General features: G+C 29.7%; 53 protein-coding genes, 1 tRNA gene, 1 rRNA gene and 1 pseudogene (1 of these 56 running past the window's edge). 48 read left to right on the forward strand and 8 right to left on the reverse strand.

The annotated features are described in order from the left end of the window. The 6 genes from T483_RS0114250 to T483_RS0114275 form a co-directional block, all read left to right on the forward strand. Positions 1-297, forward strand: a 23S ribosomal RNA gene (locus tag T483_RS0114250); the annotation flags it as partial. Positions 298-369: 72 nt separating this feature from the next. Then, positions 370-444: transfer RNA gene (locus T483_RS0114255), tRNA-Asn, on the forward strand. 172 nt (positions 445-616) lie between these two features. Next, positions 617-1,747: a polysaccharide deacetylase family protein gene (locus tag T483_RS0114260; RefSeq protein ID WP_242841865.1), complete on the forward strand. Its 1,131-nt coding sequence runs from the start codon at positions 617-619 to the stop codon at positions 1,745-1,747. Positions 1,748-2,037: 290 nt separating this feature from the next. Beyond that, the gene (locus T483_RS0114265; RefSeq protein WP_026887475.1) at positions 2,038-3,423 is read left to right on the forward strand and encodes a TldD/PmbA family protein; all 1,386 of its coding nucleotides are present in this window, start codon (positions 2,038-2,040) and stop codon (positions 3,421-3,423) included. A gap of 2 nt (positions 3,424-3,425) precedes the next feature. Then, positions 3,426-4,769: a TldD/PmbA family protein gene (locus tag T483_RS0114270; RefSeq protein ID WP_026887476.1), complete on the forward strand. Its 1,344-nt coding sequence runs from the start codon at positions 3,426-3,428 to the stop codon at positions 4,767-4,769. Positions 4,770-4,814: 45 nt separating this feature from the next. Further along, positions 4,815-5,624, forward strand: a complete 810-nt coding sequence (locus tag T483_RS0114275; protein ID WP_026887477.1) for a putative ABC transporter permease — start codon at positions 4,815-4,817, stop codon at positions 5,622-5,624. Between the two features lie 66 nt (positions 5,625-5,690). Here T483_RS0114275 and T483_RS0114280 read toward each other — a convergent pair whose 3' ends face one another. Further along, positions 5,691-7,574, reverse strand: a complete 1,884-nt coding sequence (locus tag T483_RS0114280) for an LTA synthase family protein (protein ID WP_026887478.1) — start codon at positions 7,572-7,574, stop codon at positions 5,691-5,693. A 289-nt stretch (positions 7,575-7,863) separates the two neighbouring features. Between T483_RS0114280 and yedF the strand changes: the two genes are divergently transcribed. Continuing rightward, positions 7,864-8,436 (forward strand): sulfurtransferase-like selenium metabolism protein YedF, encoded by a 573-nt coding sequence (gene yedF, locus T483_RS0114285; protein WP_026887479.1) that lies wholly within the window; start codon positions 7,864-7,866, stop codon positions 8,434-8,436. 24 nt (positions 8,437-8,460) lie between these two features. Beyond that, complete coding sequence (locus tag T483_RS0114290) at positions 8,461-9,417, forward strand: NAD(P)/FAD-dependent oxidoreductase (protein ID WP_026887480.1); 957 nt, start codon at positions 8,461-8,463, stop codon at positions 9,415-9,417. Positions 9,418-9,496: 79 nt separating this feature from the next. Here the strand turns inward: T483_RS0114290 and T483_RS0114295 are convergent, their stop codons facing one another. Further along, complete coding sequence (locus tag T483_RS0114295) at positions 9,497-10,060, reverse strand: GDSL-type esterase/lipase family protein (RefSeq protein ID WP_026887481.1); 564 nt, start codon at positions 10,058-10,060, stop codon at positions 9,497-9,499. Between the two features lie 21 nt (positions 10,061-10,081). Beyond that, the gene (locus T483_RS0114300; RefSeq protein WP_026887482.1) at positions 10,082-10,780 is read right to left on the reverse strand and encodes a RusA family crossover junction endodeoxyribonuclease; all 699 of its coding nucleotides are present in this window, start codon (positions 10,778-10,780) and stop codon (positions 10,082-10,084) included. Positions 10,781-11,255: 475 nt separating this feature from the next. Here T483_RS0114300 and tsaD point away from each other — a divergent pair, with 475 nt between their 5' ends. From tsaD to T483_RS0114325, 5 genes are all read left to right on the forward strand, one after another. Continuing rightward, positions 11,256-12,275, forward strand: a complete 1,020-nt coding sequence (gene tsaD, locus T483_RS0114305; RefSeq protein WP_026887483.1) for a tRNA (adenosine(37)-N6)-threonylcarbamoyltransferase complex transferase subunit TsaD — start codon at positions 11,256-11,258, stop codon at positions 12,273-12,275. A gap of 9 nt (positions 12,276-12,284) precedes the next feature. Then, on the forward strand, positions 12,285-13,286 hold the full coding sequence (locus tag T483_RS0114310; RefSeq protein ID WP_026887484.1) for an alpha/beta fold hydrolase: 1,002 nt from the start codon (positions 12,285-12,287) through the stop codon (positions 13,284-13,286). 261 nt (positions 13,287-13,547) lie between these two features. Further along, a complete protein-coding gene (locus tag T483_RS0114315; protein WP_026887485.1) occupies positions 13,548-14,780 on the forward strand; it encodes a S1C family serine protease in 1,233 nt (410 codons plus the stop codon). A gap of 201 nt (positions 14,781-14,981) precedes the next feature. Then, the gene (locus T483_RS0114320) at positions 14,982-15,290 is read left to right on the forward strand and encodes a PTS lactose/cellobiose transporter subunit IIA (protein WP_026887486.1); all 309 of its coding nucleotides are present in this window, start codon (positions 14,982-14,984) and stop codon (positions 15,288-15,290) included. 12 nt (positions 15,291-15,302) lie between these two features. After that, positions 15,303-16,457, forward strand: coding sequence for an ABC transporter substrate-binding protein (locus T483_RS0114325; protein ID WP_026887487.1), 1,155 nt, complete (start codon positions 15,303-15,305; stop codon positions 16,455-16,457). 156 nt (positions 16,458-16,613) lie between these two features. On the opposite strand, the gene T483_RS0114330 is transcribed toward T483_RS0114325, so the two are convergent. Continuing rightward, positions 16,614-17,732: a glycosyltransferase family 4 protein gene (locus T483_RS0114330; RefSeq protein ID WP_026887488.1), complete on the reverse strand. Its 1,119-nt coding sequence runs from the start codon at positions 17,730-17,732 to the stop codon at positions 16,614-16,616. Between the two features lie 127 nt (positions 17,733-17,859). Between T483_RS0114330 and T483_RS0114335 the strand changes: the two genes are divergently transcribed. Genes T483_RS0114335 through T483_RS0114345 form a run of 3 tightly spaced genes read left to right on the forward strand, consistent with a single transcriptional unit; the run spans position 17,860 to position 20,795 of the window. Further along, a complete protein-coding gene (locus T483_RS0114335) occupies positions 17,860-18,876 on the forward strand; it encodes a CotS family spore coat protein (protein WP_026887489.1) in 1,017 nt (338 codons plus the stop codon). 1 nt (position 18,877) lies between these two features. Continuing rightward, on the forward strand, positions 18,878-19,684 hold the full coding sequence (locus tag T483_RS0114340; protein ID WP_035790205.1) for a spore coat protein: 807 nt from the start codon (positions 18,878-18,880) through the stop codon (positions 19,682-19,684). Between the two features lie 55 nt (positions 19,685-19,739). Continuing rightward, positions 19,740-20,795 (forward strand): CotS family spore coat protein, encoded by a 1,056-nt coding sequence (locus T483_RS0114345; protein ID WP_026887491.1) that lies wholly within the window; start codon positions 19,740-19,742, stop codon positions 20,793-20,795. A gap of 288 nt (positions 20,796-21,083) precedes the next feature. Here T483_RS0114345 and T483_RS0114350 read toward each other — a convergent pair whose 3' ends face one another. Continuing rightward, positions 21,084-22,205 (reverse strand): glycosyltransferase family 4 protein, encoded by a 1,122-nt coding sequence (locus tag T483_RS0114350; RefSeq protein WP_026887492.1) that lies wholly within the window; start codon positions 22,203-22,205, stop codon positions 21,084-21,086. A 108-nt stretch (positions 22,206-22,313) separates the two neighbouring features. Between T483_RS0114350 and T483_RS0114355 the strand changes: the two genes are divergently transcribed. From T483_RS0114355 to T483_RS0114365, 3 genes are all read left to right on the forward strand, one after another. Then, positions 22,314-23,312, forward strand: coding sequence for a CotS family spore coat protein (locus T483_RS0114355; RefSeq protein ID WP_026887493.1), 999 nt, complete (start codon positions 22,314-22,316; stop codon positions 23,310-23,312). Positions 23,313-23,453: 141 nt separating this feature from the next. Beyond that, entirely contained in the window at positions 23,454-24,314 is an 861-nt protein-coding gene (gene yabG, locus T483_RS0114360) for a sporulation peptidase YabG (RefSeq protein WP_026887494.1), read from the forward strand. Positions 24,315-24,551: 237 nt separating this feature from the next. Beyond that, entirely contained in the window at positions 24,552-25,091 is a 540-nt protein-coding gene (locus T483_RS0114365; RefSeq protein WP_026887495.1) for a glutathione peroxidase, read from the forward strand. Between the two features lie 384 nt (positions 25,092-25,475). Here the strand turns inward: T483_RS0114365 and T483_RS32170 are convergent. Continuing rightward, positions 25,476-26,018 (reverse strand): annotated as a pseudogene (locus T483_RS32170) (anaerobic carbon-monoxide dehydrogenase catalytic subunit); the annotation flags it as partial. Positions 26,019-26,419: 401 nt separating this feature from the next. Between T483_RS32170 and T483_RS0114370 the strand changes: the two are divergent. The 10 genes from T483_RS0114370 (at position 26,420) to rho (ending at position 39,011) form a co-directional block, all read left to right on the forward strand. Then, positions 26,420-26,662, forward strand: coding sequence for a Veg family protein (locus T483_RS0114370; RefSeq protein ID WP_026887496.1), 243 nt, complete (start codon positions 26,420-26,422; stop codon positions 26,660-26,662). Positions 26,663-27,130: 468 nt separating this feature from the next. Continuing rightward, on the forward strand, positions 27,131-28,693 hold the full coding sequence (locus T483_RS0114375) for a DUF3794 and LysM peptidoglycan-binding domain-containing protein (protein ID WP_026887497.1): 1,563 nt from the start codon (positions 27,131-27,133) through the stop codon (positions 28,691-28,693). Positions 28,694-29,084: 391 nt separating this feature from the next. Continuing rightward, positions 29,085-29,930, forward strand: a complete 846-nt coding sequence (locus tag T483_RS0114380; RefSeq protein ID WP_026887498.1) for a cyanophycinase — start codon at positions 29,085-29,087, stop codon at positions 29,928-29,930. After that, on the forward strand, positions 29,902-32,544 hold the full coding sequence (cphA, locus tag T483_RS0114385) for a cyanophycin synthetase (RefSeq protein WP_026887499.1): 2,643 nt from the start codon (positions 29,902-29,904) through the stop codon (positions 32,542-32,544). The genes T483_RS0114380 and cphA overlap by 29 nt, the downstream gene beginning before the upstream one ends. Positions 32,545-32,694: 150 nt before the next feature. Then, positions 32,695-33,537: a 4-(cytidine 5'-diphospho)-2-C-methyl-D-erythritol kinase gene (ispE, locus tag T483_RS0114390; protein ID WP_026887500.1), complete on the forward strand. Its 843-nt coding sequence runs from the start codon at positions 32,695-32,697 to the stop codon at positions 33,535-33,537. A 63-nt stretch (positions 33,538-33,600) separates the two neighbouring features. Further along, positions 33,601-34,338, forward strand: a complete 738-nt coding sequence (gene spoIIR / locus T483_RS0114395; RefSeq protein WP_026887501.1) for a stage II sporulation protein R — start codon at positions 33,601-33,603, stop codon at positions 34,336-34,338. Positions 34,339-34,653: 315 nt separating this feature from the next. Beyond that, positions 34,654-35,070 carry a DUF1934 domain-containing protein gene (locus tag T483_RS0114400; RefSeq protein WP_026887502.1) on the forward strand — a complete coding sequence of 139 codons (417 nt, stop codon included), beginning with the start codon at positions 34,654-34,656 and terminating at the stop codon, positions 35,068-35,070. Positions 35,071-35,174: 104 nt separating this feature from the next. Continuing rightward, complete coding sequence (locus T483_RS0114405; protein ID WP_026887503.1) at positions 35,175-35,483, forward strand: hypothetical protein; 309 nt, start codon at positions 35,175-35,177, stop codon at positions 35,481-35,483. Positions 35,484-35,648: 165 nt separating this feature from the next. Then, the gene (locus T483_RS0114410) at positions 35,649-37,259 is read left to right on the forward strand and encodes a CTP synthase (protein ID WP_026887504.1); all 1,611 of its coding nucleotides are present in this window, start codon (positions 35,649-35,651) and stop codon (positions 37,257-37,259) included. A gap of 309 nt (positions 37,260-37,568) precedes the next feature. Then, positions 37,569-39,011 (forward strand): transcription termination factor Rho, encoded by a 1,443-nt coding sequence (rho, locus tag T483_RS0114415; protein WP_026887505.1) that lies wholly within the window; start codon positions 37,569-37,571, stop codon positions 39,009-39,011. A 41-nt stretch (positions 39,012-39,052) separates the two neighbouring features. Here the strand turns inward: rho and T483_RS0114420 are convergent, their stop codons facing one another. Both T483_RS0114420 and rpmE read right to left on the reverse strand, forming a co-directional pair. After that, on the reverse strand, positions 39,053-40,159 hold the full coding sequence (locus tag T483_RS0114420) for an MGDG synthase family glycosyltransferase (RefSeq protein WP_026887506.1): 1,107 nt from the start codon (positions 40,157-40,159) through the stop codon (positions 39,053-39,055). 213 nt (positions 40,160-40,372) lie between these two features. Continuing rightward, positions 40,373-40,582, reverse strand: coding sequence for a 50S ribosomal protein L31 (gene rpmE, locus T483_RS0114425; RefSeq protein WP_026887507.1), 210 nt, complete (start codon positions 40,580-40,582; stop codon positions 40,373-40,375). A gap of 189 nt (positions 40,583-40,771) precedes the next feature. Here rpmE and T483_RS0114430 point away from each other — a divergent pair, with 189 nt between their 5' ends. From T483_RS0114430 to atpC, 19 genes are all read left to right on the forward strand, one after another. Then, positions 40,772-41,356, forward strand: coding sequence for a thymidine kinase (locus T483_RS0114430; protein ID WP_026887508.1), 585 nt, complete (start codon positions 40,772-40,774; stop codon positions 41,354-41,356). Positions 41,357-41,381: 25 nt separating this feature from the next. After that, positions 41,382-43,142, forward strand: coding sequence for a peptide chain release factor N(5)-glutamine methyltransferase (gene prmC, locus T483_RS0114435; protein ID WP_026887509.1), 1,761 nt, complete (start codon positions 41,382-41,384; stop codon positions 43,140-43,142). 135 nt (positions 43,143-43,277) lie between these two features. Further along, positions 43,278-44,360, forward strand: coding sequence for a peptide chain release factor 1 (gene prfA, locus T483_RS0114440; protein WP_026887510.1), 1,083 nt, complete (start codon positions 43,278-43,280; stop codon positions 44,358-44,360). A gap of 63 nt (positions 44,361-44,423) precedes the next feature. Beyond that, positions 44,424-45,011 carry a hypothetical protein gene (locus T483_RS0114445; protein WP_026887511.1) on the forward strand — a complete coding sequence of 196 codons (588 nt, stop codon included), beginning with the start codon at positions 44,424-44,426 and terminating at the stop codon, positions 45,009-45,011. Positions 45,012-45,065: 54 nt separating this feature from the next. Then, positions 45,066-46,115 (forward strand): L-threonylcarbamoyladenylate synthase, encoded by a 1,050-nt coding sequence (locus T483_RS0114450; protein ID WP_026887512.1) that lies wholly within the window; start codon positions 45,066-45,068, stop codon positions 46,113-46,115. A gap of 47 nt (positions 46,116-46,162) precedes the next feature. Then, positions 46,163-46,648 carry a ribose 5-phosphate isomerase B gene (gene rpiB, locus T483_RS29150; RefSeq protein ID WP_051560396.1) on the forward strand — a complete coding sequence of 162 codons (486 nt, stop codon included), beginning with the start codon at positions 46,163-46,165 and terminating at the stop codon, positions 46,646-46,648. 119 nt (positions 46,649-46,767) lie between these two features. Further along, on the forward strand, positions 46,768-47,397 hold the full coding sequence (gene upp / locus T483_RS0114460; protein WP_026887513.1) for a uracil phosphoribosyltransferase: 630 nt from the start codon (positions 46,768-46,770) through the stop codon (positions 47,395-47,397). 162 nt (positions 47,398-47,559) lie between these two features. Beyond that, positions 47,560-48,054 carry a deaminase gene (locus T483_RS0114465; RefSeq protein ID WP_026887514.1) on the forward strand — a complete coding sequence of 165 codons (495 nt, stop codon included), beginning with the start codon at positions 47,560-47,562 and terminating at the stop codon, positions 48,052-48,054. Positions 48,055-48,209: 155 nt separating this feature from the next. After that, positions 48,210-49,358: a non-hydrolyzing UDP-N-acetylglucosamine 2-epimerase gene (gene wecB / locus T483_RS0114470; protein ID WP_026887515.1), complete on the forward strand. Its 1,149-nt coding sequence runs from the start codon at positions 48,210-48,212 to the stop codon at positions 49,356-49,358. A 121-nt stretch (positions 49,359-49,479) separates the two neighbouring features. Beyond that, a complete protein-coding gene (locus tag T483_RS0114475; RefSeq protein ID WP_026887516.1) occupies positions 49,480-50,661 on the forward strand; it encodes an acetyl-CoA C-acetyltransferase in 1,182 nt (393 codons plus the stop codon). 723 nt (positions 50,662-51,384) lie between these two features. After that, positions 51,385-51,750, forward strand: a complete 366-nt coding sequence (locus T483_RS0114480) for a hypothetical protein (RefSeq protein WP_026887517.1) — start codon at positions 51,385-51,387, stop codon at positions 51,748-51,750. Position 51,751: 1 nt separating this feature from the next. Then, entirely contained in the window at positions 51,752-52,432 is a 681-nt protein-coding gene (locus T483_RS0114485) for a F0F1 ATP synthase subunit A (protein ID WP_026887518.1), read from the forward strand. 53 nt (positions 52,433-52,485) lie between these two features. After that, positions 52,486-52,701 (forward strand): ATP synthase F0 subunit C, encoded by a 216-nt coding sequence (gene atpE, locus T483_RS0114490; RefSeq protein ID WP_026887519.1) that lies wholly within the window; start codon positions 52,486-52,488, stop codon positions 52,699-52,701. A gap of 52 nt (positions 52,702-52,753) precedes the next feature. Further along, entirely contained in the window at positions 52,754-53,233 is a 480-nt protein-coding gene (locus tag T483_RS0114495; protein WP_026887520.1) for a F0F1 ATP synthase subunit B, read from the forward strand. 2 nt (positions 53,234-53,235) lie between these two features. Then, complete coding sequence (locus T483_RS0114500) at positions 53,236-53,775, forward strand: F0F1 ATP synthase subunit delta (protein WP_026887521.1); 540 nt, start codon at positions 53,236-53,238, stop codon at positions 53,773-53,775. 10 nt (positions 53,776-53,785) lie between these two features. After that, positions 53,786-55,300 (forward strand): F0F1 ATP synthase subunit alpha, encoded by a 1,515-nt coding sequence (gene atpA, locus T483_RS0114505; protein ID WP_026887522.1) that lies wholly within the window; start codon positions 53,786-53,788, stop codon positions 55,298-55,300. Positions 55,301-55,341: 41 nt separating this feature from the next. Further along, positions 55,342-56,193: an ATP synthase F1 subunit gamma gene (atpG, locus tag T483_RS0114510; RefSeq protein WP_026887523.1), complete on the forward strand. Its 852-nt coding sequence runs from the start codon at positions 55,342-55,344 to the stop codon at positions 56,191-56,193. A gap of 14 nt (positions 56,194-56,207) precedes the next feature. Continuing rightward, positions 56,208-57,599 (forward strand): F0F1 ATP synthase subunit beta, encoded by a 1,392-nt coding sequence (gene atpD / locus T483_RS0114515; RefSeq protein WP_026887524.1) that lies wholly within the window; start codon positions 56,208-56,210, stop codon positions 57,597-57,599. A 15-nt stretch (positions 57,600-57,614) separates the two neighbouring features. Then, a protein-coding gene (gene atpC / locus T483_RS0114520; protein WP_026887525.1) for an ATP synthase F1 subunit epsilon crosses the window boundary here: on the forward strand, positions 57,615-57,671 show its 5' end (the start). Its footprint extends 351 nt past the window's final position; the window shows 57 of its 408 coding nt (coding positions 1-57); its start codon is at positions 57,615-57,617; its stop codon lies beyond the right edge, outside the window.

Below are 57,671 nucleotides of genomic sequence, written 5' to 3' on the forward strand. Positions count from 1 at the left end.
GTTCGGTCCCTATCCGTCGCGGGCGTAGGAAATTTGAGAGGAGCTGTCCTTAGTACGAGAGGACCGGGATGGACTGACCTATGGTGTACCAGTTGTTTCGCCAGAAGCATAGCTGGGTAGCTAAGTCGGGAAGGGATAAACGCTGAAAGCATCTAAGTGTGAAGCCCACCTCAAGATGAGATTTCCCATAGCATAAGCTAGTAAGACCCCTTGAAGACTACAAGGTTGATAGGTCAGAGGTGTAAGTATGGTAACATATTTAGCTGACTGATACTAATAGGTCGAGGGCTTGACCAATATAGTCAAGTTGTAATATGCATTTACATTATATGCAATTTTGAAAGAATATTATATTTTTTCAAATGATGTTCCGCGATAGCTCAATGGTGGAGCACTCGGCTGTTAACCGATAGGTTGGAGGTTCGAGTCCTCTTCGCGGAGCCATATTTATAAAGAAAAGAATTTTTAGTCGAGAAATCGGCTTTTTTTTATTGTATAAAATAGATTAAAAACTTATACTATATATGGATGTGAAAAGTTATTAATAACTAAACTAGATACAAGAGAATAAGTATATTGATAATAAAATCTATTGAAATCTAAGAGGTATTATAATATGAGTGATGACATTAATAATAGTATGAATTATATTAATGAAACCAGTAAGATTAATACAACAAATGAAACTGGTGAGGCTGATGACACTGTTAGAAATAGTGAAAATAGCGAAAATAGCGAAATAAACGATGATTCTAAAACAAAAGAGGATAATTCTGAAACTAATGAGATTAGCGAAAATATAAGGCCTTTCGAGATTGATGAAGATGAAATTGATGAAGAAGATCTCAAAGGAATAAAAAGAAGGAAATTTGCTATTTTATTTACGATAATGGCTATAGCTATAGTTATAGGAAGTGTTATAGCAGTGCAAAAATTTATTATAAATAAGCAAACAGCAGAAACGCTTAATGCAAATGAAATTTCAGATTCTAAAGGAAGTAAAAATCAGATAGATAACAAGGCATCCAACTCAGAGAATAGCTCAGAAGTAGAAGATGTGGCTTTTATAGAGAAATATTTAAATCAGCAAATGAAAGGGCAAATGCCAGATGGAGCTGATGGAAAGAAAGTTGTTTATTTAACATTTGATGATGGCCCGTCGGAAACTGTAACTCCACAAGTTCTGGATGCTCTTAAAGCAGAAAATGTTCATGCTACTTTTTTTCTTGTGGGAAAAGCAATTGATGAAAGTGAAGTTAATAAAAATATAGTTAAGAGAGAGATTACAGAAGGGAATGCAATAGGTAATCATACTTATTCACATAATTATAAATATTTATACCCAAATGGAAAAATAAATTTAGAAAATTGTATGTCTGATTTTGAAAAAACTAATCAATCTTTGAAAAATATTTTAGGACAGGATTTTTCAACAAGAGCTGTTAGATTCCCTGGCGGTCAAATGACATGGGACAAGAAAGATCCAGCAGGTGCTAATGCAATGGATGAGGCTCTTCATGAAAAAGATTACCATCAAATAGATTGGAATTCATTGTCTCAGGATGCAGAAGGAGCACATAAAAATGCAGAACAGTTAAAACAAGAAGTTATAAAAACTGTATCAGGAAGAGAAAAAGCAATAATATTGATGCATGATACTTATGGAAAAGAGGAAACTGCAAAAGCTTTGCCAGAAATAATTAAATATCTAAAACAGCAAGGATATGAATTTAAAATTATGAAATAACCTAATATGGCTATGTTGATTTTCATTTATTTCAATTTGTGTAACTAAACTTTAGTTATGCAAGTAATATGAAAATAACATAGCCTTTTTTTGTATACAATTGAGAAAAAGATTATTTTTATCAATTAATTGAAATAGAAATAATTAATGATAAACTATTAATATATAATTACATTTGCATATATGGAAGTACTAAGGTTATAATTTATAACAATAATCTTAATAATAGAATGTATATAATTATAATATTACTGAAAATTATCTTTATATCAAAAATAAGGAGGAATAAGATGTTATCAAAAAATATTGTAATAGAGGTATTAGCAAAGTGCTTAGTAACTGGTGGCGATTTTGCTGAGATATTTGAGGAAAATTCAATTAATAATTCTATAGCATTAATTGATGGTAAAGTAGATGACGCCATAGGTGGAAGAAGTTATGGTATAGGAATAAGAATATTTAAGGGATTAAACAGTGTATATGCTTATACCAATAATAATAGTTTAGGTAGTCTTTTAGATACTGCTTATAGAGCAGCCCTAGCTTTGGGAGATGCAAATGAAAATGAAGTGAATTCAATAATATTAAATGAAAAGAGTATATCTACAATACATCCAATATTGTATTATCCTAAAGATGTTGCATACGATAGAAAAATAGCAATTTTAAAAAGTGCTTATAATGCAGCAAAGAATTATAATAGTGATATTTCTCAAGTTATTACAAGTTATGCAGACAAAGAGCAAAATATTTTAATTGCAAATACTGAAGGCGTATATGTTCAGGATACAAGAGTAAGAACAAGGTTAGGTATAAGTGCAATTGCATCAAAAGGCAGTGAAAACCAAACTGGATTTGAAGGGCCAGGAAGGCATATGGGAATTGAGATGTTTAATAGTGTTGATCCAGAATATCACGGAAGGGAAGCTTCAAGAATAGCTCATACGATGCTTTACGCAAGGAACTGCCCAGCAGGTAATATGACTGTTGCTATAGATAATGGATTTGGGGGTGTTATATTCCATGAGGCTTGTGGACACTCTTTAGAAGCAAGTGCTGTAGCTAAAGGAAATTCAGTTTTTGCTAATAAATTAGGTGAGAAAATAGCATCAACAAAGGTAACGGCTATAGATGATGGAACAGTGCCTAATGCTTGGGGATCGCTAAATATAGATGATGAAGGTAATAAAACACAAAAGAATATTTTAATTGAAAATGGTGTTTTAAAAGGTTATATGATTGATAAGTTAAATGGAAGACGCATGAATATGGAGGCTACAGGAAGTTCAAGAAGACAAAGTTACAAGTTCCAACCAACTTCAAGAATGACTAATACTTATATAGCAGCTGGAAATGACAATCCGGATGATATCATTAGATCTATAGAAGACGGATTATATGCGAAGAAGCTAGGAGGTGGATCGGTTAATCCTGTAACTGGAGAGTTTAACTTTGCGGTTCAAGAAGGATACCTAGTTAAAAATGGAGTAATTCAGGAACCAGTAAGAGGAGCAAGTCTTATTGGTAAAGGCAGTGAAGTACTTATGGATATAGACATGGTGGGAAATAATTTAGATGTAGCTCAAGGTATGTGTGGATCATCATCAGGAAGTATTCCTACCAATGTAGGTCAGCCTATGATTAGAGTAAAGAAAATGACTGTTGGAGGTAGATAAACATGGATTTTGAATTATTTAAAGAAGAATTATTTAAAGAAGCTAAGAACTCAGGATTTGAAGAGTTTGAAATATATTATTCTGATGCTGAAAGCTTAAGTTTAAATATTTATGAAGGTGAAGTTGAAAAATATAAATTAAATAATGCCTTTGGTCTATCATTTAGAGGAAAAATCAATAATAAAATGGGATATTCATATACTGAAATATTGGATGAAGAAGCAATAAAGACTCTTATAAGAAATGCAAAAGAAGCAGCACTTGCTATAGAAAATAATGATGAACAGTTTATATATGAAGGAGATAAGGAATATAAAGAATTAGATTGTTACAAAAAAGATTTAGATAATATTAAGCCTGATGAGCTTATAGCTCTTTCTTTAGAGATGGAGAAGGAATGTAAAAAACAGTGTGATAAAGTTGTAAGTTTCCAAGGATGTGGAATTGGATATGGTAAAGCTACTTATGGGATAATAAATTCAAAAGGGCTTAATTTGAAAAATGAAAGAAATAGCCTAAGCGCATATGTCGTTCCAATAATACAAGATGATAGTGAAAAATATGATGGAACAGGATATGTTATGGCTAAGAAGATAGATGATATTAAACCAGAAAGATTAGCAAAACAAGGCCTTGAAGAAGCTCTTTCAAGAATTGGTGGGAAAAGTATTCCATCAGGTAAATATAAGATAGTTATAAATAATGAGGCTATGGTATCGCTGCTAGGAACTTTTTCTGGAATTTTTAATGCAGAGCAAGCACAAAAAGGATTATCTTTGTTAAAAGGAAAAGAAGGTGAAATTATAGCATCAGACGTAGTGACTCTAATTGATGATCCTCATTTAAAGGATGGGCTTGGAACAACTTCATTTGATGACGAAGGGGTAGCAACTATTAAAAAAGAGATAATATCTAAAGGGAAATTGAATACATTATTATATAATCTAAAAACTGCACATAAAGCAGGAGTCAAATCCACAGGGAATGGATTCAAGGCATCATATGCATCAATAGTAGGTGTTAGTGCTACAAATTTTTATATAAATCCAGGAAATAAATCTTTTGAAGAACTTTGTAATGAAGTTAAAGAAGGAGTAATAATTACAGATTTCGCAGGGCTTCATTCTGGAGCTAGTTCTGTAACTGGAGATTTTTCTTTAGCGGCTAAAGGGTTTATGATTGAGAATGGAAAGAAGAGCTTTCCAGTAGAACAAATTACGGTAGCCGGAAATTTCTTTACATTATTGAAAGATATAGAGGAAGTAGGAAGTGACTTGAAGTTTCCGATGAGTAGCATAGGATGTCCTTCGGTTGTTGTGAAAGAACTTTCAATAGCTGGGAAATAGTTTTATTATTAATTTGATAGATATGCTAAGGCAGGTTAAGTAGTTATGAATATAATCTATATGTATCTTTTTTCTTTTATAATTTATAGCTTTCTTGGGTGGATATGTGAAACCATATATTGCTCTATAATTGATAAAGAGTATGTAAATAGAGGATTCTTAAAGGGTCCGTTTTGCCCTATCTATGGTTCAGGTGCACTTATAGTAATTATATTATTGGCTTCAATTTCAGATAATAATATAATTTTATTTTTAAGTGCAATGATTTTTACAAGTATATTAGAGTATTTAACAGGTTTCTTATTAGAAACAATATTTAATCTTAAATGGTGGGATTATTCAAGCTATAAATTTAATATAAAGGGTAGAGTATGTCTATTAAATTCAGTGTTATTTGGTCTTTTATCTTTAATTACAATAAAAATTATTAATCCAACGATAATAGACTTAGTTAGTCATATATCATTAAGGGCTTCTATGTGGTTCTGTAATATTTCGGTTTTATATTTTTTAACAGATGGAATAATTACAACGGTTAAAGTTCTGAAATTAGGTGGAAAACTTAAGGAAATGAGTGCTTTATTTGATGAAATCAGAGAAAAGACTGAAAGCTATAAAGTAGTGATACAGCAAAATTTAAGTATATTTGATGGATTAATAGAACAGGAAACCGAAAAGGTCATTTATGCGAAAGAACAAATTAATAAGTTAAAAGTTAAATTAGAGAATTTGATTTTAAACAATAAAGCTGTGAACAAACGAATAATTAAAGCATTTCCAAATATAAAATCTTTAAAGTACCAACATTCACTAGATAGGTTAAAAGAAGAGATAAAAAAGATTAAGAAAAAATAATAAAAGTAAAAGAGATGGTTAAATTTCATTTGGCCATCTCTTTACTATAATTAACAATATCATTATTTAATTAGGATTATGAGTATAATTTGCACGTATCATTTTATCTGAAAGATCTAATGACTTCTTATAAATGTCTTTTTCTTTATCTGTTAGAGTTTCTCCGCCTTTAAGTGTTCCACTAGTTATTACTGCAAAAGATTTATTTGTGTTTAATAAGTTTCTACCTAAAGCAGTATTTTCATATTTATCTTTATTCACACCAAGTAAGTATAGGAGTGTTGGCATTACATCAACTTCACCATTATACATTTTATCAAATGTTTTTCCTTCATTGGAAGATGGGTTATAAATAATAAAAGGAACAGTTGGGTTTCCTGTATTTAAGTACCAATCTTCTTTATGAGATAGTTGTCCAATACTGTCATCATAATATTTATGGATTCCGGTATGGTCACCCATTATTGCTATAATGCTATTTTTTAGCAATCCTTCTTTATCCAATTGATCAATAAAGTATCCTATTTGCTTATCAGTATAGTGAAGACTTTCAAAATATCCTCCAAGTTTACTTTCATTTAATTCGGGATCGAGTCCAAGTTCTCTATACTTTTCAGGAAGATCAAACGGACCATGGCTTGTCAATGTTACAGTTTCCGCGTAAAATGGTTGTTTTAATTCTTTTAACATAGGAACAACTTGCTCAAAGTATCTTCTATCACTTATACCAAGGCCAATTTGTTCATCAACATTAAATGAATAGTAATCAGTAAATTTATCAAATCCTATCCCAAGCAAGCCGTTTTTATAGTTCCAAAAAGAACCTTTATCAGGATGAATTGCAGAAGTAGCATAACCTTCACCTTCTAATAAATTTGGTAACGAGTTGTAATTGGTATTAGGATATCTAAAGAATGTACTTCCTTGTCTTAAAGGTAACATTGAAGTATTAACCATTAAATCAGCATCAGAACTTGTCCCTTCGTTAACTTGCTCAAAGGTGTTAGGAAAATACAATGATTCTTTAGCTAATTTATTTAAATTAGGTGTTATCTCTTTACCATTAATTGTTTTTCCGATGACAAAGTTTTCTAAAGACTCAACCTGAATATAAATTAAATTTTTTCCTTTTGCCATACCCAGGTATTCATTATCTGGAAGTTTTTCTTTTTTCATTTCAAACAAATCATTTATATCAGCTTTATCTTGATCTGTTAATTTATATGGTTTTGAATCCTTATAAACTGTATAACAGTCCATAATGTGATATCCAATAGGAGAAAAATATTTAGCAGTATTTGATTTATCATAATTGCTGAATAAGTAAGCATTATGAACATCTGTATTATTGAATACGGTTATACTAATAGGTACATAAATTATAAATAATATTGGTAATACAAAAGCACAAAAGAATGTTTTAAAAGCTTGTTTATGTTTTTGAGTAAAGGATTTTCTGGTTATGTAAGCATATATGCCTAATATTATAAAATCAAATGCAAATATAAAATCTAAGTTGCTAGTCATGGACAATATACTTCCAGACATATTATCTAAATTAGCAGTCTGAGTTAATATTAATGCAGATGGAACAGTTAAAAAACCTCTGAAATACCAAAGATCAATTAATATTAATAATGTTAAAAGAAAATCAATTACAAGAGTGTATATTATTCTACCTTTGCCTTTAAATAATAATGAGACACTTAAGAATATTAAAGTAAAGGCAATATAATAATTTAAAAAAGAACTTGCGGATTCGTAACCAGTAGAAAAGCTAAATGTATATGGATCTTTGCTTGTAACAAACCCTTGAAATATAATTCCTTTTAATACTATAGAGACCAAAGCTATTAGAAAGAAGATTAATCTTATAACCTTATCTTTTTTCATATTATTTTTTAAGCTATTTTTAAAAAAGTTAACAACATTTGAGTTAAAAGAACTCATGATTTCACCTCAATTCAATATATCACTACATTATAGTATACATAAATTTATGGATTAAACAAATATAAATTAATGATATATTAGTAATTAAAAGGTAAATAATTTGTGAATAAAAAGCTATATATAAAAATTAGCATGGTATACTATTAATGTGGGAAAACTTATATAATGGAAGTATAATAATTTAATTTAATATACCTGTGAATTAAGTTAGATATTAGTTGAGAAATAGATTGAGAAATTTGATATAGTAATTATAGATTAAAATATTTATAAAGGGGCCAAACATATGAAAGAAATAGATTGCAGAGGTTTAACATACCTACAAATAATAAGAGAAATTAAGAAGTATTTTAATTCAATTGGAGAAGGAGAGGCTGTTGTTGTAGTAAATAATGAATTAGGTCGTTCTAATGTCATAAGATATGCAGCTCATAAAGGATATAAGGTAGATACAGAAGATGAAGAAAATAGATTTTTAATAAAAATGGAAAAGAGAGGCTGCTTAGAATCTGAAGACGAGGAAGAAATTTTTTCTATATTAATAACAAGAGATAAAATTGGAGAAGGAAATGATGACCTGGGAATAACTCTAATGAGCGAATATTTTGAGGCGCTAAATGAGTATGATAAACTTCCGAAAGAAATTTTATTCTTAAATTCAGGAGTTAAATTGTTTAAAAAGGATTCTAAGGCTGTAGAAGATATACGAATGTTATATAAAAAAGGTGTTAAACTTTTAATAAGTGATACATCCTTAGATTATTATAAATTAACAGAAGAAATAACTTTTGGAGAAATAGCAAGCATGTATGATATGGTAGTTGCAATGAAGAAAGCAAAGAAATTAATAAAGCTATAGGAAGTAATATTGGAGGATATTATAATGCCAGATTATGAATTAATTATTATTGGAGCAGGAATAGCTGGGATGACAGCTGCGCTTGGAGCTGTAAGAGAAGGAATAACAAAAATACTCATTATTGAAAAGGAATCTAACGTTGGGGGAATAATCAATCAATGTATTCATAACGGTTTTGGAAAAAACTTTCTAGATGAGCTGGTGACAGGTCCGGAATATATTGATTTTATAGAAAGTCAGTTAGGAGAATTTGAAATAGAAATGCTTTTAAATACTACAGTTTTAGAGGTGACTCAGGAAAAGAAAGTTACATACGTAAATTCTAGAGATGGTATTAAAGATTTAACGGCTCAAGCAATAATATTCGCCATGGGAGCAAAAGAGACATATTCAGGAAATGTTATAATTCCTACAAATGGACTTACAGGGATATTTACTGTGGGAGAAGCCCATAAAATAGTTAATTTAGACGGATATCTTCCAGGAAGAAGGACTGTAATTATAGCAAAAAACAAATGGGGATTTATAGTTGCAAGAAGGCTTATAGTAGAAGGGGGAAATATAGAAGGGGTTGTAATCGAGAATACGTTTGAAGAAATGGCTGATTCTGAAATACTAGATATTATTGATGGCTTTGATATACCGGTAATAGAAAATTCTAGAGTAACAGAAATTGAAGGAAAAACACGAATTGAGAAGCTGAAAATAGTTAATTTAGAGAATAAAGAAGTAACAGAAAAGGAATGTGACTCACTTTTATTATCAGTTAATTTCTTACCTGAAACATCTGTAATTAAGAAAGTAAATTTTAATATAAATGCTAAAACATTTGGACTAGAAGTAGTAGATTTTAAAACATCCTTGGATGGCTTTTTTGGGTGTGGAAATGTTATATATGGAGAAGATGCGTTTTGGATGGAAGAAACTGATGGGATACAATGTGGAATTAGAGCTGCTAGATTTTTGAAGGAAATTATATAGAAGTTATGATAAAAATATGATTAGCAGTAATATAGGAAAAGTTAAAATTACTGCTAGTTGGTTTAAAGAATAATATGATTTAAAAATAAGAGAGAGCTTCCTCATACATAAGGTCATGGCCAAGTGAGTTCATATGAATTCCATCTAAATAAATATCATTCTTATTATATGTCAAATTGTAGAAGTCTATAAATTGCAGGCTATATTTATTACATAATTTAATAAGTTCATCTTTTAAATATGAGAGTTCTTTTTCTGCATAAGAATAAAGATGGGAAGGAGAAAAAAGCGAGTTGGCCATTTCACCAATAATTTTAGGGGGAATGCCTAAAGTCACTTTTGAACCTATACTTAGTCCGTCTTTAATCATTATTTCAATATTACTAATTATAAAAGGAATCTTACGTCCTAGAAGAAGATCATTGCTACCACCCATTATAAAAATTTTTAATGGAGAATATATTAAAACATCATCATTATAGCGAGTAAGCATTGAAGTGGTAGTGTCACCATTACAAGCCTTATTTAATGATGAAAGAGCGCGCTCTTGCGTAAGTTTGTAGACCCAAGAATTTTGTTTAGCCACTCCATACCCTAAAGTTAGACTATCTCCAAAGAAAATTATATCAAGTTTATTATTCATATACAGACTCCTTTTATATAGTTAGAATAATTTGTTAAAGCACTTTTTACATATTAATGTTTTTCCTGAATCGGCCTTTATATAATCATCTGAGATAATGGCTTTATTGCAAATGCTACATATAGTCATTTCACTAGATATTAATGCGTTAGAAGAAGCTTTTTTTGCTTGTTTCCCACGTTTATTTTCAGCATTGCAATTAAGTTTATTTTTTTGAGAATCAGTTACAGAACTACTAGTTTTATCAGATAGTATATTTCTTCTTATCGGAGAATATAATTTAGGTTTCAAGGAAGTAGTTCTTTTAGCAATTTTATAACTAAAATCATATTCACTTTCAGTAAAGAGTTCTAGTTCAAATCTTGGATTTTCTTTGTCATAATACTCTTCTGTAAAGATTTTAGTTATCTGAGCATCGTTTATAATTAATCCACTTTTTTCAATACCATCAAATATACTTTTTGTAATATTAATGGTATCTGGATGACGCTTCTCACTTTTATAATATACTCTTAGTAAAGCTATTAGGCTTTCAGAAAAAATAATATCAGGATTTTGATTTCTTGCAAGTAGCGCTATTTCCTGTTCGTATAGTGCATACCTATCATGATATTTTCCAGAGCTATGCGGCAGGATTGCACGTCCATTCATATTGTGTAATTTAAAATTAGATTTTGTAATTGGTGATCCTTTAATTATAACTTTAGCATAGTTAGACATTTAAATTCTCCTTGTAAAAGTATATTTACTATTTCAAATATACATTATATAGACTTTTTATACAATAAGCCAATATTATAATGGGATTTTAAGCGTAAGATATAGGATAAGTGTATTTTTGAAACTAAAAAAATTGAACTTTGAGAATATTGCATATATAAAGTATAATGTTTTAGTAATTAAAATGTAGAATAGTTGGTGCATTAAAATATATAATTTTATAAATATTAAGAAGATATTAAACAATGTATAAATACGAGATTTTATCTTTTTTTTAAGATAAAATAGATTTTAGATAGATTAAATATTATACTTGTAAAGTACTTAATTTATCTGCTCTTAATTTTAACTAATATATCAAAAATTTTATTGGTTAAATTAGCTGAAGTTAAGTTCTAGATAGGCTTAATAAGCTTATTTAGATAGATCATAATAAAGAATTTTATTTAAATTGTAATAAAAAGAGGTATTAGATATGGATAAAAAAATAATTTTGGCAATAGAATCAAGTTGTGATGAAACTGCTGCTGCTGTTGTAGTGAATGGTAGAGACGTTCTATCAAATATAATTGCATCACAAATTGATACTCATAAAAAGTTTGGAGGAGTGGTTCCAGAAGTTGCATCAAGAATGCATATTGAGGCAGTAGATAGTGTTGTAAAGGCTGCGTTATTAGAAGCAGGAATTTCAATAGATGATGTTGATGCAATAGGAGTAACTTATGGACCAGGACTTGTTGGGGCACTTTTAGTTGGTCTTCAATACGCAAAAGGATTAGCATTAGGGTCGAAAAAGCCTTTGATTGGAGTTAATCATATACAAGGGCATATTAGTGCAAATTTTATTGAGCATAAGGATCTAAAACCACCATTTGTTTCACTAGTAGTTTCAGGAGGACATACTTTTATTGTGCATGTAAAGGGATATAGAGATTTTGAGGTTATTGGTCAAACAAGAGATGATGCAGCAGGAGAAGCTTATGACAAGGTGGCAAGAGCATTAGAACTTGGATATCCAGGAGGTCCGAAAATAGATAAGCTAGCTAAGGAAGGAAATAAAGATGCAATAGTATTTCCAAGAGCAAAGTTTCAGGATGATACACTAGATTTTTCTTTTAGTGGAGTTAAATCAGCTGTGCTTAATTATTTGAATAAAGCAAAAATGAAGGAAGAACAGATAAATAAAGCTGATATCGCCGCATCATTTCAAAATGCAATAATAGATGTATTAAAGACTAATCTATTCTTAACTTGCGAGAGAAGGGGAGTAAAAAGGATTGCAGTGGCAGGTGGTGTTGCATCAAACTCTTGTTTACGAGAAACTTTGCTAGAGGAAGGTAGAAAAAAAGGAATTGAAATTCTATTTCCATCACCTATATTATGTACAGATAATGCAGCAATGATAGGAAGTGCAGCATATTTCAACTATCAAGAGGGAGCAGTATCAGATTTAAATATAAATGCAAAACCTAACTTAAAACTAGGGGAGAGGTAGAGGCTAGGTATGAAGCTATTATCACATTCAAATGGAGTACATAAGGTTGAGAAAAATAAAACCAACAAGAGGAGCATTTTTAAAAAGTGTATTATCGTTTTTGTGGGATTATTTATCTTTGGTTTTCTAGTACAGATTTTAAATGACTTTGTAGATAGTACAAGATTAAAATCAAGATTTAAGTATGTCAGAATAGATGGACGTAAAATGGAGTATAAACTTAAGACTGGTGGAGATTATACTGTAGTATTTGATGGATCAATTGGAACTACAATGTATGAATGGGATGAGGTTTGCAAGTCATTAGAGGAAAAGAAGATATCAACCTTTACATATAATAGAAAAGGATATGGATTTAATGATGGTGGAGACAATAGAACACCAGAAGAGCAGGCGAAAGATTTGAAAGCATTGCTTAGGAAAGCTGGAGCACCAGAGCCCTACGTTTTAGTTGGAGAGGAGTATGGCAGCTTGGTTCTTAGTAACTTTGCTAATTTGTATTCAGATTCAGTAGCAGGCGTTGTATTGGTTAATCCAATATCAGAAGAAAATATTCAAACTAAGGAATTTAAGGATAGTGTTAAATCTAAATATTACAGAAGTATATTTGAGAAAATAGGTACAAATTTTAGTTTGACTGCATTACTGAATAAAGCAGGGCTAACTATGGAAAATGATACTTTTAAAAAGTATCTAAATCAAAATGAATTAGATGAATTTTATAGTTTTGAAAATAAAAAAAATTATAAACAGGCAGTTTCAAATGAACTAGAAAATCTATATAAAGGCGTTTCTAATAGTCAAACTAATGGATTATTGGGAAACAAACCATTCTATTTAATAACTAATAACGAAGATGATCCAGTTAAAAAAATTGCTAATCCAGCAGCAACAACTATATATAAAGAAGAAATAGAAGGATCTCCAATGTCTATATTAGATTCTAACTCAGTTGTTAATGGCGTAAATAGTGTTTTAAAGGATGCAAAAAAGGTAGCTAAAAAATCGTAATACTAAATATGCATATTTTCTTAAGTATTGAGTATTATTGAATATTTAAGAAATAAAGCTTCTATTAGGCTAAATTTCATAAAAAATTATATCAAATTATATATTCTTGTCATTTGTTTGACACATAATAAATCTATACTAACACTATAAAGATAATACTAGTAGATATTTAAAGTATGCTAATATACTTTATAAGAACGAATTTGTATAGTTTAATTACTAGTCATATAAGTTGAGAATTGATATATAGGAGGAAAATACATGAATAATAATGATAATAATGAGAAATTTATTGATGTAGAATCATTACCGGTAGATAAAGGTCAGCAAGTTGCATGGGAAAATTGTTTTCAAAATAGTAATAGTTATGTAGAGCCGAAGAAAAAGAAAGGAAGAGGTTTGCGTATACTAGGAAAGATTGCAGGAGTTTTAGTTCTTACAATGATAGGGGGAGCGGTTGGAAGTGCTGCTACTTACTCATTAATGAAAACTAATAATGTTGCTGCTACAAAACAAATAACAAGTTATATTCCACAATCCTTCACAGCAAGCACTCCTGATGCAATGTCAGCAGCAGATGCATTTAATAAAGTTGCTCCAGCAGTTGTCATTGTTTCAACGAAAGGTTCATCTAATAGTGGATTTATAAACGGTGAAGTTGAGGGGATGGGATCAGGATTTATTATAAATGAAGAGGGATATATACTAACTAATTATCATGTAATTGCAAATGCCAAAGAAATTACAGTCACTTTAAGTGATAATACTGAAGTAAGTGCAACAGTAGTAAATTACGATCAAAAGAAAGATATTGCAATGCTTAAATTAAAAGACGGAACCAAGGTTCCAGCAGTTGCAGAACTTGGAGATTCTGATCAGATATATCCAGGTGCGGAAGTTATAGCAATCGGAACGCCTCTTTCAAAGAACTTTGCTCAAACACTTACAAAGGGAGTTATAAGTGGTAGTAATAGGACTATAGAAGGGGAAAATGGAGAAAGCGTTAATCTGATTCAAACCGATGCGGCTATTAATCCTGGAAATAGTGGAGGTCCATTAGTAAATGCTAAAGGGCAAGTTATAGGAATAAATTCTATGAAGATAGGTTCTGATGCATCAGGATCATCAACACCGGTTGAAGGTATAGGGTTTGCAATACCTATAAATGAAGTTAAAAATAAGATAGATGCTTTATCAAAGCCTATATTAAATTTAGGAATTCAAATAAGAGAACTTGATAGTGCTACTGCTAAGAAATACGATTTGGTAGAAGGAATATATGTATCTTCTGTTGAGGAATATTCACCTGCTGAAAAAGGTGGGCTTAAGATCGGGGATATCATTGTTAAATGTGACGGAAAGGAATCTAAGACATTTGATGAACTTAAGGCAATAAAGGAAAGTAAAAATGCTGGTGATACTATGAAGATAGAGGTAATTAGGGATAAGAAAACTGTTGATTTGTCAGTTGTATTAGAAGAAAAATCTAATTAGAATCCTTCTAGATAAAAGTTAAATGTATCTGATTATTAAAACTAGAATTGATAAATATAATATTATCAATTCTAGTTTTTATTGCATCAAAATAATATTCTTTAAAACTTTAAAGAAAAGTAGTAAAATTAAAGATTATAAGGGTAAGGTATCTTGGTTCATTAGTTTTTTAGATATCTAAATGGAGAAGGGGATAAATATATGGAGGAAATAATATTAAACATAATAATGCACAGCGGGGAAGCACGAACTTTTTCTATGGAAGCAATTACTTTAGCTAAAGAAGGTAATTTTGATAGGGCTAAAGAACTAATAGTAAAAGCTGATGAAGAATTAGGATATGCACACAATTCTCAAACAAGTTTGATTCAAGGGGAAGCTGTAAATGAGAAAATAGAATTTTCCTTGCTTTTAGTTCATGCGCAAGACCACTTAATGACGACAATGGTTTTAAAGGATTTGGCAGTTGAATTAATAGAAGTGCATAAAAAAATAAGTTCTATCAAATAGAGGTATATAAATATGAAAAATAAAATTAAATATGCTATTGTATTTTCAATTCTTTTGTTAATGGGAATAGTAAGTATTAATTTATTTCAACCGAATAAAGAGCAGCAAGTTAGAGGAAATATAGAACTTTTAGTAAGCGAGAATTCCTATGACTATCTAGTTGAGTGCGCAAATAATTTTATGAAAGAGAATGATAGGACTCTAATAAGTGTAAAGAAGTTAGAAAACTATAACCAAATAATTAATTATAATTCAGAAGGAAGTTCGAAATCAAAAATTTCTAACATAGCGCAAATAGACAGATTTAGTTTTGATAAACTAAAATTGGACGACTATGAGTACTATAATAAAGATGATAAACTCTTGAGCGAATACGCTAAGAATTTTTCTAAGTATAGGGTGGCTCAAGTTAAATATGGTGATAATTCCATAGGGATACCATTAACATCTAGACCATTAGCTTTTTATGTCAGAGAAGATATGCTAAAGAGTTATGGTTATGAAAGGGATAGTTTGAACACGTGGGATGATATCATAAGGATTGGAAAGGATATTCATGAAAAAAGTAACGGGAAGATATTTATAATAAATGCAACTGATCATGATTATGAGGATTTAATCGATTTAGTAACCATGGAAACACTAAGTGATGGTGATAAAAGCATAGATGTAGTTAAGTCAGAAGTTCAAGCTATGATAAAAAAACTAGAGGATAATAATATTTTAAATTTACAAAGTGGAGGGGAATTTTTAGCAAGAATATCTTCTATCAATGCTATGAAGGAAATAGCAGCACTAGAGGTTCCTTGCGAATGGAGTGTTAATAATGTGCCTAGCCTTAAACCAGGAGCTAATAAGTTTTTTTCATCAGAAGGAGATAATTTGCTAATATTAAATCAAAACAGCGAGAATGACAAGTTAGTTGAAAAATTTATAACTTATGTAATAACTAACAATAAGGAGGCTGTTAAGTATGTGAAGGCTGGAAAGTTTTTCTCAAGTTATCTATATACTTATAACACTAAAGATATTGAAGAACCTGTGAAAAATTTTATTGGGAATAGTCCTCTTGTAGTATTAAGCAATATAGAAGAAAAAACTCCAAGCATAAGTAATTATGATGAATATATAAAGATAAAACAAGAACTTAGAATAAATAACAGTTAACAATAATAAATCATATTATTAATTTTGAATAATCAGCATTATGAGAAAAACATTAAAGTATTTCTTATAATGCTGATTTGATTTTAAATAGTATTTAAAATATCACTCTGAATTCAAATTTGATTGTATATTGACGATTTGAGTAACTATAAAAATTTAAGTTGTTAAACTTTTATAGGCTTTTAAGGTGTTTTGGGCGGTTTTATTCCAAGTAAAGTTAAGACTTCTTAGGTAGCCTTTTTCACTAAGCTCAGCTTTTAAAGTTTCATTATTCAAAAGATCTACTAAAGCTTTTTCTAATTCTCCTATATTATATGGATTTATCAAAATTGCACTATCACCAGTTACTTCTGGAATAGAAGTTATGGAAGAGGTTATAACTGGAGCCTTACAGCTCATTGCTTCAAGTGGAGGAAGTCCAAATCCTTCATAGAAGGAAGGGTATACAAATGCATCACACCCGCTATAAAGAACAGGAAGAATATCATCTTCTATATATCCACAAAAAACAACTTTATCTTGTAAGTTATTTTCTTGAACAAATGAAAATAACTTTTCACCCTCATCTTTTAATGGACCTCCAAGTAATAACTTATAAGGTTTATTCAAGTCTTTATAAATTTTACAAAATGATTTGATTAACCCTAAAGCATTTTTTCTTAAACTAAATCCACCTATATATAGTATATAAGGATCATCAACCTTAAAAGTGTTCTTTACATATAGCCTACATTCATTTTTATCTAATGGTTTAAAATTATTATTAGCTGCAAGCGGAGTTACAAATATTTTTTCTTCGGGATAAAAACTAAAGAACTTCAATATATCTTTTTTAGAGTATTCAGAAACTGTTAAAATACCCGATGAATTAGAGATTATATTTGGCATATTATTTAAAAATCGCTCCAAGTATCCTTTACCAACAGTTTCAGGCATTGTATATGGAATTAGATCATGAATTGTAACTATAGTTGGTATTTTTGTATCAAAATCTAATCCTATTCCGTTTTGAGGGATATGATATAGATCGGCATGAATCTTGGTCAGTGTGTTAGGTATATAACATTTTTCATAAAAACCGCCATGTCTACCTGAAGAATAAATTATATTAACATTTTCTTTATTAAATTCCTTGTTGAATTTTCCAGAGCAAAATAAAGTGAATTTATCATTTGAATCTAAAGAAAGAACTTCTGATATAAGATTACTAGTATAAGTACCAATTCCAGTTCCTTGATGTAAAGTGGAACTACGAGCGTCAATGGCAATTTTCATATGAACACCTCAATAAAATACATATATAGTATAGAATATTATTTGTTTTTATTTTTGTGAATATAAATCACAATAAATTATTTGAGCACATATAATAAAAATAAATAATAGCTGGTAGGAAAAGTTAATGGAGAATAATAAGGAGATACCTAAAATTAAAGGCTATATTGAAGAAAATTATAATTTAGATGTAGAGGATATTGAAAAAGTAAAAAATAGTTATAAAGTTACCACAAAAGATGAGAGATATTGTTTAAAAGTAGTTAAATATGAATTCTCTCACTTTTATTTTATTTTATCTGCAATGAAACATTTACAAAGAAATGGATTTAGAGATATTCCTGAATTCATTATGAATAAAGAAAAAAAAGAATATGGGAACATAGAAGGAAAGTATGCTTATTTAACAAAATGGATTCCATCAAGAGTAAGTAATTATGATAATCCAATAGAATTAGCTATGGTATCAAATGAGCTTGCAAAATTGCATGAGTGCAGCAAAGGTTTTACATTAGAGAAAGAAATGAAACCAAGGATTGGATGGTTTTCATGGATTGATGTTTTTGAAACAAGAAAAAGAGAAATACTTGATTTTAAAAATAGAATAAGTCAAAAAGCTTATAAATCTGATTTTGATTTATTATATTTGGAGAATATCAAAAAAGAATTAAACAGAGCAGAAAAAAGTATAGCAGGTCTTCAAAAAAATAATTATGTGAAGATTATGGAGAAGGAAGTTTTTTTTAGAGGATTTTGCCATCATGATTATGCTCATCATAATATATTAATAGATAATAAGAAAAATATTAATATTATAGATTTTGATTATTGCATACTAGATTCACACCTTCATGACGTATCTTCTTTATTAATAAGAGCAATGAAAGATGGAAAATGGGAAAGTGACAAATGCGATCTAATCTTAAATGCCTATAGTGAGAGAATAGAAATAAGAAAAGAAGAACTGTCTATAATAAGAGAATTCATAAGATTTCCTCAGGCCTTCTGGCAAATAGGTTTACAGGTTTATTGGGAACAGCAACCATGGGGCGAAGAATTTTTCATTAATAAGTTAGAGAAGTATTTAAACGATTGTGAATTTAGAGAAGAGTTTGTTGATAGTTATTTTAGTGGGGGAAATTAATATGGATGAATTATTAATTAATCAGTATTTAAATAAAAAAGGAATAGCTATTATTGGACAATGTTTTAGTTATGATAAAAATATGCAGAGAAATGATATTACTTCTCAAGTTGATTTGATTATAGAATTTCATAAATTGCTATTAGGTGGTAATCTTACAGGATTAAGCAAAATTAAAAGTACAATAGGAAGAGAAGTGGAATCTCATAAAGTGCAGATAAGAAAATTGCAAATGCATTATGCGTATATATCAAATAAAACATGTACAAATGAGATAGAGAACATTATATTATCAAATGGAAAAATAATGCTAGAGAAAGCTAACAAGGCTATAAATTATATTTATGAACATGACTACTTTGGCGTTATAAAGCGCAGCATGAATAGGGAAGAAATTTGCCTTGGTAAGGTTGATAAAAGTAATTTAAGAAAAAACAATGAAAAAATAGAAGTGTGTACAATAAAAGGTATGACATACAACTTAGTAGAAGAAGATTTATATAATTATATTAAGAAGTTGCAAAGAAAAGAAATTAATATAGATGAAGAAGAGCTAATAAAGTTGTTTGTACATGGATCACACTTATCAATTAGCAGTTTTGATTATTTAAGGGGGCTTTGCAGCTATCCAAAGGACTTTTTAAGGTTTTGGGAGAGATACAGAGATAGCAAAAATGACAATATAAGAGAAATTTATAATATACCCAATATAGAGTGTACTAATGGTAAGAAAGCCAAGAATGAAAGTCAATTACTAACTGGATTGAAGAAAAGTTTAAAGTATGAAAGTAAAAATTTTATCATATAGGTAACTAAAGGTAGTTATTGTTTATACCTAAAGCTTAGTTGTTAGGAGGAAGAATATGAATAGAACTAAGTATTCAGAAAAAAATTATTTATGCGATTATGATTTGAGCCTAAAGTTTTTCGAAGAACTAGAAATAAAAGTAAATGATATTGTACCACTTAGAAAAGTATTTTTGGTATATACAGATGAAGGAAATAAAATCTTGAAAAGAGTAAATTATGGTGTGGATCGGGTCAATCTAATAAGTGATTCATTGGATTATGTAAAAAAGAATTATGAACATGTAATAACATATAAAAAATTCAAAAATGATTTATGTTATAAAGAGTGGAATGGGCAGATTTACATTGTTATGGATATATTGAATGGAAGAGAAGCATCATTTTCTAATCCAGTAGAAATTGATCTTTGCGCAGAAAATATAGCTTTAATGCATAAAGCTTCAAAAGGATTAAGAGAATATTTGAAAGATAAATATAAAAAGGATTTTTTAGATATATCTTTGAAAGATAAAATTCAACAAGCATATGATGATTTGATTTGGATGAGGAATTTAGTAGATAAATATAAATATAAAAATGAATTTGATAAATTATTTATGAGCAATGTAGACAAGTATCTAAATGAAATTAAAGAAGTTCAAAATGAGCTTGGAAAAAGTGAATATGATAATTTAAGGAAAGATGGAGATACTATTCGCCTGTGTCATAATGATTTAGCTTATCATAATTTCCTAACTAAAAATAATGAAATAAATATAATAGATTTTGATTTTATGACTATAGATTTAAGAGTAATGGATATATGGAATTTTATTTTAAAGTGTATAAAAAATGCCGCATTTGATGTGGACAAGATGCTAACTTGCATTAATGGATATGAGAATGTGTCTATTTTAAAAAAAGAAGAAAAAGAGCTCTTATATATGCTTATAAAGTTTCCTAAAGATTTTTATACAATATCAAGAGATTATTATCATAAGAGAAAGAATTGGGAATATGAAGTGTATTTAAATAGATTTGAAGGAAAGTTGGGCAATGAAGATTTTAGATATGAGTTTTTAAAAGTCTTAAAAAATAAACTTTCTATGGGTTTTAATGAAGAGAAGTAATTTAAATATGAGTTGAACTTAGTTATATATATTAATTCTGATTAAGCCAATATTTTATCTAGTAAATAGGATGTTGGTTTTTTTATTAATTAAAAAATATTGAAAATTTATAGAGGCAAGAAAACCATAAAGGATTTTCTTGCCTTATATTGATAATTTTATAGAAATTAATTTGTTGAAACTGTTGTATTATAGATTATTTATAAGATAACTAATTACAAAAACTATGAAGGAATTTTACTAGTTTTATAAAATATGAATTTTGTTTTATATAGTTAGCGCATTATTTTACGAATTTATTATAGCTTCATAGGCAGATATTGTATCTAACGCTGTCTTATTCCAAGAAAAGTTTTTACTTCGCGTTAGGCTTTTTTTGACCATAGTTAACCTTAATAGGCTATTGCTTAAAACTCTTTCTATGTCATATGACAGTGAATCAATATCATTAGGATCTATGAAAAGCGCTGATTCATGACATACTTCAGGTAATGACGTAACATTGGAAGCTATTACAGGGGTCCCACAGGCCATAGCTTCTATAGGAGGAAGACCGAATCCTTCATAAAAAGAAGGATATACGAGGACTTCTGCGGCATTATAAAATAATGGCATATCTTCAATGGGAATAAAATCAGTAAAAATCACGTTGTTAGAGATATTTAGATCCTCAGCTCTATTTTTATATTTAATATAAGAAGGCCCCTTCCTACCAGTAATAACTAGCTTGAAAGTTTCTTTTAATTTGCTTGGGAGTTTAGAATAGGCTTCTATTAAACCTAAAATATTCTTTCGTGGACTAAATCCTCCAACGTAAAGTACAAAGTCTTCTCTTATCCCATATTTATCAGTGATAAAATCTTTAGATCTACATTTACTCATAGGTCTGTAAATATCTTCAGCGGCCAATGGAGTAACATAAATCTTTTCAGCAGGAAAGTTAAATTCCTTAGAAATATCGTTTTTAGAGTAATTAGACACAGTAATTATTCCATCACAATTATCTAAAATTTTAGGTAATTCATTATTAAATATTTTTAAATATCTATCACTAACAGTTTCAGGCATTTTTAAAGGGATTATATCATGTAGAGTAATAACTTTTTTGCATTCAATATTTTCTGATAGACCAACCCCGTTTTGTGGGACATGGTAAAGCTCTATGTCTGCATTATTTAATATATTGGGAACATTTATATCATCCCAAAAACTATTAGAAGGTATTGATTCTATAAGTTCTGTTTTAAAATTATTATTTAAATCAGTTATAAAGTCGCATTGTGGTGTGAAAATTAAATAGTTATTATAACTATCAACATTGTTGAGACTCGATATTAACTGGTGAGTATAGGTACCTATACCAGTGCCTCGATACCACTTTGCAGCTCTGCCATCTATTCCTATTTTCATTATTAAACCCTTTCATAGCATTTGTCTTAATCTATTATATTAAAAGAATATAAAAAATGTTAATAAAAGAAATGATATCCTCATATAAATATACAGGAGGTGAGAAGTATGATGAGGGAATTTGAAATTGAAAGACAATTCAATATAAAGATAGAAAAAATAAAGGCAAATAAAGGCGTATACTATCTTAAAACAGATAAGGGCGAAAGATGTTTGAAAAAAATAAATTATGGACCCCAAAAGTTATTGTTCGTGTATGGTGCTAAAGAGCACTTAAGAAAAAATGGTTTTAATAATTTAGATAAATACTATTTAAACATAAATGGAGAGCCTTATGCATTGGTTAATGAAGACTTATATACTTTGTCGGAATGGTTAGAAGGAAGGGAATGTGACTTTCATAATATAGACGAAGTAAAAATAGCAGCAAAAACCTTGGCTAATCTCCATGAAGCATCTAAAGGTTATGATCCACCTGAGAATTCTAAGTTAAAAAGTGATCTTGGCAGATGGCCTCATTTAATAGAAAAAAGAATTAAATCTTTGGATAAAATGAGAGATATGGTAAGGAAAAAAAGTATAAAAAGTGATTTTGATATGCTTTATTTACAATCCATGGATTTTTATAAGGAGATTGGAAAGAAATCATTAATAACCTTAAATGAATCGGATTACTATGAGTTATGTGCAATTGCTGAGAATGAAAAAAGCTTTTGTCATCATGATTTTACTTATCATAATATAATTTTAAGTGATAGTATGGATGTACATGTTATAGATTTTGATTACTGCAAAAGAGAAGTTAGAACCTTTGATATAAGTAATTTTATGATAAAGGTCCTAAAGAGGGTTGAGTGGAATTTGGAATTTGCAACAGCTATTATAGAATCTTATGATTCGGTATCAACATTAAAACCAGAGGAATATAAGGTATTATATGCATATCTTCAATTTCCACAAAGGTATTGGAGGCTTGCAAATAGATATTATTATAATGAAGTTAATTGGGGACAAAATACATTTGCAGGTAAGTTAGAATCAATAATACATGAACAAGAGAAATACCTGAACTTTTTAGAAAAATTTAAGAATGAATATAAAATATAGTAAACATAATAATATGAACTACCGAAATAATTGAAAAATTATTTCGTGGTAGTTCATTTATTATTTAAAAAAGATTAATTAGAAACCTTTAATAATTTTTACCATATTATAAACTGTGGAAGAATATATTAGGAGAAAGTAATGGAAATAGGTGATATAGTTGTTAGAAAGTCTTACAATAAAGATATTACTTTTAAAATAATTGATATTAAAGATAGCGGCGGAAAGTATAATATAATTCTAAAAGGAATTAATATAAGAATAATAGCAGATGCAAGTTTAGAGGATCTTGAAATGGCTGAAGAAGATAGTGGATCTCAGGATAAAATATTAAATAGAAGAGTTAATGAGGCTATAAAGAAAGCTATGATACTCCGAGGTGATCTTAGGGATAAAGTTGAAAAGTCTCCTAAGATAAAGACGAAGAATGAATTAATGTTTGGAAGACCTGGGAAGATTCTTCATGTAGATGGGGATAGTGAGTACATGGAAACTTGTTTAAAGGTATATAAGCAGTTATCTTTGGATGCGGTAGGTAGAGCAATAGCGGAAAAAGATCAACCAGAAGTAATAGTAGACTTAGTAAAAGAAGTAAAACCGGATATAGTAGTTTTAACTGGACATGATAGTGTTTTAAGGGAGCCAAGAGATTATTTGAATTTAGATAATTATAGAAATTCAAAATACTATCTAGAATCAGTCAAAAATTTAAGAAACTACAATTCAAGTTATGATGAATTAGTGATATTTGCAGGGGCTTGCCAAAGCTGCTATGAAAGAATATTAGATGTAGGTGCAAACTTTGCTTCGAGTCCGAATCGAGTTTTAATTCATTGTCTTGATCCTGTATTTGTGTGTGAAAAGATTGCTTATACTAGAATAGATAAGGTAGTTTCAATAACAGATGTAATTGAAAATACGATAACAGGAATAAAAGGAGTTGGAGGATTGCAGACTAGGGGAAAGTATAGAGAAGGATATCCTAAATCTCCTTATATTTAATAAGCAATTTAGATGGTAATTAAATAAAGTAAATAATTAAAAGCTTCAATACTCCTAAACAATTGATAAGAGTATTGGAGCTTTTGTTTATAATTAATGAATATAATATTTATAATTGACAAAAATAATAATTGAATATATAATAATTTTAATAAATTAAATTTTATAAAATATAATTTGTGAAAATATAGTTTGTTCACTTAGTTTTATATATAATATGATAAGGAGAGAAGTAAAATGATATATGATTATTCGGTAAAAGATATAAATGGAAATTTGGTTTCTATGGATACTTACAAAGGGAAAGTATTATTAATTGTCAATACAGCCACAGGATGTGGGTTCACACCACAATATGAAGGTCTTCAAAAGCTTTATGATGAATATAAAGATAGCGGATTTGAAATACTAGATTTTCCATCGAACCAATTCTTTGAACAAGCGCCAGGGACTAATGAAGAGATATCAAGTTTTTGCAAATTAACATATGGAACAACTTTTAAAACTTTTGCTAAGATTGATGTAAATGGAGAAAATAGTAATCCTTTGTATGTTTTCTTAAAGAAAGAGGCTCCTGTTGCAAGTGAAGATGATGCGTCAAAGGGATTGTATAATCTTCTATCAGAGAAAGGTTTCAATACAAGTGGAGATGATATTAAGTGGAACTTTACAAAATTCCTTGTATCTAAAGAAGGAAAAGTAATAGCTAGATTTGCACCAACTTATGAACCGGAAAAAATTGCTGATCAAATCAAAAAATTAATCAATGAAAAATAAAAAATAAGTATTTATACTCTTTTAATACATTTGTGATTAAAGGAGTATTTTATTTTGTAGTGAAAAAGATAAAGAATAAATTGTAAAATGATGAAAATTAAGACTAGATAATAAAAAGTGAAGCCATTTATATATATAGTCTACATTTAATTCAAGATTGTTCTGTTAACTTATAATAATATAAGAACGTGAGGTTATAGGTAATTCCTGGATTCATTTAACAAAGTGACTGCAATTTTTGTGTACTATTAAACTTTCGGTTATGTATTAGGCTAAGATTTAAACTAAAATTGAAAGTTTATCTCTATATATAAATATTAGCTTAATCCTAAGTCCTTTAGCACCATTAGATCTTTCTTTTAATAACGTAGCAACTTCAGATCAAGGCTAGTAGCCATTGAAAACTATATTCACATAATCATGATCCATAATTCCTAGGTACATATTAACTTCATGAGGTTTAGGCGTTTCAAAAATTATATCTTGAACCATCTCAAGTCTTTATTTGAGTATTATAAAATCCTAATTTTTTATACATCAATTTAAATTTGTCAATGTTGGTAATTGTAAAAGGAGTTTTACCTTCACCAGTAGCCTTTTTAATGTTCTAAAAGGCTCATAAGCGTGATGGCTGTAAGTTCCAGCCAATTATATTCTTTAAAAGAAAGTTTCTCATAGCCATAGCGTCTCCAGCTATACCGCATCCCCCTTTTTCTTGTCCGTTTTTTCACTTATTCTACACCGATCATTTGAGAATAGTTGATAGCTCAAACCCTGAAGACAAAATTTACATTTTATCTTCTCTTGAGATGCATATCTATCAAATAAATTAGATAGATATGCATCTCTAATTCTTTTGGGCATTCCTTCAACTGAATCATGGTAGCTTACTCTTCTTTCAGATTTTTATAATATTTCTTCACTCATAAGATTTACTCCTTGAATATATCAATATCGTATAATAATTTTTTCCTACGATAAAGTTAAGTATGTATAGAAGTTCAAAAATATAAGAAACAAATATATAATTTTGAAAATAGTATTTCGATGTGGTTAAGAATGAATTTTAGAAGGATAATGTCAATTTTATATGATATAATCAATAAGGTTTGAATTATTTATAGACTATAAAGTTTTATAGAATTAAATTTTATGATAAGGGGAATAATAATTAAGAAAAAGCAGATAATATAATAAAATAGCTTAAAAACATATATAATTGGAAAAATGTTTACATTGACAATGTAGTGCTATAAATGATAAAATATTTATTTTGCTTGACTAATTTGTGGTTTTGTTATATAATTAGTATGAAAGAGGGTGTTTGCATGGAAAAAGTTAAAACTATTGCTTCCATTAAAAACGATATAGAGAGACACGTTGGTCAGAAAGTGACTCTAAAAGCTAATGGTGGAAGGAAAAAGATTTTAGTTAATGATGGTATAATTGAAAGTGTATACCCAAGTATTTTCGTTATAAGATTAAAAAATGACACCCAAAGGACCGTGACTTATAGTTATTCAGATGTATTAACAAAGACTGTACAATTGGTATTTCCAGCTAGAATATAAGCTTCGATTAATTCGGAGTTTTTCTTTTTATCTTGTTTTAAAAGTGGATTTTTTATTTTTTACTATCTATTTTTATGTAAAATAATTAAGGGATCGGAAATTAAAAGAAGTGTTTTTATATATATGAAATTATAAACAGTGGATAATTATATAAATAAAGCAATAATAAGATTAGATTAATTAAATAATTTCATAAAAAAAGAAAGATGGTGGGTTTCCATCTTTCAACTATGGTATAAAAGGGTATTGAGAATTTATGAGAGGTTATATGGTCAATAACCAATTACTATATTACGACAAAAAATAGTATATGTCAATAAAAAACGCAAAAAAATTTAAAAAATATTATTAAGTAAATGGAGTAAGAGGTTTACTTAAATTTTGAAACTAAAATAAAAATATATCTATCATAAATTTCTACTTAGATGTATATAAATGAATAGTAGGAATTTTATGGAGGTATGAAACATGGCAGATATAGATATTGTAAAAGAAAATGTACAGTTTGAACAATTGCTTAGGGAAAATAATACAAATTCGGTATTAAAAGATGAATATTTGATCCCTGATACTCATCCTGATGTACAAGAGATATTAACTGTTGAAGCTAGACCAATGATAACCAATAAAGAAATAATTGGAGATAAGGTGGTTATAGAAGGAAAGGTTGAGTACACAGTAATATATTTAGCTAAGGAAGAGGGACTTGCAGTAAATTCAGTGAATTATAATCAGAACTTTACAAATAATATCGACTTGAATCAGGGAGAAAATAGAGTAACTTGCGAGGCAGAATGTAACATTGAACATATTGAAGCAAACATAATGAATGAGAGGAAAATATCTATTCAAGGTATAGTTACTGTAGAGTGGGAACTTTATAAAAGTAATGAATTTGAGTTTGTAAAAGATATCGAAGGAAATGACCAAGTAGAAGTGTTGAAGAAAACAGAGACAATTAATAAAATTAATGCAACTGAAGATGTTGAATTAATAGGTAAGTCTATGATTAGGGTTGGTATGGATAAACCGCAAATTAGTAAAATATTAAAGTGCTCATTACTGCTTCATAAAAAAGAAATAAAAATAACAGAAGATAAAGTTTACCTAGGTTGTTACTGCAGATTAAATATATTGTATAAAGGAGAAGATTCTAAGGAAATAATTCCATTAGAAGATGATATTTATTTATCAAAAGAGGAAGAAATTAATGGTATAACATCAGATATGATTCCGACGGTTTCTTATGAAATATCAAATAATGATTTAATGTTAGAAGAAGATGACTTAGGAGAAATAAGAATTATAAATGATGAACTTGTAGTGAGAGCAAATGTTAAGATATTTTCAAAAGAAAACATAGATACTATTAAGGATGCATATTCTACTAATTGTTTGCTTAGTCTCAAGAAAGATGAACACGAGGTTGGAATTCTTCATGGAATGAATAATTCAGAAGCGATTGTTAAATATAATATTCAATTGAAAGATAATGATTTGAGACCTGAACATATAATATCTGCTAATGGAACTATAATATTAACAGATAAACAAGTTGTAAAAGACAGAGTTATTGTAGAGGGAATTATAAAAGCGAGTATATTGTATAAGACAACTGATGAAGAAAAATACTTATCAAGTGTTAAAGCAGAAATACCATTCTCGGCCGCAATTGATATAGCAGGTGCAGATGAAAATATGAAATCTATAATTAAAAGTAATTTAGAAAACATAGATGCTGCAATAGAGGGAAATAGCATAGCTATTAAAGCCAATGTGATATTATCTGGAAGAATATTGTATGAAATGAATAAGGAATTTGTTTCAGATGTGGTTGAAGAAGAGGGGGATATTCCAGAAAAGAAAGCTAGCATTACTATCTATGTAATTGGTAAAGGGGATACTTTCTGGAACTTAGCAAAAAAATATAATACAACAGTTGATGAGTTAATTAAGATAAATAAAATTGAGGATCCAGAACATATTGAAGAGGGACAAAAGCTGATAATACCAGGAAGGGCAATATTCTAAAATTAATTAAATTCATAATATTAGAGATACTTTCGGAATTTCATTAGGTGAATTCTGAGGTATCTCTTTTTTGTGAAGTAATATTATTAAGTTTTAAAAATATCGAAAAGTTTATAAAAGTTTATTGGATATGAAGAAAATGGTTAAGTCACACAATGGAGTGGAAAATATTGTTATATAATTTTATCTGCTAAATGTATTATAAAAAAATAAAAAATACATAAACTAAGTTTTGTTTTATAGTTGCTATTAGTTTGAATTAAAAAAGTGAAAATTAAGCAAATTATTCGTAGAAGAAACATGGCTCAGCATTCTGTAGTAGTCAAATTTCTTGAATAATTATTTAATGTGATGGATAGAATATGTAATGCATGATATGAGGTGATAGAATTTGAAAAAAGTTTTAAGTGGTAATTTAATAATAATTGGAGGAGCCGAAGATAAAGAAGGCAAAAAAGAAATTCTAAAAAGAGTATGTGATTCAATTGACAAAAATGAAGATACTTTATTAATTGCAACTATTGCAACTGATTATCCTAAAGAAGCCGCCAATAAATATAAAGAGGTATTTGGAGAACTTGAAGTAAAGAACATAAAGGTATTAGATATAAGTGAGAGAATAGAAGCATCTGACGATATGAATGTGGAACTAATCAAAGATTCCTCATTAATATTTTTTACTGGGGGGGATCAATTAAAAATAACAAGTTTAATTGGTGGGACTCCAGTCTATGATGCATTAGAAGAAGCTTGGAAGAATGGTGCATTTATAGTAGGTACTTCAGCAGGAGCATCCGTAATGAGTGATACAATGATAGTTCAAGGAGAAGATGACGATGACCCAAGAAAATGTACATTAAAAATGTCTCCAGGACTTGGGTTGATTAAGGATGTTATAATTGACCAACATTTTGCTCAAAGAGGAAGAATAGGAAGACTATTAACAGGAATTGCACAAAATCCTGAGGTTCTAGGAATAGGAATAGATGAAAATACAGGAATAGTAGTGAACCAATCTGGGATGATAGAGGTAATAGGAGAAGGAGCAGTGTACTTTATTGATGGTAGTGCAATTACATATACTAATGTTTCAGAATTATATGCAGATGATATTTTGAGTATGCACAATGTTAAGTTGCATGTATTAACTGATGGAAATAAATTTGATCTTATAAAAAAGTCACCTTTTGAGGAGGAAAAGTTTAATCATGAAGATAATACAAAAGAGAATATATGAAGGCCAAAATATTTATTCTCATAAAAAATGTATAAGAATAGATATGGATTTGGAAGGATATTCTGAAATACCAAGTAAGGACATACCGAATTTTAATTTTAATCTTGTAAATATAATACCTGAATTAAAAAATCATAGATGTGGAATTGATGAAGATGGTGGTTTTGTTACAAGACTAAAAGAAGGAACTTACCTAGCACATATTTGTGAACACACTATGATAGCGATACAAAATAATTTGGGAATAGATGTTGCTTATGGAAAGGCAAGAGAAATTAAAGGCGATATGTATTATATTATCGTACAATATGAATATAAAAATACTATACTTGAGGTGGCTAATTTAGCCATAGACTTAATGAATTCCTTGATTGCGCAAAATCCACTAAATTTTGATGGAAGAATGGAAATCATAAAAAATATATTACAAAATGAGCAAATGGGTGCTACCACAAAAGCAATATGTGATGCGGCAAGAGAATATAAGCTTCCCGTTATGCAGCTCGGGGATAGCACTATATATCAAATAGGATATGGAAAAGCGGGTAGAATCATAGAAGCTTCTATAGGAAACAAAACTAGTTGTGTAGGAGTTGACATATCTTGTGATAAGCTTTTAACAAAACAGTTACTTCAAACTCAAAATATCCCTGTAGCAGATGGAAGTAAAGTCTTTAATTTGATTGGGTTATTACAAGAAGCAGAAAGAATTGGATATCCAGTGGTTTTAAAACCCCAATGTGGAAATAAGGGGCAGGGTGTAATACTAAATATAAAAGATCAAAAACAATTAGTTGATGCATATATTAACTTAAGAAAAAATCAAAAAGATATAATTTTGGAAAAGTACTTTGAAGGAAGCGATTATCGAGTTTGCGTTGTAAATTACAAAGTAGTAGCGGCATCATTGAGAATAGCTCCATATGTTATTGGAAATGGAAAAGATAGTTTAAGGATGTTAATAGAGGTTCTTAATAAAGATCCATTAAGAGGAGAGGATCATGAAAAGGCATTAACCAAAATAAAAATTGATGCTGAGTTAATATCATGCCTTTCTAAAAGAGGATTAGAGTTGAACTATATACCTGAAGAGGGTCAAAAAATATTATTAAGAGAAAATGCAAATCTTTCAACTGGTGGAATAGCAATAGATTGTACTGATGAAATCTGTGAAGAAAATATAGAAAGTTGCATAAATGCAGCTAAAACTTTAGGTTTAGATATCTGCGGAGTTGATATTTGTGCAAGAGATATTAGTATTCCACTTAACGATAATAATGGAATAGTTTTAGAGATAAATGCTGCGCCAGGTATAAGAATGCACCATTTTCCTTCAAAAGGCGAAAAGCGTAATGTAGGAAAAGCAATACTTGAAACTCTTTATGACGAAGAGCCTAAAAATATACCAGTAATATCTATTACAGGTACTAATGGAAAAACAACTACTACAAGATTAATAAGTCATGTACTAAGAAAGATGGGAAGCAATGTGGGTATGACATCAACTGATGGTGTATACTTAAATGAAAAGTGCATACATAAAGGAGACGATTCTGGATTTAATAGTGCAAGATCAATATTGATTAATAAAGATGTAGAGGTAGCTGTTTTAGAAACTGCTAGAGGAGGATTGGTTAAAAACGGGTTAGCATATGATCTGGCAGATGTGGCGATAATTACAAATATAACCAATGATCATTTGGGCTTAGATGGAATCAATTCTATTGAAGAATTAAGTTTTACAAAAGCTTTAGTAGGAGAAGCGGTAAAAGATGAAGGTTTTGTTGTTGTAAATGCTGACGATAAATATAGCAAAACTGTAATAAATAGATTTTCAGCAGAAAAAATTTATTTCTCAAAAGACAAAGAAAATCCTTTGATACAAGAAAATATAATCAATGGTAAAATAGCTGTATTTATTGAAAATGATAAAATTTGTGTAATTAATAGCAATAAGAAGTATGAAATTGTATCCACTAAGGACTTACCAATATCATATAATGGAACATTGGAATATAATATAGAAAATGCAATGGCAGCTTGCGCAGGATTGGTAGGGCTGAAAGTTGATTATTGTATGATTTCAAAAGGTTTTATGGATTTTGGGTTAAATAATGAAGATAATAGTGGAAGGTTTAATATGTACAATTACCTTAACAGAAGAATTATACTGGATTATGCTCATAATATTGAAGGTTATAAAGCGGTTATATCTTCATTGAGAAAGATTAAGGGTGATAATAATTTAATTGGAGTAATTGGAATACCAGGAGATAGAAAAGACGATATAGGGTATGCAATCGGAGAAATATGTGCTAATAATTTTGATAAAATAGTAATAAAAGAAGATAAAGATAAACGGGGTAGAAAAGATGGGGAAATTGCAGATATATTAGAAAAGGCAATATTAAAAACTAATAAAAATGCAAATTTAAAGATTTGTCTAGATGAAGTTCAAGCATTAAAACATGCAATAGATATAAGTAATAAGGACGATATAATTGTAGTATTTTATGAAAAGTTAGATTCTCTTTTAGAATTCATAAATGAGGAACCAACCAAACAACTAGATACGTTCGATGAAGAATACAAACAGTACAGTAATACATTATAACTCTGAAATGGAAATTTAAAGTTACCTGAAATATCGATCGCACAGTAGAATATTCAATAAGTATTATCAATCCCTTTTTAATATATTAATTAGACAAGAATTTTTACCTATGATAAAATATTGTCAAAATGTTAAGAAAGGAATAAGATAATGAAGATTAAGGCTTATGCCAAAATAAATATTGCCTTAGATATTGTTGGGAAAAGAGAAGATGGATATCATATATTAAAAATGATAATGCAAACTATAGATTTATATGACATAATAGAAATAGAAAAAACTGAATCTGAGATAAGGTTAAATTGTAATAAGCATTATGTTCCTACTGATGAAAGAAATTTAGCTTATAGAGCAGCGAAAATATTTAAGGAAACTTATTCTATTGATCAGGGAGTAGATATAACGTTAACTAAGAATATACCTGTTTCAGCCGGATTGGCAGGTGGAAGCACCGATGCAGCAGGAGTTTTAAAGCTTATGAATAAGATGTTTAATGTAAATGCAAGTGATGAAGAATTAAAATCTATAGGGCTAAAGCTAGGGGCTGATGTACCATATTGCATTAGAGGTGGAACAGCACTGTGTGAAGGTATAGGAGAAAAGATTACCCAACTAAAATCATTTAAAGATAAAATAATAGTTTTAGTAAAACCGCCTTTTGGTGTATCAACAAAAGAAGTTTATAAATGTTTTGATTTATCAAAAGTTGTGTTTCATCCTAAAATAGATAATTTAATAGAAAATATGTATAATGATGATGTCTATTTTGTAGCAAACAATATGAAAAACTTATTAGAAAATGTAACTTTAAGAAAACATAGGGTTATTGCTAACATTAAGGAAGAAATGAAAGCTAGTGGATCCATAGGTTCAATGATGAGTGGTAGTGGTCCAACTGTTTTTGCTTTTTTTGACGATATGCTAAAAGCGCAGTTATGTTATGATGAAATGAGAAAAAAATATAAAGATGTATTTATAACAAGAACAATTTAATTCAAACTGAGTGTATAAAAAACCTCCAAGTGGTAATAATTTTAGCTACAAGGGGGTTTGTTTATGACAAGATATTTGAAATTTAAAAAAATAGTATTGATAGTTCTAATAACATTAAGTATAAATGTATTTTCTGGATGTACAAGCATTGGTAAAGGTAATAGCATAAATTTGGTGAATAGTTTAATTGCGACAGAAAACACTAAAAATGAGAATAATATGAGAGTATTAAATTACGATGAAGTTAAAGATTCTCTAATAAGATTTCATGTTATTGCTAATAGCGATAGTGATGAGGATCAACAATTAAAGTTAAAAGTAAAGAATAAAGTTATAGATTATTTATATCCTTATTTAAATTCTTCACAGTCATTAGATGAATCAAGAAAAATTATAAAAGATAAGATGGAAGATGTTAAAGTACTTGCAGAAGAAGTGATTAAGGATAATAATTATGATTATGATGTAAAAGTTGAATTATCTAGGGAAAATTTTCCGGATAAGTCTTATGGTAATATAACTTTGCCACAAGGAAACTATGAGGCTTTTAGAATAATTATAGGAAGTGGACAAGGAAGGAATTGGTGGTGTGTAATGTTTCCTCCACTATGTTTCGTAGATGAATCAAAGGCACAGGTAGAATATGATAAGACAGAGAATAAAATAAAGTCAAATGGAAAAAGCTTTGAATTAGAAGGTAAAGATGATTCAGATGAAAGTGTAGAAGATAAGCCGACTGATAAAAGCAATATAAAAATAAAGTTTAAAATAGCAGAAATATTTAAGGATATATTTAAATAATATTAGATAGAACATTTAGAATTGTTATTCACTTTAGTAGACTATTATTTTATAATTTATAATCAGTAGGAATGTGGATAAATTACTTTGCAATTAGAAGTAAGTCATGTTTATTACATTTTAAAATTATAAACAATAATTATTCTGAAGAGGATATGTTTAATATTAATCTGAAGATTAATGACTAGGAATAGTACAGCAAAATGATAAGCCCAAACAAGTTTGTATAATTATAGAATGAATTTAATAAAGTTGAAACCTACTTCTGAAATTTAAAAAAGTTTTCAAATATAATATATTGCAATGGAGGAAAATATGAATAAAAAAGCTATTATAACTGTGGATAGTTATGTGTTGGATAATGAAGAAGATCTCATAGGTGTAGTAACACCTGGAGATTTCTATGAAATAGAAGAGGGATTTAGGGTAGAGTATGAGGAGACAAAGCTTTCTGGAATGGAAGGAACAAAGACTACTATAATAGTAAGAAATGACTCTTTTGATTTAATAAGAGAAGGCACGACAGAAACCAAAATGGAGTTTAGAAAAAATTATGGAACAATATCCTTATATAAAACACCATATGGGATTATGGATCTTAAGATACATACTAGAAAACTTGATATTAATATTAGCAAAGAAGGTGGGACGATAAACGCGATGTACATATTAGAAATAGGTGATCAACCTGCGTTGAAGACAAACTTAACTATTGGTGTGAAATTAAATTAAGTTAGCGGATATTTATTTAAATGCTCCCTTTGTATAAACATATCTAGAAATAAATTGATTAAATTAGAAAAATATGGGATATAATTTCAAAGGGAGGAATATATATGCAAAATGGATTGAAATATATAGAGATATTGAATAACATATGCAAATATTACGGAATTGACGAAGAAGATTTTATAGAATTACTAAAAAATAGGGATAATAAATATATATTGTTGTTATTGTTAAAATATAATCATTGCTTAGACACTGATAAGCTAAAGGAAATCTTTAATTTGAAAACTTCTAAGAGTATAAGTAGTAATTTAAAATTAGCAGAGGAAAAATTATTGATAAATAGACTTTTTAGAGAGAAGTACTTTGAACTAGAAAATAATATAGAAAAGAATAGCATGACCAATTTATTATAAAAAAAAGACTAGATATTGAAGCGGATATGTGATATTATAATACCTATGTTATTAAGCAACACAAGTACCCCATATTATATTTTATGGGGTGATTTTCATTATAGCATTACTTTTTGAAAAAGTCAATATTAATTAGAAGAACATTTTAACATAGGGAGGATAAAGATGAGTACTAAATACGTTTTTGTTACAGGCGGAGTTGTATCGGCACTAGGAAAAGGAATAACAGCAGCGTCTCTTGGAAGATTATTAAAGAATAGGGGAGTAAAAATTTCCATCCAAAAATTTGATCCATATCTTAATGTGGATCCGGGAACAATGAGCCCTTATCAACATGGAGAGGTTTTTGTTACAGATGATGGAGCTGAGACAGATTTAGATTTAGGCCATTATGAAAGATTCATAGATGAAAGCTTGACTCAAAATTCAAATGTTACAACTGGTAAGATATACAGTTCAGTTATAGAAAAGGAAAGAAGAGGAGAATACCTTGGAGGTACAGTTCAAGTAATTCCTCATATAACAAATGCTATAAAAGATAAAGTATATCAAGTAGCAAAAGAAAGAGATGTAGATGTAGTAATAACTGAAATTGGTGGAACTGTTGGAGATATAGAATCGCAGCCATTTTTAGAATCTATTAGACAAATAAAGAGTGAAGTTGGATCAGAAAATGTTTGTTATATTCACGTAACTTTAGTCCCATACCTAGGAAAAGCAGGTGAATTAAAGACAAAACCAACTCAACACTCAGTAAAAGAATTAAGAACTATTGGTATACAACCAGATATCATAGTTTGTAGAACAGAAAAAGAGTTATCAGATGATATAAAAGGAAAGATAGGTCTATTCTGTAATATAGAAGGAAGCTCAGTAATTCAAAATCTTGATGCTGAAAATCTTTACGAAGTACCATTAATGCTACATGCTGAAGGGTTAGATAATTTAGTATGTGAAAAATTACATTTAGGATGTAGAGATATAGACAATTCTGAATGGATTGAAATGGTTAATAAGATAAAGAATCTTAAGAATAATGTTAAAATAGCTTTAGTTGGTAAATATGTAGAATTACATGATGCATACATATCAGTAGTAGAAGCATTGAGTCATGGTGGATATGCTAATAATTCAAAGGTTGAAATTAAATGGGTTAATGCTGAAGAAATTGAAACTGGAGATGTCAATGAAATTCTTTCAGATGTAGATGGAATATTGGTTCCAGGTGGATTTGGAGATAGAGGGATAGAAGGTAAAATTTCAGCTATAAAATATGCAAGAGAAAACAAAATTCCTTTCTTTGGAATATGCTTAGGAATGCAATGTGCTGTTATTGAATATGCAAGAAATGTATTAGGATTTGAAGGTGCAAATAGTTCGGAAATAAATCCAGATACTAAATATCCAGTAATAGATCTTATGAATGATCAAAAGGATATTGAAAACCTTGGCGGAACAATGAGATTAGGACAATACCCATGTAAATTAGAAGAAGATACTAATTCATATGAAGTGTATAATTCTGAGCTTATAAGCGAAAGACACAGACATAGATATGAATTTAATAATACATATAGACAACAAATAGCTGAAGGTGGAATGAAAATAGTTGGAACAAGTCCAGATGGAAGACTTGTTGAAATTGTTGAAATTGAAGATCATCCATGGTATGTTGCAGTACAATTTCACCCAGAATTAAAATCAAGACCTAACAAGCCACATAAATTATTTATAGGATTTATTGAAGCAGCATTACAAGAAAATAAATCAAAGTAATTTGTTTTATTATTGAGTTTAATATATAATAAGTATTATAATTTATTATATATTAAACTTATTTTAATAACTTTAGTAGTTTAAATTATGAATCGTGAATTATATAAAATAAAATTTAATATATTGCATTAAATTCGAAATAAATATCCAAACTAATAGAAGATGTAATTTTATAAGTAGTATTCTAAAATATTCTCAAATGTATATCATTTCTAACTATCTTACTGTTAAATTTTCCGATATAAAATATAACTAAAATTAAAAAGAATTGATTTTATAGATTAATATCTATAAATTGGAGGTGCGAACTTGACAAAAAAAGAATATGAAAGCATGACTTTAGCAAAGTTAAAAGATATTGCTAAAGATTTAGGTGTGAAAAATATATCTAAATATAAAAAGAACGAGTTAATAGAAGAAATATTGAAGGCTTCTGGTAATTTTATAGAAAAGAATGGTGTTATATTAAGAGAAAATATAGCACCTAAGAATTTAGAAGAAACTAAAAGTGTTATAGTAAAAAGCGATAATAGCGAACAGAATAAAGAAAGTAATGATTCAGAAGTAAAAACTAAAACAAATGAAATTGAGAATGTGGAAAAGAAAGAAAATTTAAGAGAAATGATAAATGAATCCAACGCGGCAAAAGGGATTTTAGAAATACTTGAAAATAACAGCTTTGGCTTTTTAAGATGTAAAAATTATTTGACTAGTAGTGAAGATATTTATGTGTCTCCATCTCAGATTAGAAGGTTTAATTTAAGAACTGGAGATGAAGTTGAGGGTAAGGTAAGAGAAGCGAAGGAAACCGAAAAATTTAAAGCTTTATTATTTGTTCAAAAGGTTAATGGGGAGCACCCGGAAAAAGCTATAGGAAGAAAATCTTTTGAAACATTAACACCAATATATCCGAAAGAAAGATTAAAATTAGAAACTTCTGATAGTAATGATTTGTCATCTAGATTAATGGATATAATATGTCCAATAGGAAAAGGTCAAAGAGGAATTATAGTTGCTCCGCCAAAGGCAGGAAAGACTACGTTGTTAAAAAAGATTGCTCAAAATATATCTAATAATTATCCTGATGTAAAGCTTATTGTTTTGCTTATAGATGAAAGACCGGAAGAAGTTACTGATATGAAGAGATCTATTAATGGAGATGTAGTTTATTCAACTTTTGATGAAGAGCCACAGAATCATGCAAAGGTAGCTCAGATGGTTTTAGAGAGAGCTAAGAGAATGGTTGAACAGGGTAAAGATGTTGTTATTCTTATGGATAGTATAACTAGGTTATCAAGAGCATATAATTTAACAATAAATCCTACAGGTAGAACGTTATCAGGTGGACTTGATCCAGGTGCACTTATAATGCCTAAAAAGTTTTTTGGAGCGGCAAGAAAAATTGAAGAGGGTGGAAGTTTAACAATATTAGCTACCGCACTAATTGAAACCGGGTCAAGAATGGATGATATGATATTCGAAGAATTTAAAGGAACGGGTAATATGGAAGTTCATTTAGATAGACGACTACAAGAAAGAAGAATCTTCCCAGCTATAGATATATATAAATCTGGAACAAGAAAAGAGGATTTAATCTTATCTAAAGAAGAATTAGATGTAGCGTTCTCCATAAGGAAAAAGATGTACAGAGATGGTAATTCGGATGATATCACAGAGAATTTAATTAATATGTTATCTAAAACTGCTAATAATAAGGAATTTATAGATGTATTTCAGAAAAAAGTTCAATAGATAACAAAAAAGGATGACCGCTTTATTCTAGTGGTCATCTTTTACTTTTTAGAAATTAACTCATCAGCTATATCGACTATCTTAGTTAAAGAATAAGCTGATGATAATTCTTTGAGTTTTAGCTTAATTTTGGATAGCTCATTAGGATTGTTTATTAAATAATTTATCTTATCATTTAGCTTACTCAAGTCTTTCACATATATTGAGTATCCTTCGCTAGTTAAAAAATCTATATTTTCATTTTCTTGACCTGGGATGGCAAATGGAATTACCAATGGAATATTTTTTACTATAGATTCTGTAACAGTTAATCCGCCTGGTTTTGATATTAAAATATCACAATAATCCATTAAGTAGGATATATCTTTTGTGAAGCCTAATATATGAAGCTTTTTATTTTCGAATTTATTTTCATTGCAATAACTAATTAATTTATTCTTTAAGTTGTCATTTTTACCACAAACTACTGTAATTCTTAGCTTGTGTTGATTTTTTAACAACTCCTTGAGAACTGTAAAAATAGTAGTTAATCCAAGACTCCCTCCCATAAGTAATAAATTAAAATATTCATCATCTTTTAAATCGTTTGCTGATGTAACTTCAGTGTAAAATTTACTACTTATAGGGATACCTATCGGATAAATTTTATTGGAATCAATACCTCTATCTATTAGCGATTTTTTTGTGTAGCTACTCCCGGTTATATAGGCATCGACGCAAGAATCTACATATAGATAATGAGCCTTAAAATCTGTAACTACTAAAATAAAAGGTATATCTAATCCATTCTTTTTCAAGTCTGAAATTACGCTAATATTAATAGAATGGGTAGCGATAATAACATCAGGTTGTATTTTGTTTATAAGTTTTGAAACCTTCTTTCTAGCAATGAAGAAGATAAGTTTTAATAGTTTGTTAGTTAGTTTTGTATCAGTTAGTTTGTAAAAGAAACCATAAGTTTTTGGAAACTTTGAAGCCGAAAACTCATACCCAATTACAATTATATCATTAAGAAACTTGCTGTTTTTAGCTAAAAAATCAAGTTTTGTAATTTCATAGCCAGAATTATTAAATGATTCTTCTACTGAAGCAGCAGCTTGATTATGTCCCTGTCCTGTAGATGTTGTTAAGATTAAAACTTTTTTCATTAAAGTCACTCATTTCAACATTATTATATTACATAGTTTACCATGTATAGTATATAATTTAAATATTAAATTATATACGCTAATATATTAAAAATTAGTTATTTAAATTTTAAGAATGTATAAGTTTGCAAACAATTGCAGTATAAGTTATAGTTCTTATATATCAGAAAATTGAATAAAAAAGGAAAGACATCGTCTTTCCTTGTAAAGTTATTACTTGTTGTCAAGGTTGAATCTCTTGTTGAATTTATCAACTCTTCCACCAACGTCAACAATTTTTTGTTTACCAGTGAAGAATGGGTGGCATTTAGAGCATATTTCAACTTTTAGTTCTTCTTTAATAGAACCAGTAGTGAAAGTGTTTCCACATGCACACTTAACCACTGCATTGTGGTGGTATTCTGGATGTATGCCTTCTCTCATTATTTTTCACCTCTTTCAATTATATAAACTATGTTAATTATTCAATAACAACCATCATATTATATCATAGTAGAATTTTAGCGTCAATAATAAATCCATGTGTGTAAATAATATAAAAATGTCTTTTTATGATGACTATTAAATGATATAATCGAGTATGATACCTTAAATAAGGAGAGTATTTTACAGATGAGTAAATTATATTTTAGATATGGGGCCATGAATTCTGGAAAATCAACTCATTTAATGCAAGTTGCTTATAATTATGAAGAACGTGGTATGAAGGTGATAATTATTAAACCTAGAATCGATAACAAAGGTGGAGATACACTTGTATCTAGGCTAGGAGTAAATAGGCAGGTAGATTTATTAATTTCAGATCAGGATAATATTTTTAAAATAATCAATAGGTATATGAAAGTAAATAATAAAATAGATTGTATACTAGTAGATGAAGTCCAATTTTTAAAAGAATTACAAATAGATCAGCTGTTTGAAATTGCAGTAAAGATTAATATACCTATAATATGTTACGGTTTAAGAACTGATTTTAAAAGGAATGGATTTGAAGGGAGTACAAGACTGTTATTATTGGCTCATAGTATTGAAGAAATGAAAACAATCTGCGCGTGCGGTAGGAAAGCCATATTTAATGGAAGAAAAATAAATAACAAATTTGTATTTGAAGGAGAACAAATCGCAATTGATGATGAAGATAATGTTGAGTATGAGTCATTGTGCGGAGAATGCTATTACAAATACAAAGAAAATTAATTAGGAGAGTAAGTGATTTTTATAAATGGAAAAACGTGATGTTGGAGGTCAAGCTGTCATAGAAGGAGTTATGATGAGAGGAAAGAAAAGTCTTGCGACGGCAGTTAGGACTCCTAAAGGAAATATAGAAATAGATTTTAAAGATAATAGACCAGTAACAAAAAAATATCCGATTTTGAATATACCTTTTCTTAGAGGATTTTTTGTACTCGTGGAGTCCATGAAGGTCGGAATGGAGTCATTGAATTACTCAGCTTCCTTCTTGGAAGAAGAGAATGAAGAACCTTCTAAATTTGAAAAATGGTTAGATGATAAATTAGGAGAGAAAGCTAATAGTGTGTTGATGGCAATAACTATGTTTATTTCTTTTCTTTTTGCAATAGGACTTTTCGTTGCATTGCCGACGGGCATAGCGTCAGTTTTTAAAAGTTCAGGAATTTCAAATGTAATGTTGAATTTGATTGAGGCTCTTATAAGAATAGTAATTCTTTTACTGTATATGTTTTTTATAAGTAAACTTAACGATATATATAGAGTGTTTCAATACCACGGAGCTGAACATAAGACAATATTCTGTTATGAAGCTATGGAAGAATTAACTATAGAGAATGTTAGAAAACAATCGAGATTACATCCAAGGTGTGGGACTAACTTTTTGTTTTTGGTAATGTTTGTTAGCATTATAGTCTTTTCTTTTACCGGTTGGGGCAGCATTATAGAAAGGTTAGCTCTTAGAATTATTCTTATACCAGTAGTTACAGGAATTAGCTATGAGATAATAAAGTGGCTTGGTAAAAATGATAGCATACTAGCTCAAATAATAGCATATCCTGGTCTTAAGTTACAGTTACTAACAACAAAAGAACCAGATGATTCCCAAATTGAGGTGGCAATTGCATCATTGAAAGCTGCAGAGGGAATAAAAGATCCAAATAAAAATATTGAGGAATTAATAAAAACTGGTACAATTACACTGAAAGAAAATGGTATAGACACTGCTAGGTTAGATGCTGAGTTATTGCTAGGAAATATTATTGAGAAAGATAGGGTTTACTTAATCACACATAAAGAAGATGAAGTGAGTAAGGAAGATTCTGAAAAATATTTTGACTTGATTGAAAAGCGTAGGAATAAGATGCCGGTAAAATATATCCTAAATAAATGTGAATTTATGGGGATTGAATTTTATGTTGAAGAAGGCGTTTTAATACCAAGAGGGGATACAGAAATACTTGTAGATGAAGTTCTTAAAATTATAGGAGAAAATCAAGAAATGCAAGTATGTGATTTGTGTTCTGGATCTGGTGCTGTTGGTATATCATTAGCATATTTTAGGCAAAATATAAAGGTTGATTTAATAGATTACTATCCTATTCCAGAAAAAGTTTCATTAATTAATATAAAGGAAAATAAGTTGGAAGATAGAGTTTCTTTTGTGAAAAGTGACTTGTTAGAAGAAGCTGTAAAAAATAATAAGACATATGATATTATAGTATCAAATCCTCCTTATATCGAAGAACGTGAAATAGATAAACTAATGGAGGATGTCAAAAATTATGAGCCTCACACTGCATTGAATGGTGGGAATGATGGATTAGATTTTTATAGAAAAATAATAACCCAAAGTGAGTATGTACTGAGAGAAAATGGGATATTAGCATTTGAAATAGGGTATAATCAAGGAGAAGCGGTAAAACTGCTTATGGAAAATAAAGGTTTTGATAATGTGAAAATTGTTAAAGATTTTGCTAGCCTTGATAGGGTAGTAGTTGGAGTTAAAATTTAATTTGAGCAGATATTTTATATATAAGAACGAGTTCATAAAGTATAAGATGTATAATTTATAAATAAGGTTAGTTGGTTAAGTAATTAAAATATGATATAATGTAGAAATGTGAAAAAAGAAGTACGGAGTGATCAAATGTTATTAGATAAATTAGAATTTATAGAAAACAAATATGATGAATTATCAGTGAAAATAAGTGATCCATCAATTATGCAGAATCAGAATGAATGGAGAAAACTATGTAAGGAACATTCTGATTTAGAAGTTATAGTTAATAGCTATAGGGAGTATAAGAAAGTAGTTGAAGACTTAAAGGCTAACAAAGAAATGTTAAGCGGTGAAAGTGATAAAGAGATGAGAGAAATGTTAAATGAAGAAATAACTGATCTCACAAATAGAGAAGAAGAACTAGAGAGAGAAATACAAATTTTATTATTACCAAAAGATCCTAATGATGATAAGAACGTATTTGTTGAAATCAGAGGGGGCGCAGGTGGTGAAGAAGCTGCACTATTTGCATACAATTTATTTAGAATGTATACAAGATATGCTGAAACTCAACGATGGGGCGTAGAAATCATGAGTTTGAATGAAACAGATCTTGGTGGCTTTAAAGAAGTCGTTTTTATGATCAAAGGTAATGGCGCTTATTCTAAATTAAAATACGAAAGTGGAGTTCACAGAGTTCAAAGAGTACCAGACACTGAATCAAGTGGAAGAATTCATACATCAACAGCTACAGTAGCGGTGCTACCAGAAGTTGACGATGTTGAAATAGAAATTGCTGATAAAGATGTTAGAATAGATGTATTTAGAGCTTCAGGAAATGGAGGACAATGCGTTAATACTACTGACTCAGCTGTTAGAATTACCCATTTGCCTACAGGTCTAGTAGTTTCATGTCAAGATGAAAAATCACAATTAAAAAATAAAGAAAAGGCTATGAAGGTTTTAAAGTCAAGATTATATGAACAGGCAGAGAGAGAAAGAGCTGAAGGAATAGCAGAAGATAGAAAGAGCCAAGTTGGAACTGGGGATAGAAGTGAAAGAATTAGAACATATAATTATCCTCAAGGAAGAATCACCGACCATAGAATAGGACTAACTTTGTATAAACTAGATACATTTTTGGGTGGAGATATTGATGAAATGATAAATGCACTTATTACAGCAGATCAAGCTGAGAAAATGAAATTAATGGGAAACACACAAATGTAATAACTATAAAGTAAAGCCTTGCATTGTATATGTAGGGCTTTAAAAGTACATTGGAGATTGATTATGGATATATATAAGGCTATAAAAAAAGAGAGATTACATTTAAAAGTTTTTTTAATTACTATGGTTATTATTGCGTTTTTTCTTCCGACAGTTCTAATAATAACGGGATTAACTACTATATTTTATATTAGTTATGTAATTTTTATAGAATTTCTAATAATTATAGCTATTATAATTAAGATGAATGCTTATATAGTTGAATATAGGTGTTTAAATAATAGGTTGATTTTTAAGGCTGGTATCTCTATTAAAGAATATTTAATTATATGTGACAAAGTTATACTGGTACATACAAATAAATCTGATTATGATTTGGAAATAGTTTTAATAACAAATGTTGTTTTCAGAAATAAGGGCTTGAGACCTGTTGATGATAATTTTTTAAGAAGATATCCGCAAATTGTAGAAGATTATAATTCTATAAAGCAATTAAACTACCAGAAAGAATATTATTTTCAAATAATAAAAAGAGGTGGACTGAAGAAATATTTATTATTGGATTCAATATACAGGAATTGTGTTAAAGCTATTTATACTGATGAAAGTATACAAAATATAAAAATATCAAGAGGTCAGCTTATAGTTTAATCAGGAGTTTTTAAGAAATAATAAGTTTAGAGTTAGGGGAAGAAGGTAATATGTTTGAAAACTAAAGTTAGTATAATCAAAAGTGTTATTGAGGACGAAGATAAAATTAGAGAAGCTGCTGAATGTATAAAAAATGGCGGAACTGTAGTTTTTCCTACGGAGACAGTTTATGGGTTGGGAGCAGATGCACTTAATGGGGAAGCTGTGGAAAAAATATTTAAAGCCAAAGGAAGGCCGCAGGATAATCCACTTATAATTCATGTTTCATCAAAAAAACTGGATCTATATGCAAAAGAAATACCAAAAGTGGCTAATGAACTTATAGATAAATTCTGGCCAGGACCACTCACAATAATTTTGAGTAAAAAAGATATAATACCAAATGTAACAAGTGCTAATTTAAACTCCATTGGAATAAGAATGCCTGATAATGAAATAGCTAGAAAACTTATTGAATTATCAAAAACAACTATTGCAGCACCTTCAGCCAATATAAGTGGTAGACCGAGCCCGACAGATTTTCAGAGGTGCATAGAAGATCTTGATGGGAAGGTTAATTATATTCTTGGAGGAGAGCAAAGTGACATAGGTGTTGAATCTACTATAGTAGACTGCACGGTAACACCACCTATAGTTCTACGACCAGGCGGTATTACATTAGAGATGCTTAGAGAAGTTGATCCAAGAATTGAAATAGATAAAGCCATAATGGAAAAGCCAAATGAAAATTTAAAGCCAAAAGCTCCTGGAATGAAGTATAGGCATTACGCACCTAATGCTAAAGTTACAATAATTTCTGGAGAAAGAAAAAAAACTATTGAAAAAATTCGTGAAATGGTACACTATAATATAGAAAAAGGTAAAAAAGTATGTATCCTTACTGTTGAAGAAAATGTTTATGAGTATCCAGAAGGTACTGGTATAACATTAGGTAGCCTAAGTGATTTATCAACAGTTGCCAGAAGTTTGTTTGAAGCGTTGAGAAAGTGCGATGACTTAGGAGCAGACTTGATTTTTGCAGAAGGATATGAAGAAAAAGGTGTTGGAGTAGCTATTATGAATAGATTAAATAAAGCTGCTGGATTTGATATTATGAATGTATAATTATGTATTTTGGAAAATTAGAGAATAAACTAGGAGATGATTTAATTATGAAAATTGCAATTGGATGTGATCATGGTGGATTTGAACTTAAGAATGAAATCATAAAATTTTTAGAAAGTGAAAAGCATGAAGTTAAGGATTTTGGTACATATTCAACAGGTTCTTGCGATTACCCAGATATTGCATTGCCAGTAGCAGAAGCAGTTGCAGCAAAAGAATATGAGTTTGGTATATTAATCTGTGGTACAGGAATAGGAATTGGTATTGCAGCTAATAAGGTACCGGGAATCAGAGCAGCATTATGCTCAGATACATTTAGTGCTCATGCAACAAGAGAACATAATAATGCCAATATATTAACTATGGGCCAAAGAGTTGTTGGTGCAGGTCTTGCTTTAGATATAGTAAAAACATTTATATCAGCTAAATTTGAAGGCGATAGACATCAAAAAAGAATAGATAAAATTTCAGAGATTGAAAAAAAAGTATACACATTAGAAAAAAGCAGCTATGCTGCAACCAAGATCATTTAAATTAGAAAAAAGCAGCTATGCTGTAACTAATATCGTTTCATATTATAAGAAAGATAAATGGGGTATATAATTAAATATAAAGGGCTATAAATATAAAAGTTAAACTTGGAGGAATAATAATGAGTAAAGTTGTAGAAATAAATCATCCACTAATATTACATAAGCTAGCTATTTTAAGAAATGAAAAAACTGGATCGAAGGATTTTAGAGTATTGGTAGAAGAAATTTCAATGCTAATGGCTTATGAAGTTACAAGAGATCTAAATACAGAAGAAGTTGACGTAAAAACTCCAGTAGCTGTAGCAAAATGTAAAATGCTATCAGGAAAGAAGATGGCAGTAGTTCCAATTTTAAGAGCTGGTCTTGGAATGGTTGATGGAGTACTTAATTTAATTCCAGCAGCTAAGGTTGGACATATTGGACTATATAGAGATGAAGAAACACTTCAACCAGTTGAATATTTTTGTAAGATGCCGCAAGATATTGCAGAAAGAGATATAATAGTTGTTGATCCAATGCTTGCAACAGGTGGTTCTGCAATTGATGCTCTAACTATGTTAAAAAACAGAGGTGCTAAAAACTTAAAATTAATGTGCTTAGTAGGAGCACCAGAAGGAATTGAAGCAATACAAAAAGCTCATGATGATGTTGATATTTATTTAGCGTCAATAGATGAAAAATTAAATGAACATGGATATATAGTTCCAGGTCTTGGAGATGCTGGAGATAGGTTATTTGGAACAAAATAAGAATAAATTATTGGTAATAAGCATAATCAAGTGGCAAGTTATAAGTGACAAGTTTTTCAAAAAGGCATATAGCCTTTCATAAAAATGTGTTTTTAGAAATTCTAATATAGATTTCAGCAGTAACTTATCACTTGTCACTTAACATAGTGGTGGAGTATAAAAATGGAGAGAAGAGATAAACAAAACTATTATTTAGATATTGCAGAAACAGTTTTAGAAAGAGGAACTTGCTTAAGAAGAAATTATGGTTCTATAATAGTTAAAAATGACGAAATAATTTCTACTGGATACACAGGTGCTCCTAGAGGTAGAAAGAATTGCATGGACTTAAATAGCTGTATAAGGGAAAAACTTAATGTTCCAAGAGGAACACATTACGAACTTTGCAGAAGTGTACATAGTGAAGCTAACGCAATAATAAGTGCTTCAAGAAGAGATATGATTGGAGCTACATTATATTTAGTAGGACGAGATGCAAAAACAAAAGAATATGTAAGGGATGCGAACTCTTGCTCCATGTGTAAGAGGTTAATAATTAATTCTGGAATCTCTTATGTTATTATAAGGGATTCAAAACAGGAGTATAGAGAAATAAGTGTAGATTCATGGATAGAAGACGATGACTCTTTACGAATAGTAAAAGACGCAGGATATTAATTTGTTTAGAATTTGTATATTTGAATAAATCCAACAAGCATTGCGAGTTGGATTTATTTTTAAAGTCAAAAGTTTACCTTAAAAATATATAAAGATAGTACTTAGAAATAAGAGTGACAAAAATCTATAATTGCTTAAATATAGGAGGAAATAACTTGAGTACAAAGAAAATTATTACAATTTTTGGAACTAGGCCCGAGGCTATAAAGATGGCACCTTTAGTAAAGGAGTTAGAAAGAAGAGAAGAAATTGAATCAAAAGTTTGCGTGACAGCTCAGCACAGAGAAATGTTAGATCAAGTTTTGGAGTTATTTGACATAAAACCTGATTTTGATTTGAATATTATGAAGACAAAACAAACATTAACAGGAATTACAAGTAGAGTTTTAGAAGGATTAGAGGAAGTTTTTAAAGAAGAAAAGCCGGATATGATATTAGTTCATGGAGATACTACAACTACATTTGCAGGCTCTTTAGCAGCATTCTATCAGCAAATTAAGGTTGGGCATGTTGAAGCAGGCCTAAGGACTTTTAATAAGTATTTTCCTTTTCCGGAAGAAATGAATAGAAAACTGACAGGAAGTCTAGCGGATCTACATTTTGCACCAACTAGAGGTTCAAAAGAAAATTTATTAAGAGAAGGAATAAATGCAAGTGATATATATGTTACAGGAAATACTGTAATCGATGCTATGAAACATACAGTTGAAGATGATTACATCTTTGAAAATGAGGAACTAAATGATATTGATTTTAGTAAGAAGGTAATAATGATCACTGCCCATAGAAGAGAAAACTGGGGAGAAGGAATTCAAAACATTTGTATAGCATTAAACAAAATAGTTGAACAAAATGAAGATGTAGAATTAGTGTACTTAGTTCATTTGAATCCTGTAGTTAAGGATGTAGTGTTCGAGAGACTTGGAGGAAAAGAAAGAATTCATTTACTATCTCCATTAGATACTAAGGAGACTCATAATTTGATGAATAAATCATTTATGGTTATGACGGATTCAGGTGGATTGCAAGAAGAAGCACCACATTTAGCAAAACCTGTACTTGTGTTGAGAGATGTTACTGAGAGACCAGAAGCTGTAGAGGCAGGGACTGTTAAGCTAGTGGGAACTAATGTAGATCGAATAGTATCAGAAGCAAACGAGTTACTTAAGAATCCGGATGCTTATTGTAAAATGAGTAAATCTATCAATCCTTATGGCGATGGGGTTGCATCTAGGAGGATAGCAGATGCTATATTAAAATACTTTGATTTGACAACAAGAGAAGTAGAAGAATTTAAAAGATAAACTTTGTTTAAAATTTAACAATTTATGCTTGATAAAAGAAATAATAAAAGGTATAATTTAGTTATGTTAATAATTTAACGAAAGTTAATAAAGTAATCTATAAAATTTTAGGAGGTCAAACATGAGAGATGTAGTTATTGTAAGTGCAGTAAGAACAGCATTAGGTAGTTTTGGTGGAGCGTTAAAAGATGTCTCAGCAGTAGATTTAGGAGCTTTAGTAATTAAAGAAGCCGTAAATAGAGCTGGAGTAAAACCTGAATTAATTGAAGAAGTTATTATGGGTAATGTAATTCAAGCTGGTCTTGGTCAAAATACCGCAAGACAATCAACAATAAAAGCTGGATTACCACAAGAAGTTTCGGCTATGACTATTAATAAGGTTTGTGGATCAGGTCTTAGAGCAGTTAGTTTAGCAGCGCAAATGATCAAAGCAGGAGATGCTGATGTTGTTGTTGCTGGAGGCATGGAAAATATGTCAGCTGCCCCATATGCATTAGACAAAGCAAGATGGGGACAAAGAATGGGTGACGGTAAATTAGTTGATACAATGATAAAAGATGCATTATGGGATGCTTTTAACAACTACCATATGGGAGTTACAGCTGAAAATATTGCTAAACAATGGGGATTAACTAGAGAAGAGCAAGATGCATTCTCAGCTTCATCTCAACAAAAAGCTGAAGCAGCAATTAAGTCTGGAAGATTTAAAGATGAAATAGTTCCAGTTGTTATTCCACAAAGAAAGGGAGAACCAAAAGTATTTGATACAGATGAATTCCCAAGATTCGGAACAACAGCAGAATCTTTAGCTAAATTAAAGCCAGCATTTATTAAAGATGGTACTGTTACTGCAGGTAATGCATCAGGTATTAATGATGGAGCAGCAGCTTTTGTTGTTATGAGTGCAGAAAAAGCAGAAGAATTAGGACTTAAGCCAATGGCTAAAATACTTTCTTATGGTTCAAAAGGATTAGATCCAGCTATCATGGGATATGGACCATTCCATGCAACTAAGAAAGCTTTAGAAAAAGCTAACTTAACAGTAGAAGACTTAGATTTAATCGAAGCTAATGAAGCTTTCGCAGCTCAAAGCTTAGCAGTTGCTAAAGACTTAAAATTCGATATGTCAAAAGTTAATGTAAATGGTGGAGCAATTGCTTTAGGTCACCCAGTTGGAGCATCAGGTGCAAGAATATTAGTAACTCTTCTTCATGAAATGGAAAAGAGAGATGCTAAAAAAGGATTAGCTACACTTTGTATAGGTGGCGGAATGGGAACAGCTCTTATCGTTGAAAGAGTTTAACATAAATTAATATTTAAAAAGGTTACTGTGATAATTCTCATAGTAACCTTTTTTTATTAAATATGAGTATAAAAATAAAATGAAAAGAAGAAAATAGAAATGCATGTATTAAGTTATATAAAGTCAGTGGAAAAAATTAAAATTATTATACACACTCATTATCTGAGAGAGAGGGTGAAAATATTATCAAAATAGTGATTATACATAAATCATTGAAAAAAATGAAAGAATTTTTAATCATATATTTCATTAAGGTGTTTTATATACTTGATAACATAGTTAGTGTGAGGATTTGCTAAATGATAATACATATAAATTTGGTAATTATACATTAAAAAAAAATAAATATTGAATAAGGATTAATTTCTGTATTCAATAATATGAAATTCATAATAGTAAGTATAGCTTTATAAAACCTAAAAATAGTATAAAATTCACCAAATTTTTGAAAATCCATGACAAAATTTGTAATGAAAATGTTAACAAAAATAATATTTTGTAGATAAATGTTACAGAATATTTAGAAAAATGAATTGGGTTGATTTGAAAAAATCATTAAATGAGAAAAATGAAGAAATAACCAATATTAGCTGAGCATTCAAGAGTATATTAAATATAAATTGATTATAAAGTGAAAATAAGCTGATTTTACTTTATAATAGTGTTTTATTAAAGATAAATATAAAGATATAATTACTGATATTGAGGTTAAGGGGGTTATGTATGAATAAAGAAGTGAATAAACTGCTTCTACAAACGATAAAATATGATTTGGGGAGCGGATTATTGATATCTTTAATGATAATCTTAATTTCCACCTTTATAAATGCAGGAATCTATATGATAGGTATATGTGTTTCGTTAATAAATTTTCTAGCGAGTGGTTATATCGTTGGAAAGTTTTTGGATAGAAATAAAGCATGGATTATAATTCCTACGTATTTTATTAGGATGGCATTCATAATTGCCACAGTATTTCCTTTTCTGGGAAGAATGGAATACGTAATATATTATATGATAGGCTTTGTTTCGCATTATGTACTACTTATAGTTTTTCGTATTAAAGAAAATAGGAAAGGAAGTGTTTAGAGTGGAGCCCGTGATACCTATATTTTCACCTGAAATTTTTGGTTTTACAGTAGATATTACTGCAGGGATAATAATTGAATGGATTGTTATCGCAATTTTAGGGATAGGTGCTTTTCTATTAACAAAAAACTTGAAGTTAAAACCTGGCAAGACCCAATCGGCTTTGGAAAAAGTCTATCAAACAATAAGGGACTTTATGGTTGGTACTATGGGTGAAGAATATGAATCATTTCTGCCTTATATAGGAACATTAATGATCTATTTGCTAATACTAAATCTATTTGGATTATTAGGGTTTAAGCCACCTACAAGTGATTTGAGCATAACAGCATCCTTCGCAATAACCACATTTTTAGTAGTGAATTTAAATGCTATTAGAAAGAATGGAATATTTGGGTTTGGAAAGGGATTATTACATCCATTTGTCCCTATGCTGCCATTAAACATAATAGAAAGAATTATTTTGCCAGTGTCTTTAGCACTAAGACTTTTTGGTAATATGGTCGCAGCAGTAGTATTATTAGAATTGGTGTATCATCAATTGAGTTCAATATCAATTTTTGCACAATTTGGTATACCGATAATATTACACGCATATTTCGATTTATTTGATGGATTGATTCAAATGATAGTGTTTACAATGTTAACTATGATTAATATCAAGTTAATAGCAGAAGAATAAGTTTAAAAATTATTAAAAAATTAAAATTAATTAATATCTTAGGAGGAATCATAATGAATTTAGGAGTTCTAGCAGCTGGTATAGCTGTATTATCTGGTATTGGAGCAGGAGTAGGTATTGGAATTGCAGCTGGTAAGGCAGTTGAAGCAGTAGGAAGACAACCAGAAGCATCAGGAAGAGTAATGACATTCTTCATATTAGGTGCAGCACTTTGTGAAACTACAGCAATCTATGGGTTAGTAATGGCATTTATGTTAATGGGTAGATAATAAATTCGCATGAGTTAATTACATTGACTCCGAAGGGAGGATATAAGTAAAAATGGAAGTAAATGTATCAACAGTTATATTCAATTGGATTAATTTTGGTCTGATAATTTTGATTCTGAAACATTTCTTTTGGGATAAAATCAAAGGAATAATTGAAGAAAGACAAAATCTCGTTAATCAAACAATAAGTAAGGCAGATGAAGATGCTGAAAAAGCCAGAATGTATTTGGTGAAAAATGAACAAATTTTACAATCAGCTAAAGAAGAAGGTAAGAAAATCACTGAAGCTCAAAGAGCAAAAGGTGATAAACTTTATGAAGAAATTGTTCAAAATGCAAAAGTTGAAGCAAATTCAATAAAGGAAAGAGCTAACTTAGAAATTGAAAGAGAAAAAGAAAAAGCAGAATATGAGATTAAAAAACAAGCAGTAGATTTAGCAGTAGAACTTTCTGTCAGAGCATTAGAGCAACAAGTAGATGAAACAACACATAGAAAACTTATTGGCGATTTTATTGCTAAGGTAGGTATGTAAGTATGCATGAGTATTTGGAAAAGCGATATGCTTTAGCTCTATATGAAATTGCTGAGAAAAATAATAAAGTGGATGAATATTTACAAGATTTAAGAGACATTTGTGATATATTTGATGAGAATAAAGGTTTTTATGAAGTAATTAGACATCCTAAAGTAAATACAGCAAAAAAGAAGCAATTATTTACTGATTTGTTTAAAGGAAAAATTGATGAAGAATTACTTTCTTTCATGATGATATTGATTGAAAAGGATAGAATACTTCAATTAAGAGAGAAACTAGATCAGATGGAAAAAATTGATCTAGAAAGAAGAAATACTATAAGAGGTATAGTTAAAACAGTTGTACCACTTTTAAATGAGGAATTAGAACAATTGAAAGCTATCTTTGAAAAGAAATATGAAAAAAATATTATATTTGACACTAAAATAGATAAAAGTCTTTTAGGCGGAGTTTTTGTTAAAGTCGGAAATGATATTATTGATGGAACTATAAAATCAAAGATAGATGAAATGAAAGAATTAATGCTTAAGAAAGAATAGAGGTGAATCCATGAATATTAAACCAGAAGAAATAACTTCTATTATAAAGAAGGAAATAGAGAAATACGAAAAAGATATTAAAACAGTAGATTCTGGTACTATAATCCAAATTGGAGATGGTGTTTCAAGAGTTTATGGATTAGATAATTGTATGCAAGGGGAATTGTTAGAGTTTCCTAATAATGTATATGGGATGGTTTTAAATCTTGAACAGGATAATGTTGGTTGTGTTCTTTTAGGAGAAGAAAAAGGAATAAAAGAAGGCGATACAGTTAAAGGAACAGGAAGAGTTGTTGAAGTTCCTGTAGGCGAAGCAATGATTGGAAGAGTTGTTAATGCATTAGGAGAACCAATTGATGGTAAAGGTCCTATAAATACAAGCCAAACTAGGCCAATCGAAATTCCAGCAGCAGGTATAATTGATAGAAGTTCTGTTAATGAGCCATTACAAACTGGAATTAAAGCTATAGATTCAATGATTCCAATAGGTAGAGGACAAAGAGAACTTATCATTGGAGATAGACAAACAGGTAAAACAGCTATAGCTATAGATACAATATTAAATCAAAAGGGTAAGGATGTTATTTGTATATATGTAGCTATTGGTCAAAAGCAATCTACAGTTGCTCATATATTTAATACATTAACTGAAATGGGTGCTATGGATTACAGTATAGTTGTAGATGCTACAGCATCAGAATCTGCACCACTTCAATATATTGCACCATATTCTGGATGTACTATAGGTGAATATTTTATGCATCAAGGAAAAGATGTATTAATAATATATGATGATTTATCTAAACATGCAACTGCATATAGAGCAATGTCATTATTACTTAAGAGGCCACCAGGAAGAGAAGCTTACCCAGGAGACGTTTTCTATATTCATTCAAGATTACTTGAAAGAGCAGCTAAGTTATCTAAGGAATTAGGCGGAGGTTCAATAACAGCACTTCCAATTATAGAAACACAAGCTGGAGACGTTACTGCGTACATACCAACTAATGTTATTTCTATAACAGACGGACAAATATTCTTAGAATCTGATTTATTTAATGCGGGACAAAGGCCAGCGGTTAATGCTGGTATATCAGTATCAAGAGTTGGTGGTAGTGCACAAATTAAAGCTATGAAACAAGTAAGTGGTACTTTAAGATTGGAACTAGCACAATATAGAGAGTTAGAAGCCTTTTCACAATTTGGATCTGATTTAGATGCCGATTCTAGTAGAAGACTTGAAAAAGGTAAGAGATTAGTTGAGATATTAAAACAAGATCAATATAGTCCACTTGAGGTTGGAAAGCAAATAATAATATTATATGCTGCTGTTAATGATTTCTTATCAGACATTAAAGTTAGCGATATAAAGAGATTCGAAAAAGGATTCTTAGAATATGTTGATACTCATCATAGAGAAATTGAAAAGTCAATTATTACGGGAAAAACTTTAACTGATGAAATAAAATCTATGTTAGAGGAAGCAATAGTTGAATTTAAGAAGATATTTTTACAAGAAGCATAGCTTAAGTTTTTAAGCTATGCCCTTCTTAGGAGGTGGAGATAATGGGCGCAGCTGGACTTCTTGAAATTAAAAAGAGAATTAAATCAGTTGAGAATACAAGAAAAATCACTAATGCAATGGGACTTGTTGCCACTTCTAAGTTAAGAAAAACTAAAAATGAGTTAGCAGTAAACAATAAGTTTATTGATATAACTGAACCTGTCGTAAGAAATCTTGCAACTACAGCTGGTGAAGAAGGAAGCAATGTTTACTTTGAGGGAAATGATAGTCAAAATAAACTATATGTAGTAATAACATCAGATTCAGGATTATGCGGTGGGTTTAACAGTAGTGTAGTATCTAAGTTAGTAAGTGAAATTAAAGATAAAAAGGATACTGCAAAGATTGTTTTAGTTGGAAGCAAAGGTCTTGGTTATTTAAAGAGAATTAAGATAGAACCAGTAGGAGAATATGTCGGAATTGAAGATGTGCCAACAGTAAGTGAAGCAAAAGAAATATTTGATAAGGCTCTTGAAATGTACTTAAATGGCGATGTATCAGAGGTAAATATTGTATACTCTGACTTTATATCATCAGTTAAACAAGAAACAAAGTCAATTAAGATTTTGCCTATAAGTAAATCTGAGGGTACAACAGGGTCATTTCTTATTGAGCCAGATTTAGACATAGTGTTAGAAGATGCTCTTAATATTTATCTAAAAGGAAAAATCAGAAGCATTTTATTAAGTTCAAAATGTAGTGAACAAAGTACGAGAATGACAGCTATGGATGGAGCTACAAAGAATGCAGATGATTTATTAGACAAATTAAAGCTTAAATTTAATAGAATTAGACAAGGTGCGATTACGCAAGAAATATCTGAAATTGTCGGAGGAGCAGCAGCTCAAAATTAGTAAGGAGGTATCTTATGCCTGGAAAGATGGGAAAAGTAGTTCAAGTAATTGGACCGGTAATAGATATAAAGTTTGATTCAGATTTTCTCCCAGATTTATATAATGCCATTGTTATTAAGGCGGGAGATCATGAATTAGTAGCAGAAGTTGAACAACACGTTGGAGACGATATAGTTAGAACAATAGCTATGTCAGCTACAGAAGGGTTAAAGAGAGGAATGGATGCTGTTGATACAGGAGCACCTATTTCTGTTCCAGTTGGTGAAGAAGTATTAGGAAGATTATTTAATGTATTAGGAAAGCCTATTGATAGATGCGGTGATATTGAAGTAAAACAAGAATACCCAATTCATAGACCAGCACCAAGTTTTAAAGATCAATCAGTTGAACCTGAAATGTTTGAAACTGGAATCAAGGTCGTAGACTTACTTGCACCATATCAAAGAGGTGGTAAGATAGGTCTATTTGGAGGAGCTGGAGTTGGTAAAACAGTATTAATCCAAGAATTAATAAACAATATAGCTAAACAACATGGTGGATTATCAGTATTTACTGGAGTTGGTGAAAGATCAAGAGAAGGTAATGATTTATACTATGAAATGAAAGAATCAGGAGTTATTGATAAGACAGCATTAGTATTCGGGCAAATGAATGAACCACCAGGTGCCAGAATGAGAGTTGCATTAACTGGACTTACTATGGCTGAATACTTTAGAGATAAAGGTCAAGACGTGTTATTATTCATAGATAACATATTTAGATATACTCAAGCAGGTTCAGAAGTTTCAGCACTACTTGGAAGAACACCTTCAGCCGTTGGATATCAGCCAACACTTGCAACTGAAATGGGTGCACTTCAGGAAAGAATCACATCAACAGTTAATGGTTCTATTACATCAGTTCAAGCTGTATATGTTCCAGCTGATGACTTAACTGACCCAGCACCAGCGACAACATTCGCACATCTAGATGCGACAACAGTTTTATCTAGAAGTATAGCAGAACTTGGTATATATCCAGCCGTTGATCCACTAGAATCAACTTCAAGAATTCTTGATCCAAGAATAGTTGGTGAAGAACACTACAAAGTAGCTGCAGATGTTAAACACGTTCTTGAAAAATATAAGCAGTTACAAGATATCATAGCTATCTTAGGTGTGGATGAATTAGGAGATGAAGATAAGGCAGTTGTTGCTAGAGCAAGAAGAATACAAAGATTCTTATCTCAACCATTTACAGTCGGTGAACAATTTACAGGATTAAAAGGTAAATATGTTTCAGTAAAAGAAACAGTAAGAGGATTTAGAGAAATTCTTGAAGGTAAGTACGATGAGTTGCCAGAATCAGCTTTCTTATTTGCAGGAACTATAGATGACGTTATAGAAAAAGCAAAAAAATTAGGATAAAGGGGATGAGCAATTATGGCTAATACCTTTTTACTAAAAATTATAACACCTGGTCGTGAAGTGTATAATGAT

The sequence above is a fragment of the Clostridium beijerinckii HUN142 genome, from assembly GCF_000621745.1.
In the GTDB taxonomy this organism is placed as follows: domain Bacteria; phylum Bacillota; class Clostridia; order Clostridiales; family Clostridiaceae; genus Clostridium; species Clostridium beijerinckii_A.

Coding starts and splice junctions, on each gene's coding strand:
- prfA (WP_026887510.1), top strand. CDS start 43,278: ATGTTATTAGATAAATTAGAATTTATAGAAAACAAATATGATGAATTA.
- atpG (WP_026887523.1), top strand. CDS start 55,342: ATGGGCGCAGCTGGACTTCTTGAAATTAAAAAGAGAATTAAATCAGTT.
- T483_RS0114495 (WP_026887520.1), top strand. CDS start 52,754: ATGGAAGTAAATGTATCAACAGTTATATTCAATTGGATTAATTTTGGT.
- prmC (WP_026887509.1), top strand. CDS start 41,382: ATGGAAAAACGTGATGTTGGAGGTCAAGCTGTCATAGAAGGAGTTATG.
- spoIIR (WP_026887501.1), top strand. CDS start 33,601: ATGACAAGATATTTGAAATTTAAAAAAATAGTATTGATAGTTCTAATA.
- yabG (WP_026887494.1), top strand. CDS start 23,454: ATGGAAATAGGTGATATAGTTGTTAGAAAGTCTTACAATAAAGATATT.
- atpA (WP_026887522.1), top strand. CDS start 53,786: ATGAATATTAAACCAGAAGAAATAACTTCTATTATAAAGAAGGAAATA.
- T483_RS0114320 (WP_026887486.1), top strand. CDS start 14,982: ATGGAGGAAATAATATTAAACATAATAATGCACAGCGGGGAAGCACGA.
- T483_RS0114370 (WP_026887496.1), top strand. CDS start 26,420: ATGGAAAAAGTTAAAACTATTGCTTCCATTAAAAACGATATAGAGAGA.
- T483_RS0114465 (WP_026887514.1), top strand. CDS start 47,560: ATGGAGAGAAGAGATAAACAAAACTATTATTTAGATATTGCAGAAACA.
- T483_RS0114410 (WP_026887504.1), top strand. CDS start 35,649: ATGAGTACTAAATACGTTTTTGTTACAGGCGGAGTTGTATCGGCACTA.
- T483_RS0114295 (WP_026887481.1), bottom strand. CDS start 10,060: ATGAATAATAAACTTGATATAATTTTCTTTGGAGATAGTCTAACTTTA.
- T483_RS0114480 (WP_026887517.1), top strand. CDS start 51,385: ATGAATAAAGAAGTGAATAAACTGCTTCTACAAACGATAAAATATGAT.
- T483_RS0114500 (WP_026887521.1), top strand. CDS start 53,236: ATGCATGAGTATTTGGAAAAGCGATATGCTTTAGCTCTATATGAAATT.
- T483_RS0114265 (WP_026887475.1), top strand. CDS start 2,038: ATGTTATCAAAAAATATTGTAATAGAGGTATTAGCAAAGTGCTTAGTA.
- T483_RS0114300 (WP_026887482.1), bottom strand. CDS start 10,780: ATGTCTAACTATGCTAAAGTTATAATTAAAGGATCACCAATTACAAAA.
- upp (WP_026887513.1), top strand. CDS start 46,768: ATGAGTAAAGTTGTAGAAATAAATCATCCACTAATATTACATAAGCTA.
- T483_RS0114355 (WP_026887493.1), top strand. CDS start 22,314: ATGATGAGGGAATTTGAAATTGAAAGACAATTCAATATAAAGATAGAA.
- T483_RS0114375 (WP_026887497.1), top strand. CDS start 27,131: ATGGCAGATATAGATATTGTAAAAGAAAATGTACAGTTTGAACAATTG.
- T483_RS0114365 (WP_026887495.1), top strand. CDS start 24,552: ATGATATATGATTATTCGGTAAAAGATATAAATGGAAATTTGGTTTCT.
- T483_RS0114345 (WP_026887491.1), top strand. CDS start 19,740: ATGAATAGAACTAAGTATTCAGAAAAAAATTATTTATGCGATTATGAT.
- cphA (WP_026887499.1), top strand. CDS start 29,902: ATGAAGATAATACAAAAGAGAATATATGAAGGCCAAAATATTTATTCT.
- T483_RS0114475 (WP_026887516.1), top strand. CDS start 49,480: ATGAGAGATGTAGTTATTGTAAGTGCAGTAAGAACAGCATTAGGTAGT.
- atpE (WP_026887519.1), top strand. CDS start 52,486: ATGAATTTAGGAGTTCTAGCAGCTGGTATAGCTGTATTATCTGGTATT.
- yedF (WP_026887479.1), top strand. CDS start 7,864: ATGAAAGAAATAGATTGCAGAGGTTTAACATACCTACAAATAATAAGA.
- T483_RS0114405 (WP_026887503.1), top strand. CDS start 35,175: ATGCAAAATGGATTGAAATATATAGAGATATTGAATAACATATGCAAA.
- T483_RS0114325 (WP_026887487.1), top strand. CDS start 15,303: ATGAAAAATAAAATTAAATATGCTATTGTATTTTCAATTCTTTTGTTA.
- T483_RS0114445 (WP_026887511.1), top strand. CDS start 44,424: ATGGATATATATAAGGCTATAAAAAAAGAGAGATTACATTTAAAAGTT.
- rpmE (WP_026887507.1), bottom strand. CDS start 40,582: ATGAGAGAAGGCATACATCCAGAATACCACCACAATGCAGTGGTTAAG.
- T483_RS0114260 (WP_242841865.1), top strand. CDS start 617: ATGAGTGATGACATTAATAATAGTATGAATTATATTAATGAAACCAGT.
- T483_RS0114430 (WP_026887508.1), top strand. CDS start 40,772: ATGAGTAAATTATATTTTAGATATGGGGCCATGAATTCTGGAAAATCA.
- T483_RS0114290 (WP_026887480.1), top strand. CDS start 8,461: ATGCCAGATTATGAATTAATTATTATTGGAGCAGGAATAGCTGGGATG.
- T483_RS0114340 (WP_035790205.1), top strand. CDS start 18,878: ATGGATGAATTATTAATTAATCAGTATTTAAATAAAAAAGGAATAGCT.
- T483_RS0114270 (WP_026887476.1), top strand. CDS start 3,426: ATGGATTTTGAATTATTTAAAGAAGAATTATTTAAAGAAGCTAAGAAC.
- atpD (WP_026887524.1), top strand. CDS start 56,208: ATGCCTGGAAAGATGGGAAAAGTAGTTCAAGTAATTGGACCGGTAATA.
- T483_RS0114280 (WP_026887478.1), bottom strand. CDS start 7,574: ATGAGTTCTTTTAACTCAAATGTTGTTAACTTTTTTAAAAATAGCTTA.
- T483_RS0114335 (WP_026887489.1), top strand. CDS start 17,860: ATGGAGAATAATAAGGAGATACCTAAAATTAAAGGCTATATTGAAGAA.
- ispE (WP_026887500.1), top strand. CDS start 32,695: ATGAAGATTAAGGCTTATGCCAAAATAAATATTGCCTTAGATATTGTT.
- T483_RS0114400 (WP_026887502.1), top strand. CDS start 34,654: ATGAATAAAAAAGCTATTATAACTGTGGATAGTTATGTGTTGGATAAT.
- tsaD (WP_026887483.1), top strand. CDS start 11,256: ATGGATAAAAAAATAATTTTGGCAATAGAATCAAGTTGTGATGAAACT.
- rpiB (WP_051560396.1), top strand. CDS start 46,163: ATGAAAATTGCAATTGGATGTGATCATGGTGGATTTGAACTTAAGAAT.
- T483_RS0114330 (WP_026887488.1), bottom strand. CDS start 17,732: ATGAAAATTGCCATTGACGCTCGTAGTTCCACTTTACATCAAGGAACT.
- T483_RS0114315 (WP_026887485.1), top strand. CDS start 13,548: ATGAATAATAATGATAATAATGAGAAATTTATTGATGTAGAATCATTA.
- T483_RS0114420 (WP_026887506.1), bottom strand. CDS start 40,159: ATGAAAAAAGTTTTAATCTTAACAACATCTACAGGACAGGGACATAAT.
- T483_RS0114350 (WP_026887492.1), bottom strand. CDS start 22,205: ATGAAAATAGGAATAGATGGCAGAGCTGCAAAGTGGTATCGAGGCACT.
- T483_RS0114310 (WP_026887484.1), top strand. CDS start 12,285: ATGAAGCTATTATCACATTCAAATGGAGTACATAAGGTTGAGAAAAAT.
- T483_RS0114275 (WP_026887477.1), top strand. CDS start 4,815: ATGAATATAATCTATATGTATCTTTTTTCTTTTATAATTTATAGCTTT.